50 protein-coding genes (1 of these 50 cut by a window edge) are annotated in these 57,254 nt (G+C 67.0%); 27 read left to right on the top strand and 23 right to left on the bottom strand.

Annotated elements, in window-relative coordinates; translation table 11 throughout:
* Positions 1-2,234: the 3' portion of a TonB-dependent receptor gene (locus C1924_RS05835; protein ID WP_108764444.1), read on the top strand. 547 nt of this gene lie to the left of the window's left edge; 2,234 of the gene's 2,781 nt are visible here — the last part of the coding sequence; its start codon lies beyond the left edge, outside the window; its stop codon occupies positions 2,232-2,234.
* A gap of 199 nt (positions 2,235-2,433) precedes the next feature.
* Positions 2,434-4,053 (top strand): alpha,alpha-trehalase TreA, encoded by a 1,620-nt coding sequence (gene treA / locus C1924_RS05830; RefSeq protein WP_108764443.1) that lies wholly within the window; start codon positions 2,434-2,436, stop codon positions 4,051-4,053.
* A gap of 338 nt (positions 4,054-4,391) precedes the next feature.
* On the opposite strand, the gene C1924_RS05825 is transcribed toward treA, so the two are convergent.
* The 6 genes from C1924_RS05825 to murJ all read right to left on the bottom strand — a co-directional run bounded on the left by C1924_RS05825 (position 4,392) and on the right by murJ (position 13,445).
* Positions 4,392-6,275 carry a M61 family metallopeptidase gene (locus tag C1924_RS05825; protein ID WP_108764442.1) on the bottom strand — a complete coding sequence of 628 codons (1,884 nt, stop codon included), beginning with the start codon at positions 6,273-6,275 and terminating at the stop codon, positions 4,392-4,394.
* Between the two features lie 212 nt (positions 6,276-6,487).
* Entirely contained in the window at positions 6,488-7,438 is a 951-nt protein-coding gene (gene ispH / locus C1924_RS05820; protein ID WP_108764441.1) for a 4-hydroxy-3-methylbut-2-enyl diphosphate reductase, read from the bottom strand.
* Positions 7,439-7,465: 27 nt separating this feature from the next.
* Positions 7,466-7,990: a signal peptidase II gene (gene lspA, locus C1924_RS05815; protein ID WP_108764440.1), complete on the bottom strand. Its 525-nt coding sequence runs from the start codon at positions 7,988-7,990 to the stop codon at positions 7,466-7,468.
* On the bottom strand, positions 7,990-10,821 hold the full coding sequence (gene ileS, locus C1924_RS05810) for an isoleucine--tRNA ligase (protein ID WP_108764439.1): 2,832 nt from the start codon (positions 10,819-10,821) through the stop codon (positions 7,990-7,992). The genes lspA and ileS overlap by 1 nt, the downstream gene beginning before the upstream one ends.
* On the bottom strand, positions 10,818-11,765 hold the full coding sequence (locus C1924_RS05805; protein ID WP_108764438.1) for a bifunctional riboflavin kinase/FAD synthetase: 948 nt from the start codon (positions 11,763-11,765) through the stop codon (positions 10,818-10,820). The genes ileS and C1924_RS05805 overlap by 4 nt, the downstream gene beginning before the upstream one ends.
* Positions 11,766-11,840: 75 nt before the next feature.
* Positions 11,841-13,445, bottom strand: a complete 1,605-nt coding sequence (gene murJ / locus C1924_RS05800; RefSeq protein WP_108766981.1) for a murein biosynthesis integral membrane protein MurJ — start codon at positions 13,443-13,445, stop codon at positions 11,841-11,843.
* Between the two features lie 117 nt (positions 13,446-13,562).
* Between murJ and rpsT the strand changes: the two genes are divergently transcribed.
* Entirely contained in the window at positions 13,563-13,832 is a 270-nt protein-coding gene (rpsT, locus tag C1924_RS05795; RefSeq protein WP_005408560.1) for a 30S ribosomal protein S20, read from the top strand.
* Between the two features lie 208 nt (positions 13,833-14,040).
* On the opposite strand, the gene cgtA is transcribed toward rpsT, so the two are convergent.
* The 3 genes from cgtA to rplU all read right to left on the bottom strand — a co-directional run bounded on the left by cgtA (position 14,041) and on the right by rplU (position 15,900).
* Positions 14,041-15,093 carry an Obg family GTPase CgtA gene (cgtA, locus tag C1924_RS05790; protein ID WP_108764437.1) on the bottom strand — a complete coding sequence of 351 codons (1,053 nt, stop codon included), beginning with the start codon at positions 15,091-15,093 and terminating at the stop codon, positions 14,041-14,043.
* Between the two features lie 216 nt (positions 15,094-15,309).
* A complete protein-coding gene (gene rpmA, locus C1924_RS05785; RefSeq protein ID WP_004148333.1) occupies positions 15,310-15,573 on the bottom strand; it encodes a 50S ribosomal protein L27 in 264 nt (87 codons plus the stop codon).
* Between the two features lie 18 nt (positions 15,574-15,591).
* Positions 15,592-15,900: a 50S ribosomal protein L21 gene (gene rplU / locus C1924_RS05780; protein ID WP_006424709.1), complete on the bottom strand. Its 309-nt coding sequence runs from the start codon at positions 15,898-15,900 to the stop codon at positions 15,592-15,594.
* Between the two features lie 300 nt (positions 15,901-16,200).
* On the opposite strand from rplU, the gene uvrA reads away from it, so the two are divergent.
* The 3 genes from uvrA (at position 16,201) to C1924_RS05765 (ending at position 20,436) form a co-directional block, all read left to right on the top strand.
* Complete coding sequence (gene uvrA, locus C1924_RS05775; protein WP_108764436.1) at positions 16,201-19,194, top strand: excinuclease ABC subunit UvrA; 2,994 nt, start codon at positions 16,201-16,203, stop codon at positions 19,192-19,194.
* Positions 19,194-19,601 carry a thioesterase family protein gene (locus C1924_RS05770; RefSeq protein WP_108764435.1) on the top strand — a complete coding sequence of 136 codons (408 nt, stop codon included), beginning with the start codon at positions 19,194-19,196 and terminating at the stop codon, positions 19,599-19,601. The genes uvrA and C1924_RS05770 overlap by 1 nt, the downstream gene beginning before the upstream one ends.
* Positions 19,602-19,686: 85 nt before the next feature.
* Positions 19,687-20,436: an enolase gene (locus C1924_RS05765; protein ID WP_108764434.1), complete on the top strand. Its 750-nt coding sequence runs from the start codon at positions 19,687-19,689 to the stop codon at positions 20,434-20,436.
* 96 nt (positions 20,437-20,532) lie between these two features.
* Here C1924_RS05765 and C1924_RS05760 read toward each other — a convergent pair whose 3' ends face one another.
* Positions 20,533-20,979 (bottom strand): copper chaperone PCu(A)C, encoded by a 447-nt coding sequence (locus tag C1924_RS05760; RefSeq protein ID WP_108764433.1) that lies wholly within the window; start codon positions 20,977-20,979, stop codon positions 20,533-20,535.
* A 34-nt stretch (positions 20,980-21,013) separates the two neighbouring features.
* On the opposite strand from C1924_RS05760, the gene C1924_RS05755 reads away from it, so the two are divergent.
* The 4 genes from C1924_RS05755 (at position 21,014) to C1924_RS05740 (ending at position 24,672) form a co-directional block, all read left to right on the top strand.
* Positions 21,014-21,790: an enoyl-CoA hydratase/isomerase family protein gene (locus C1924_RS05755; RefSeq protein WP_108764432.1), complete on the top strand. Its 777-nt coding sequence runs from the start codon at positions 21,014-21,016 to the stop codon at positions 21,788-21,790.
* A gap of 100 nt (positions 21,791-21,890) precedes the next feature.
* Positions 21,891-22,799: an acyl-CoA thioesterase II gene (tesB, locus tag C1924_RS05750; protein WP_108764431.1), complete on the top strand. Its 909-nt coding sequence runs from the start codon at positions 21,891-21,893 to the stop codon at positions 22,797-22,799.
* A gap of 3 nt (positions 22,800-22,802) precedes the next feature.
* A complete protein-coding gene (locus tag C1924_RS05745; protein WP_108764430.1) occupies positions 22,803-23,312 on the top strand; it encodes a pathogenicity-like protein in 510 nt (169 codons plus the stop codon).
* Between the two features lie 133 nt (positions 23,313-23,445).
* Positions 23,446-24,672, top strand: a complete 1,227-nt coding sequence (locus C1924_RS05740) for a sigma-70 family RNA polymerase sigma factor (protein ID WP_108764429.1) — start codon at positions 23,446-23,448, stop codon at positions 24,670-24,672.
* Positions 24,673-24,731: 59 nt separating this feature from the next.
* Here the strand turns inward: C1924_RS05740 and C1924_RS05735 are convergent, their stop codons facing one another.
* Positions 24,732-25,301, bottom strand: a complete 570-nt coding sequence (locus C1924_RS05735; RefSeq protein WP_108764428.1) for an EF-hand domain-containing protein — start codon at positions 25,299-25,301, stop codon at positions 24,732-24,734.
* 154 nt (positions 25,302-25,455) lie between these two features.
* Between C1924_RS05735 and C1924_RS05730 the strand changes: the two genes are divergently transcribed.
* The 3 genes from C1924_RS05730 (at position 25,456) to C1924_RS20260 (ending at position 27,826) form a co-directional block, all read left to right on the top strand.
* A complete protein-coding gene (locus C1924_RS05730) occupies positions 25,456-26,211 on the top strand; it encodes an arginyltransferase (protein ID WP_108764427.1) in 756 nt (251 codons plus the stop codon).
* 37 nt (positions 26,212-26,248) lie between these two features.
* Entirely contained in the window at positions 26,249-27,463 is a 1,215-nt protein-coding gene (locus C1924_RS05725; RefSeq protein ID WP_108766980.1) for an endonuclease/exonuclease/phosphatase family protein, read from the top strand.
* 162 nt (positions 27,464-27,625) lie between these two features.
* The gene (locus C1924_RS20260; protein ID WP_159094757.1) at positions 27,626-27,826 is read left to right on the top strand and encodes a hypothetical protein; all 201 of its coding nucleotides are present in this window, start codon (positions 27,626-27,628) and stop codon (positions 27,824-27,826) included.
* A 38-nt stretch (positions 27,827-27,864) separates the two neighbouring features.
* On the opposite strand, the gene purT is transcribed toward C1924_RS20260, so the two are convergent.
* The gene (purT, locus tag C1924_RS05720; protein WP_108764426.1) at positions 27,865-29,052 is read right to left on the bottom strand and encodes a formate-dependent phosphoribosylglycinamide formyltransferase; all 1,188 of its coding nucleotides are present in this window, start codon (positions 29,050-29,052) and stop codon (positions 27,865-27,867) included.
* A gap of 131 nt (positions 29,053-29,183) precedes the next feature.
* On the opposite strand from purT, the gene C1924_RS05715 reads away from it, so the two are divergent.
* From C1924_RS05715 to C1924_RS05690, 6 genes are read left to right on the top strand one after another with little or no spacing between them, the layout of a single operon-like run.
* Positions 29,184-30,065, top strand: coding sequence for an SPFH domain-containing protein (locus C1924_RS05715; protein WP_108764425.1), 882 nt, complete (start codon positions 29,184-29,186; stop codon positions 30,063-30,065).
* A gap of 42 nt (positions 30,066-30,107) precedes the next feature.
* Entirely contained in the window at positions 30,108-30,287 is a 180-nt protein-coding gene (locus C1924_RS05710) for an Arc family DNA binding domain-containing protein (protein WP_079221055.1), read from the top strand.
* Positions 30,284-30,463 carry a DUF4177 domain-containing protein gene (locus tag C1924_RS05705; protein ID WP_108764424.1) on the top strand — a complete coding sequence of 60 codons (180 nt, stop codon included), beginning with the start codon at positions 30,284-30,286 and terminating at the stop codon, positions 30,461-30,463. The genes C1924_RS05710 and C1924_RS05705 overlap by 4 nt, the downstream gene beginning before the upstream one ends.
* 2 nt (positions 30,464-30,465) lie before the next feature.
* The gene (locus tag C1924_RS05700; protein ID WP_108764423.1) at positions 30,466-31,755 is read left to right on the top strand and encodes an alpha/beta fold hydrolase; all 1,290 of its coding nucleotides are present in this window, start codon (positions 30,466-30,468) and stop codon (positions 31,753-31,755) included.
* Entirely contained in the window at positions 31,752-32,345 is a 594-nt protein-coding gene (locus tag C1924_RS05695) for a PH domain-containing protein (protein ID WP_108764422.1), read from the top strand. The genes C1924_RS05700 and C1924_RS05695 overlap by 4 nt, the downstream gene beginning before the upstream one ends.
* Before the next feature lie 9 nt (positions 32,346-32,354).
* On the top strand, positions 32,355-33,164 hold the full coding sequence (locus C1924_RS05690; RefSeq protein WP_108764421.1) for a M15 family metallopeptidase: 810 nt from the start codon (positions 32,355-32,357) through the stop codon (positions 33,162-33,164).
* A gap of 96 nt (positions 33,165-33,260) precedes the next feature.
* Here the strand turns inward: C1924_RS05690 and C1924_RS05685 are convergent, their stop codons facing one another.
* From C1924_RS05685 to C1924_RS05670, 4 genes are all read right to left on the bottom strand, one after another.
* A complete protein-coding gene (locus C1924_RS05685; protein WP_108764420.1) occupies positions 33,261-33,632 on the bottom strand; it encodes a DUF423 domain-containing protein in 372 nt (123 codons plus the stop codon).
* Between the two features lie 103 nt (positions 33,633-33,735).
* Positions 33,736-34,809 (bottom strand): SRPBCC family protein, encoded by a 1,074-nt coding sequence (locus tag C1924_RS05680; protein WP_108764419.1) that lies wholly within the window; start codon positions 34,807-34,809, stop codon positions 33,736-33,738.
* A gap of 232 nt (positions 34,810-35,041) precedes the next feature.
* On the bottom strand, positions 35,042-35,683 hold the full coding sequence (locus tag C1924_RS05675; protein ID WP_108764418.1) for a response regulator transcription factor: 642 nt from the start codon (positions 35,681-35,683) through the stop codon (positions 35,042-35,044).
* Positions 35,683-36,876: a sensor histidine kinase gene (locus tag C1924_RS05670; protein WP_108764417.1), complete on the bottom strand. Its 1,194-nt coding sequence runs from the start codon at positions 36,874-36,876 to the stop codon at positions 35,683-35,685. The genes C1924_RS05675 and C1924_RS05670 overlap by 1 nt, the downstream gene beginning before the upstream one ends.
* A 151-nt stretch (positions 36,877-37,027) precedes the next feature.
* On the opposite strand from C1924_RS05670, the gene C1924_RS05665 reads away from it, so the two are divergent.
* Genes C1924_RS05665 through C1924_RS05645 form a run of 5 tightly spaced genes read left to right on the top strand, consistent with a single transcriptional unit; the run spans position 37,028 to position 40,056 of the window.
* Positions 37,028-37,624, top strand: coding sequence for a GNAT family N-acetyltransferase (locus C1924_RS05665; protein WP_108764416.1), 597 nt, complete (start codon positions 37,028-37,030; stop codon positions 37,622-37,624).
* An 8-nt stretch (positions 37,625-37,632) separates the two neighbouring features.
* Complete coding sequence (gene minC, locus C1924_RS05660) at positions 37,633-38,421, top strand: septum site-determining protein MinC (protein ID WP_174208943.1); 789 nt, start codon at positions 37,633-37,635, stop codon at positions 38,419-38,421.
* A gap of 35 nt (positions 38,422-38,456) precedes the next feature.
* Entirely contained in the window at positions 38,457-39,266 is an 810-nt protein-coding gene (gene minD / locus C1924_RS05655; RefSeq protein WP_108755675.1) for a septum site-determining protein MinD, read from the top strand.
* A gap of 2 nt (positions 39,267-39,268) precedes the next feature.
* Positions 39,269-39,529 (top strand): cell division topological specificity factor MinE, encoded by a 261-nt coding sequence (gene minE / locus C1924_RS05650; RefSeq protein ID WP_079221044.1) that lies wholly within the window; start codon positions 39,269-39,271, stop codon positions 39,527-39,529.
* Positions 39,530-39,576: 47 nt separating this feature from the next.
* Positions 39,577-40,056 (top strand): hypothetical protein, encoded by a 480-nt coding sequence (locus C1924_RS05645; protein ID WP_108764414.1) that lies wholly within the window; start codon positions 39,577-39,579, stop codon positions 40,054-40,056.
* A 209-nt stretch (positions 40,057-40,265) separates the two neighbouring features.
* Here C1924_RS05645 and C1924_RS05640 read toward each other — a convergent pair whose 3' ends face one another.
* The 3 genes from C1924_RS05640 to C1924_RS05630 all read right to left on the bottom strand — a co-directional run bounded on the left by C1924_RS05640 (position 40,266) and on the right by C1924_RS05630 (position 45,911).
* The gene (locus tag C1924_RS05640; protein ID WP_108764413.1) at positions 40,266-41,495 is read right to left on the bottom strand and encodes a DUF819 family protein; all 1,230 of its coding nucleotides are present in this window, start codon (positions 41,493-41,495) and stop codon (positions 40,266-40,268) included.
* A gap of 126 nt (positions 41,496-41,621) precedes the next feature.
* The gene (locus C1924_RS05635; protein ID WP_108764412.1) at positions 41,622-43,700 is read right to left on the bottom strand and encodes a S9 family peptidase; all 2,079 of its coding nucleotides are present in this window, start codon (positions 43,698-43,700) and stop codon (positions 41,622-41,624) included.
* Between the two features lie 246 nt (positions 43,701-43,946).
* Complete coding sequence (locus tag C1924_RS05630; protein ID WP_108764411.1) at positions 43,947-45,911, bottom strand: oligopeptide transporter, OPT family; 1,965 nt, start codon at positions 45,909-45,911, stop codon at positions 43,947-43,949.
* 199 nt (positions 45,912-46,110) lie between these two features.
* On the opposite strand from C1924_RS05630, the gene C1924_RS05625 reads away from it, so the two are divergent.
* Positions 46,111-47,259, top strand: coding sequence for a heparan-alpha-glucosaminide N-acetyltransferase domain-containing protein (locus C1924_RS05625; RefSeq protein WP_108766979.1), 1,149 nt, complete (start codon positions 46,111-46,113; stop codon positions 47,257-47,259).
* A gap of 118 nt (positions 47,260-47,377) precedes the next feature.
* Positions 47,378-49,132, top strand: coding sequence for an oligopeptide:H+ symporter (locus C1924_RS05620; RefSeq protein ID WP_108764410.1), 1,755 nt, complete (start codon positions 47,378-47,380; stop codon positions 49,130-49,132).
* 21 nt (positions 49,133-49,153) lie between these two features.
* Here the strand turns inward: C1924_RS05620 and C1924_RS05615 are convergent, their stop codons facing one another.
* The 4 genes from C1924_RS05615 to C1924_RS05600 form a co-directional block, all read right to left on the bottom strand.
* Positions 49,154-51,136, bottom strand: a complete 1,983-nt coding sequence (locus C1924_RS05615) for a prolyl oligopeptidase family serine peptidase (RefSeq protein WP_108764409.1) — start codon at positions 51,134-51,136, stop codon at positions 49,154-49,156.
* Positions 51,137-51,209: 73 nt separating this feature from the next.
* Positions 51,210-53,195, bottom strand: coding sequence for a S9 family peptidase (locus C1924_RS05610; RefSeq protein WP_108764408.1), 1,986 nt, complete (start codon positions 53,193-53,195; stop codon positions 51,210-51,212).
* A gap of 90 nt (positions 53,196-53,285) precedes the next feature.
* Complete coding sequence (locus tag C1924_RS05605; protein WP_108764407.1) at positions 53,286-55,268, bottom strand: prolyl oligopeptidase family serine peptidase; 1,983 nt, start codon at positions 55,266-55,268, stop codon at positions 53,286-53,288.
* Between the two features lie 152 nt (positions 55,269-55,420).
* Entirely contained in the window at positions 55,421-56,056 is a 636-nt protein-coding gene (locus C1924_RS05600) for a LysE family transporter (protein WP_108764406.1), read from the bottom strand.
* A gap of 137 nt (positions 56,057-56,193) precedes the next feature.
* Between C1924_RS05600 and C1924_RS05595 the strand changes: the two genes are divergently transcribed.
* Entirely contained in the window at positions 56,194-57,099 is a 906-nt protein-coding gene (locus C1924_RS05595; protein ID WP_108764405.1) for a LysR family transcriptional regulator ArgP, read from the top strand.
* Positions 57,100-57,254 lie beyond the last annotated feature (155 nt).

The following is a 57,254-nucleotide window of genomic DNA, read 5'->3' as shown; positions in this document are numbered from 1 at the left end:
TGAACGGCCACCCGCCACTGAGCACCTCGCGCGGCGGCGATTCGCTGTACCTGCCGGTGGGCGCGGCCGCCACCACCAGCCTGGACGGCATGGGCCCGCGTGCCACGCTGTTCCTGGTCAATGGCCGCCGCCTGCCGCGCTACCCGATGGTGTCGCTGGAAGAAGGCGGCCTGACCGACCTCGGCGGCATTCCGCTCAGCTTCGTCGAACGCATCGAGCTGGTGCGGGGTGGTGCCTCGGCCATCTACGGCGCCGACGCCATGTCCGGCGTGGTCAACATCATCCTGCGCGAGCAGGCTGACGGACCGGAAGCCACGCTGCAGACCGGCGTCAGCAGCCGCGGGGATGGCGACCAGCACCGCGTGCAGGCCGCCACGGGCGGTGTGCGCGACAACGGTGACCGCTGGTTTGCCGGCCTGGACGTGCACCGCATCCGCCACGTGGCCGGTGACCGCCGCAGCTGGCATGCCGACAGCCAGCTGTATCCCATCGGCCTGATCCTGGCCAACGGCGATTACTACCCGGCCACCGAATGCCACGCGCCGCTGCAGCGCGACGAGGATGGCTGCTGGTATGACAGCGTTCGCCCGCGCTCGCTGCAACCGGCCTCCGACACCGTGGCCGGCTACCTGCGCTATCGCCACGAGCAGGGCGAAGGCCGGTACGCCTATGTGGAGGCGCGCGCCAGCCACAGCCGCCAGCGCTTCGAGCTGGGGCCGACCGCCGTGGCACTGAACTTCAACCGCAATGCGCTGCTGAACGTGGTGCTGCAGGAAGGCGGCGAAGTGCAGCCACGTGTGCGCGCCAGCGAAGGCGACCTGACCGTGGGCATCGGCCGCGAGCAGTCCGGCCACAACTGGGAGGCGGGACTGAGCGCGCAGCGCAGCCAGGTAGACCTGCGCACGGAAGGTGCCGTACGCACCGAACGGCTGCTGGAAGCCGCGCTTGCACTGGATTTCCTGCCCGGTTTTTCGACCCTGCCAGCGGGCCTGGCCCCTGAACTTTTCCCGGCCATCCGCAACCGCGGGCGCACCACCCAGCTGCAGGGCTGGTGGGGCGTGCAGCGCGAACTGATGGAGCTGCCCGGCGGCAAGGCGCAGCTGGCCACCGGCATCGACCTGCGCCAGGAGCGCTGGATCTCGCTGCCCGATCCGTTGCTGGGCAAGGGTGAGCTGGCCCTGGGCCTGCCGCTGGAGCAGCGGCGGTTGTCGCGGCCAAGCAGCGCGGCCTACGCCGAGGTTGGCCTGCCGTTGGCGTCGACGCTGCGCCTGGACCTGGCGGCACGGCTGGACCACGACGATGGTGAGAGCGCGTTCTCGCCGCGCGCCGGGCTGCGCTGGAGCCTCACACCGCACTGGTCGTTCCTGCTGGCCAGTGGCCGTGGCTTCCGCGCACCCAGCCTGTTCGAGCGGCGGCGGCCGCCGGCCTACTTCGGGCTGCTGGCGCTGCCCGCATCGGACACCCTGCCGCCGTGCGCACGGCCGCTGCGCGGCGGCGGCTGTGCGGTGGAAGTGGATGTGGTGGAAAACGATGCGCTGCGTGCCGAAACCTCGCGCAGCCATTCGCTGGCCGCCAGCTGGACGCCCACCGATGCGTTCTCGCTGTCGCTGACCCACAACATCGTCGAGCTGCGCAACGAGATCCTCGCGCTGCAACCCAGCGATGCGCTGTGGAACCCGGACACGTGGGAGCTGGATGAGCAGGGCCGCCTGCGCGACCTGCGCCTGTCCTTCGACAACATCGGCCGCACCACCTCGCGCAACTGGGTGCTGCGGGGCGAGTACCGCATCGATGCCGGCCGCGATGGCCAATGGCTGTTCTCGCTGGATGGCCTGAAGCAGCAGGCGCTGCGCCGCGACCGCGCGCATGGCGAATCGGTGGACCTGCGTGGCCACGCGACGCCGAGCCTCGCCGCCATCATCAACGTGCAGTGGCAGAACCCCTCGTGGGACATCGCCCTGCGGGGCAACCGCGTGGGCCGCACGCGGGCGTGGCTGGCGGGCGAGGACTGCCCACAGGAGCAGCGGGAGGATCGCCGCTGCATGAATCCCGCGCAGCTGCGCTGGAACCTGCATGTGGCCCGCAAGCTGAGCCCGCGCGTGGTGGCCGCGCTGGACGTGCACAACGTGCTGGATACCGCGCCGGTGAATTATCTGGTGGGCAGCGGCGGGCAGATGGCCGGCCTGGATGACCCCCTCGGCCGCTACTTCCTGCTGACGCTGCAGTTCCGCTGACGCGCGTCCGCAGCGTCGAGCTTGCTCGACTGTGCCCTTGTAGCGTCGAGCTTGCTCGACTGCTCTTCCAACAGCAGTCGAGCAAGCTCGACTCTACCGAAGCGGCAGTCAAGGACGCTCGCCGCCACCCACGGCAACCCGCAGTCCGCTTTCACGCCCCCTCACCTACAGTGACCGCACACCCTTCTGGAGGCACGCCATGCGTCCTTCGTTGTTGCGGGCCGGTGCGTCGCTGGCGTTGGCCCTTTGCATCGCCCCTGCAATTGCAGAGGCACCCACCCGCGCTGTCGAGCCCCCCGACCAGCAGCTGGCGCCGCTCTTCCAGCAGGTGCAGCGCGCACATCTGTTCGCCGACCAGAAGACCTTCGCCGATGCCGTGCCGCGTCAGCCGGCTGCTGCCGTGCTGGACGATTGGCGTGCCGCGCAGCAGCGACCCGGCTACACGCTGCGCGATTTCATCGCCACGCGCTTCAACGTGCCGGAGCAAGCGCCCGCTTACGTGCCACCGGCAGGGGAAACACTGCGCGCGCACATCGAAGGCCTGTGGCCGGTGCTGCAACGGCACACCGCCAGCGTCGATCCGCACGGTTCGCTGCTGCCCCTGCCCCATCCCTACGTGGTGCCGGGTGGGCGCTTCCGCGAGGTCTATTACTGGGACAGCTATTTCACCCTGCTCGGCCTGGCGTCCAGCCAACGCTGGCAGCAGGTGCGCGACATGGTCGACAACTTCGCCTGGCAGCTGGACCAGTACGGTCACATCCCCAACGGCAACCGCAGCTATTACCTCAGCCGCTCGCAGCCGCCGTTCTTCAGCCTGATGGTGGAACTGCTGGCCCGCCACGAAGGCGATGACGCCTACCGGCGCTACCTGCCGCAACTGCGCATCGAACATGCGTTCTGGATGCACGGGGCCGAGGGGCTTGCCCCGGGCCAGGCCCACGAGCGGGTGGTGCGACTGGCCGATGGCCAGCTGCTCAACCGTTACTGGGATGCGCGCGCCGTGCCGCGCACCGAATCGTGGACGGATGATCTGGCGACCGCAGCGCAGGCACCGGGGCGGCCACCCGCGCAGGTCTATCGCGATCTGCGCGCCGGTGCCGAATCCGGCTGGGATTTCAGTTCGCGCTGGCTGGATGACCCGGCGCAGCTGTCCAGCATCCGCACCACCGCCATCGTGCCGGTGGATCTGAACAGCCTGCTGTTCCATCTGGAACAAATGTTGGCACAGGCAAGCGCAGTGTCCGGTGCGGGTGGCGATGCACGGCATTACCGTCAACTGGCGGCCGCACGCCGTGCGGCCATCAACACGCAGTTGTGGGATGCACGCCAGGGCTACTACGTGGACCGCGACCTGGACAGCGGGCAGCAACGCCCTGCCCTTACCGCCGCAGCGCTGTTCCCGCTGTGGCTGAAGATTGCCGGGACAGCACAGGCGCGGCGCACCGCCGATGCCGTGGAAGTGGGCCTGCTGCGCTCAGGCGGCCTGCTGACCACCCAGCGCGAAACCGGGCAGCAATGGGACGCGCCGAATGGCTGGGCGCCGCTGCAGTGGGTGGCGGTGGACGGGCTGCAGCAGTATGGCCAGCAGGCGCTGGCGCGGACACTGGGGGTACGTTTCCTGCGCACGGTGCAATCGGTTTACGACCGCGACGGCAAGCTGGTGGAAAAGTACGTGGTGGATGGATCGGCCAGCGGCGGCGGTGGCGGCGAGTACCCGCTGCAGGATGGTTTCGGCTGGAGCAATGGGGTGACGTTGGCCCTGCTGGATCGCCTGTGCGCGCCAGAGCGTATCTGCGAAAGCGCGGGCGACGTCGAATGACCGCTTTGAAGCGTCGAGCTTGCTCGACTGTGCCTTTGTAGAGTCGAGCGTTGCTCGACTGCGCTTTTGTAGAGTCGAGCTTGCTCGACTGTGCCTTTGTAGAGTCGAGCGTTGCTCGACTGTGGTTGGCAAAAGCAGTCGAGCAACGCTCGACTCTACCGAAGCATGCAGTCGAGCAACGCTCGACTCTACCGAAGCACCGCAGTCGAGCAACGCTCGACTCTACCGAAGCAATGTAGTCGAGCAACGCTCGACTCTACCGAAGCAATGCAGTCGAGCAACGCTCGACTCTACCGAAGCAACGCAGTCGAGCAACGCTCGGCGCTACTGCCAGGGCATCATCGCGCCTTCCACAGCTCGGCAAGGCGGTCCGGCTTGCCCGCAATGCGTTCCAGCACCGGGTACTGCAGGCCGCCGTGGTAGTCGATGGTCATCGTGTCGATGCGGTCGAACTGCTTCACCAGCAGCACGATGGGCGCCTTGTCCTTGGCTGCGGCAGAGACCGCCTCCTTCAGGCGCTCGCTGCTGTACTCGCGCCCGCCCACGCCGATCACCTTCATGCCCGGTGCCAAGCCGGCGTTGAAGGCCGGGCTGTCCCAGATCACATCGCCGACCACGCCCGTATCGAGCACGGTGGCACCCAGCGAGTACGCCAGCAGCGCGGCCTTGGCGCGCTTTTCCTGCGCCTTGTAGGCCTCGTTCGGCGTATCGCGGTAGGCCAGCTTCCAGCCGGCCAGTTCCAGGCCGCCGGTCAGCGGACCGTGGCCGTCCAGGCGCTGCCGCAGGAAGCTGGCCCAGTCGTACGGCGCGATGCCGTTGAGGGTCGCCACCACATCCTCGAAGGTGTACGGCTTGACGTTCCAATCGCCATTACCGACACCGAAGAAGGCGCGTGCGAAATCATCCAGGCTGCGGCGGTTGCCACTCAGATCGCGCAGCTTGCCTTCCACTTCCAGCCACACCATCTGCCCGCCGGAGTAGTAGTCCTCGCTCATCTGGTAGTTGCGATACGCCAGCCCGCGGCGCTGGGCGATGGTCGGGTCGTTGGTGGTGTCCTGCAGCGCGCGCCAGGCCAGGCCGGGGCGGCCACGATCATAGGTGGCGGCCACGTTGGCCAGCATGTCGCGCGCCTGGTCGGACGACCACAGCCCCGAACGGGCGGCCAGTACCTGGCCCCAGAACTGGGTCTGGCCTTCGTACACCCAGAGCAGGCTGTCGCCCATCGGTACGTTGAAGTTGGCCGTGGCCAGGTCCGCACCGCGCCGGTACTTGCCGTTCCAGGAGTGGGTGTATTCGTGCGGCAGCAGATCGCGCATCCACGCGTTCTTGTCCCATTCGGTGAAGTAGCCGGGGGCCGCGCTGTTTTCGCTGGAGCGATGGTGTTCCAGGCCGATGCCGCCAAGGCGGTCGGTCAGTGCCAGCAGGAATTCGTAGTGATCGTAGTGGCGCGCGCCGTACAGCTTGTCGGCCTGCTGCACCAGTGCGCGGTGCAGCTTGATCTGCGCGTCGGTCGGCTTCAATGATTTGGCATCGTCGGCGAACACATTCAGATGCACCGGCACCTTCGCGCCCGGGTCGAGATCGATGCGCTGGTGATGCTCGCCGGCAAACAGCGGCGAATCGACCAGGTGGTCGTAGGAAATGGGCTTGAACACCACGGTGTCGCCATCGCGGCGCGCGGTTTCCAGTGCGGTGGCGTAGGCCCAGCCCTTGGGCAGGGTGACGCTGGCCTGCGCCTGCAGGTCGCGCGCATCAACGCCGGCCGGGTACAGCGAATTGGCGTTCCACTGCAGGTTGAGCATTTCCGGGGTCATCACCACGCGCCCCTGGCTGCCGCCCTGCGAGGACAGGAAATCGAAGTGGGCCACGATCTCGCTCACGCCTTCCGGCACGTCCACCTTGAACGCGTAGACGTTGAACTGGTCACGCTGCCAGGCCAGCGGCTTGCCGTTGGCCGTGACGCGCAGGCCGGCCAGCTTGTCGATCGGGCCGGTGGGCGAATGGTTGCCGGGAATCCACTGCGGGTACAGCAGGGTGACCGGACCGGGCTTGACCGGCACGGTGGCGGTTACCTTGAAGATGCGGCGAGCCAGGTCGCGCGCGTCAACGTCGATGCGCAGCAGGCCGGGGGCCGCCGCATCGCCCGGCGGCGAGGTCTGCGCCAGCGCAGGCGTGGACGCCAGCGCGAACAGCACGGACATCACCAGGGCACGGGTCTTCATCAGGCAGGTTCCAGCAACGGGGGGAACCCTCGATGCTAGGCCTGTGCGGTGCGTGGCCCCATGGCCAAAGGTCATGGGCGCGCGTCCATCCACGCATGGCGTGGATCTACCGGGGACGCGATGTGCCGATCATGGCGGGTTTCCGTCCACGTCATGCGTGGATGGAGCCGATGCCGGTAGATCCACGCCATGCGTGGATGACACACCCGCGGTCAATCGACCAGACGCAACCTCAATTCCTTCGGCAGCGCGAACACCATCGATTCCGGCTCGCCATCCAGCTCGCCTACGCCGTTAGCACCCAGCTCGGCCAGGCGGGCCAGCACGCCATCCACCAGCACCTGCGGTGCAGAAGCGCCGGCGGTCACGCCGATGTGCTGCTTGCCTTCCACCCAGCGCGGGTCGATCTCGTGCGCGCCGTCGATCAGGTAGCTCTCCACGCCCTCACGGCGGGCCAGCTCACTCAGGCGGTTGGAATTGGAGCTGTTCGGCGAACCCACCACCAGCACCAGGTCGCAGCGCTTGGCCAGGTCGCGCACGGCATCCTGGCGGTTCTGCGTGGCGTAGCAGATGTCGTCGTTCTTCGGGCCCTGCATCTGCGGGAACCGCTCGCGCAGGGCGTCGATGATGCCGCGGGTGTCATCCACCGACAGCGTGGTCTGGGTGGTGTAGGCAAAGTTTTCCGGCTGGTTGATGTGCAGCGTGGCGACCTGCTCCACGTCTTCCACCAGGTAGATCTGGCCGGTGCCCGCTTCGCGGTTCCACTGGCCCATGGTGCCTTCCACTTCCGGGTGACCGGCGTGGCCGATCAGCACCACGTCACGGCCGGCACGGCAGTGGCGGGCGACCTCGAAGTGCACCTTGGTCACCAGCGGGCAGGTGGCGTCGAACACTTTCAGGCCACGGCGATCGGCTTCCTGGCGCACCGCCTGGGACACGCCGTGCGCGCTGAAGATGACCGTGTTGTTGTCCGGCACTTCGTCCAGTTCCTCGACGAAGATCGCGCCGCGCTGCTTCAGGTCATCGACCACGAAGCGGTTGTGCACCACTTCATGGCGGACGTAGATGGGCGCGCCCAGCGTTTCGATCGCGCGCTTGACGATCTCGATCGCACGATCGACACCGGCACAGAAACCACGCGGGTTGGCGAGCAGCACATCCATCAGTTCAGTCTCCCGGCAGCGGCCGGCTTACGGTTTCGGGGTTGCATTATCCGCCTTTTTGGCGGACTTGCCGTCGAACAGGCCAAACAGGGCAATGCCCACGGCACCCACCACGATGGCCGAATCGGCCACGTTGAAGGCCGGCCACACATGGTCACCGATATACCACTGGATGAAATCGACCACGTGACCGTGCACCTGGCGGTCGATCACGTTGCCGATGGCACCACCGATGATCAGCGCATACGGCACTGCGGCTTTCCAGTTGCCACGGGCGGTGCCGCGCAGCCACCAGGCCATCAGGCCGCTGATGGCGATGGCCAGCACGGTGAAGAAGTACTTCTGCCAGCCACCGGCGTCGCTCAGGAAACTGAACGCTGCCCCGGTGTTGTAGGTGCGGTACCAGTTCCAGAAGCCGTCGATGACCACCACCGGCTGGAACTCCGGCAGGCTCGACAGCACCCAGGCCTTGGACCACTGGTCCAGACCGATGATGGCGGCCGACAGCAGCAGCCAGACCAGTGCGTTGGGGTTCGGGCGCGCGGTGCTCATCAGAACCAGCTCCGCACTTCACCGGCACCGGTGATGTTGCCCGCGCAACGGCCGCACAGCTCCGGGTGATCGGCATTGATGCCGACATCGGCGCGGTGGTGCCAGCAGCGCACGCACTTGGCTTTCTGGGTCGGCTGGGCGCTGACGAACACCTCGTCGGTGGTCGCCGGGCGTACCTGCACGTCGCCACTGATGAACAGGAAACGCAGTTCATCGGCCAGCGGCTGCCACTTCGCGGCCTGCTCTTCATTGGCGGCGATGGTGATTTCCGCTTCCAGTGCCGCACCGATGGCACCGTTGGCGCGCATCGGCTCGAGCACCTTGGCCACCTGCTCGCGCACAGCCAGCAGCTGGTCGAAATCGGCGGCGTTGAGCTGGGCATCGGCCGGCAGCGGCGCCAGGCCGTCGTACCAGGTGGTGAACAGCACATGCCCGGCGCGTTCGCCCGGCAGGTAGCCCCACAGCTCGTCGGCGGTGAAGGTCAGGATCGGTGCGATCCAGCGGGTGAACGCTTCGGCGATGTGGTACATCGCGCTCTGCGCCGAACGACGACCGTGCGAATCGGTCGGCATCGTGTACAGGCGGTCCTTGGTCACGTCGAGGTACAGCGAACCCAGGTCCACGCTGCAGAAGTTCAGCAGCAGCTGGACGATCTCGGCCATGTTGTAGTTGTCGAACGCGGCCTTGATCTTTTCCTGCAGTTCCCAGGCGCGGTGCACGATCCAGCGGTCCAGCGCGACCATTTCGTTCAACGGGCGCAGGTGCTGGGCCGGATCGAAACCATCCAGGTTGCCCAGCAGGAAGCGCGCGGTGTTGCGCAGGCGGCGGTAGGCATCGGCGTTGCGCTTGAGGATTTCCTGCGACAGCGACATTTCGTTGCTGTAGTCGGCCGAGGCGATCCACAGGCGCAGGATGTCCGCGCCCAGCTTGTTCATGATGTCCTGCGGCTCGATGCCGTTGCCCAGCGACTTGGACATCTTGCGGCCGTGCTCGTCCACGGTGAAGCCGTGGGTGAGGCACTGCTTGTACGGGGCACGCTGGTCGATGGCCACGCCGGTCAGCAGCGAGGACTGGAACCAGCCGCGGTGCTGGTCCGAACCTTCCAGGTACAGGTTGGCCGGCTTGCCGAAGCCACGCGCGGCCAGCACGCCTTCATGGGTGACGCCCGAATCGAACCAGACGTCGAGGATGTCGGTGACCTTCTCGTAATCGCCCGCTTCGTCGCCCAGCAGTTCGGCCGCGTCCAGCGAATACCACACGTCGATGCCTTCGGCCTCAACGCGGTCGGCGACCTGCTTCATCAGTTCCACCGTGCGCGGGTGGATCTCGCCGGTCTGGCGATGGGTGAACAGCGCGATCGGCACGCCCCAGGTGCGCTGGCGCGAGATGGTCCAGTCCGGGCGGCCATCGACCATGCTCTGGATGCGCGCCTTGCCCCAGCTCGGGAACCAGCCCACGGTGTCGATGGCGGCCAGCGCATCGCTGCGCAGGTTGGCCTTGTCCATCGAGATGAACCACTGCGGGGTGGCGCGGAACACCACCGGCGTCTTGTGGCGCCAGCAGTGCGGGTAGCTGTGGCGGATCGGGTGGAAGGCCAGCAGCGCGCCGTTGTCGCGCAGCACGCCGACGATGGCGTCCTGTGCCTTCCACAGGTGCTGGCCAGCCAGCACCACGCCACCGGCCGGCGGGGTCGATTCCAGGTACACGCCACGGCCATCGACCGGGGTGATCTGGCCGGCGTTGTACTTGTCCAGCAGGCCGTACTTCTGGCTGACCACGTAGTCTTCCTGGCCGTGGCCGGGGGCGGTGTGCACCGCACCGGTACCGTCCTCGTCGGACACGTGTTCGCCGTTCAGCACCAGGATTTCGCGCTGCGGGTAGAACGGGTGCACCAGCAGCTGGTTTTCCAGCGCAGCGCCGGTGGTTTCACCGTGCAGCACCACGCTTTCGACGCCATAGCGCTGCAGGGCGCGCTCGGCCAGCGCAGCGGCCAGCACCAGCCAGCGGCGCTTGCCGTTGTGCGCCGGGCCTTCGGCCAGCACGTAGCGGATGTCCGCGCCCAGCGACACGGCCAGCGAGGCCGGCAGCGTCCACGGAGTGGTGGTCCAGATCGGCACGGCCACTTCGACGTCGCCCGGCAGGCTCACGCCGAACGCCTGGGCCACGGCCTGCGCATCGCGCGCGGCGTAGGCCACGTCGATCGCCGGCGATTCCTTTTCCTGGTATTCGATTTCCGCCTCGGCCAGGGCCGAACCGCAGTCGAAGCACCAGTAGACCGGCTTGGCGCCGCGCACCAGGTGGCCATTGGCCACGACCTTGGCCAGCGCACGGATCTCGTTGGCTTCAAAATCGAAGCTGAGGGTCTTGTACGGGTTGTCCCAGTCGCCGGTCACGCCCAGGCGCTTGAAATCGGCGCGCTGGATGTTGATCTGCTCTTCGGCGAACTCGCGGCACTTCTGCCGGAATTCAACGGCGTCGAGCTTCACGCCGACCTTGCCCCACTTCTTTTCCACCGCGATTTCGATCGGCAGGCCGTGGCAGTCCCAGCCCGGCACGTAGGGCGCATCGAAGCCGGCCAGGTAGCGCGACTTGACGATGATGTCCTTGAGGATCTTGTTGACCGCATGGCCCAGGTGGATGCGGCCGTTGGCGTACGGCGGGCCGTCGTGCAGCACGAACAGCGGGCGGCCGGCGGCGTTGTCACGCAGCTGCTGGTAGAGCCCCTGCTCTTCCCACCGCGCCAGAATGCCCGGCTCGCGCTTGGGCAGGTCGCCGCGCATCGGGAATTCGGTGGCTGGCAGGTTCAGGGTGGTCTTGTAGTCCTGGCTCACGCAGTGGCTCGCAATCTATGTTCGGAAAGGAGGGCGCGCGCCTGCTCGGCGTCGCGGTGCATCTGGTCGGTCAGTGCCGCCAGATCATTGAATTTTTCTTCGTCACGCAGCTTGGCGACGAATTCCACGTCGATGTGGCGGCCGTACAGGTCGCCCTGGAAATCGAACAGGTGGGCTTCCAGCAGGGGCTCCACGCCCTCTACGGTCGGCCGGGTGCCGAAGCTGGACACCGACGGCCACGGCTGGTCGAACACGCCGTGCACCCAGGTGGCGTAGATGCCCGACAGCGCCGGGGTCTTCGGGAAACGCAGGTTGGCGGTGGGGAAGCCCAGCGTACGGCCGAGCTGGCGGCCGCGTACCACCCGCCCGCTGATCGCATAGGGGCGGCCAAGCAGATCGTTGGCGTGGGTGAAATCGCCGGCCTGCAGCAGCTGGCGGATACGGGTGCTGGAAATGCGCTCGCCATGCAGGTCGACCGCAGCGATTTCGCCCGCGGTGAAGCCGAGTTCGCCGCCCATGGCCTGCAGCAGGGCCAGATCGCCACGGCGGCGGTTGCCGAAGCAGAACTCCGGGCCGATCCACACTTCGCGCGCGCCCAGGCGGTGGGCCAGCAGCTGGCGCACGAAGGTTTCGGCCGGCATGGCGGCCATGGCGGCGTCGAAGCGCAGCAGGCCGATGGCATCCACGCCCAGTTCGCGCAGGATTTCGACCTTGCTGCGGGCCAGGGTGAGCCGCGGCGGTGGCGTGCCCTGGGCAAAGAATTCACGCGGCAGCGGCTCGAAGGCCACGGCCACCGCGGCCACGCCCAAGGCGCGCGCGCGGGCGACCGCGTGGCGGACCAGCGCACGATGCCCCAGGTGGAGGCCGTCGAATGCGCCGATACAGACCACGCTTCCGTTGGGGAACAGCTCCCCGCCCTCGACGCTTCTGAACAGCCTGCTCATCAACTCTCGTTCCGGCCCACCCGGGGCCGCCGCTTCAATGGTGTAACCCTGAAGTATAGCCGCCGTGGGCCCCGATCAATGCCCGCGCAGGTCGCGGGGGCGGAAGCCCATCGCCAGCATGGCCAGCAGATAGGTCAGGCCGCCGCCGCCCACCAGCAGGATCAGGCCGCCGATGCGGTGCCATTTGTCCATGCCGGTGAAGTCCGGCACCCAGTGCAGCAGGGCCAGCAGCACGCCGACCATGGCCACGCAGGCCACCAGCAGGCGCACGAGGTAGCTGCCCCAGCCGGGCAGGCGCTGGTAGACATCGGTCTTGCCCAGCCAGTACCAGAGCAGGCCCAGGTTCAGGTAACTGGACAGCGCACTGGCAATGCCCAGCGCCAGGTGCAGGCCCGGCTGCTTGCCGATGGCCTCCATCACGCCCTGCGCCTTCAGTTCCTCGGGCACCATCACCTGGTACAGCACGGCCAGCAGGGCGAAATTGAAGACCATGTTGGCCACCAGCGCGGCCACGCCGGCACGCACCGGGGTCTTGGTGTCCTGACGGGCGTAGAAGGCCGGCAGCACGACCTTCAGCAGGGCAAACGCCGGCAGGCCGAAGCTCAGGCCGTACACCGACAGCGCGGTCATGCGGGTGTCGAAGGCGGTGAACTGGCGGTACTGGAACAGCGTGGCGATCAGCGGCTCGGCCAGCAGCACCAGGCCCAGCATGGCCGGCACCGAGATCAGCAGGGTCATCCGCAGGCCCCAGTCCAGCGAGCGCGAGAAGCCTTCGCGGTCGGTGCTGACGTGGTGGCGGGCCAGCGCCGGCAGGATCACCGTGCCCAGGGCCACGCCGAACACACCCAGCGGCAGCTCCAGGAAACGGTCGGCCAGGGACAGCCAGGACTGCGAGCCGTCGGTCATCTTGGCGGCGATCAGGGTGTCCAGCAGCAGGTTGATCTGCGCCACCGACGAGCCGAACAGGGTCGGCACCATCAGGGTCAGCACCTTGCGCACGCCCGGGTGGGTCCAGCCCCAGCGCGGCAGGGTCAGCAGATTGATGCCCTTCAGCGAAGGCAGCTGGAACAGCAGCTGCAGCGCGCCGGCGGCCAGTACCGCCCAGCCCAGTGCCAGGATCTGCTTTTCCGGGGTGCCACCCAGCCGCGGCGCCAGCCATAGCGCACCGGCAATCATGCACAGGTTGAGGATGACCGGGGTCAGCGCCGGCATCGCGAATTTCTGGAAGCTGTTGAGCGCGCCGCCGGCCAGGGCGGTGAGCGAGACGAACAGCAGGAACGGGAAGGTCAAGCGGAACAGGTCGACCAGCAGGGTCTGCTTGACCGGGTCGGTATCAGCACCACTTGAGAACGCGACCGCCAGCTGCGGCGCGAAGATCAGCGCCAGCGCGGTCACCACCAGCAGCGCCCCGCCCAGCGTGCCCGCCACCCGCGACATCAGTTCGCGCAGTTCGGCGTGGCTGCGGGTCTCCTTCACCTCAGTGAACACCGGCACGAAGGCGGTGGAGAACGACCCCTCCGCAAACAACCGGCGCAGGAAATTGGGTATCCTGAAGGCAACCCAGAACGCATCGGTGACCGCATTGGTGCCGAACGTGGTAGTGATCACCTGATCCCGGACCAGTCCGAGAACCCGCGAGACCATGGTCATGCTGCTGAACGACAGCAGGCCCCGCAACATCTTCGGTGAACTCACTCAGCGTCCCTCTTGACAATCGACTTGACGTGCATTTCTCGGGCCATCATACTAGCTAGCTTGCTGTTCCCATAACACCGATTTTTTCAGGAAACCACCACCGTGGCCAATATCAAGTCCGCCAAGAAGCGCGCCAAGCAGACCGTCGTGCGCAACGCGCGCAACGTGGCTCAGCGCTCGATGCTGCGCACCGCTGTCAAGAAAGTGATCAAGGCGCTGGACGCCAACGATGCCGCCGGCGCCGAAGCCGCCTTCGCCGTTGCCCAGCCGATCCTGGATCGCTTCAGCGCGCGTGGCCTGATCCACAAGAACAAGGCTGCTCGTCATAAGAGCCGCCTGAACGACCGCATCAAGGCCCTCAAGGCTGCCTGATCCGGCATTGCCGCCCCGCCCCTACGGGGTTGGGCAGCAGACAAAAGCCCGGCCCCGGCCGGGTTTTTTGTTGCCTGCGATTTGGGAACGGCGCATGGGGTCAGATCCCTTTTCCTGCGGAAAAGGGATCTGACCCCTGTCCACACGTCCGGGAGAAAACAAAAACCCGGCCGAAGCCGGGTTTTCCGCATGCAGCCCCAACAGCGCCTTACGCGTTGCGGGCAGCCTCCAGCTCGTCTTCCTTCTGGCGATCGAAGAAGGCCATGATCCGGCTCATGATCGGGAAGGTGCCTTCGCGGCCCAGCGCCGAGACCAGGAACCACGGCTCCTTCCAGCCCAGCTCGGCCACGATCTGTTCGGCGGCCGCCTTGGCTTCGTCCTCGAACATCAGGTCGGCCTTGTTCAGCACCAGCCAGCGCGGCTTCTGCAGCAACTCCGGGTCGTGCTTTTCCAGTTCGCGCTCGATGGCACGCACCTGCTCGACCGGGGAAATGCCTTCCACGCCGCCCTCCATGGGGGAAATATCCACCAGGTGCAGCAGCAGGCGGGTGCGCTGCAGGTGGCGCAGGAACTGCGCGCCCAGGCCAGCGCCGTCGGCCGCGCCCTCGATCAGGCCCGGAATGTCGGCGATGACGAAGCTACGGTAGTTCTCCACCTTCACCACACCCAGGTTCGGGTACAGCGTGGTGAACGGGTAGTCGGCCACCTTCGGCGTCGCCGCCGAGACGGCGCGGATCAGGGTGCTCTTGCCAGCATTCGGGAAGCCCAGCAGGCCGACGTCGGCCAGCAGCTTCAGTTCCAGCTTCAGCGTGCGCTCTTCACCCGGCTCGCCCGGCAGCGCCTGGCGCGGCGAGCGGTTGGTCGAGCTCTTGAAGTGCATGTTGCCGAGGCCACCGCGGCCGCCCTGCGCCACCAGCAGGCGATCGCCGTGCTGGGTCAGGTCACCGATGATTTCGTCGGTGGCCACATTGATGATCACGGTGCCGACCGGCACGGTGATGGTCAGGTCTTCGCCGCCCTTGCCATAGGCCTGACGGCCCATGCCGTTCTCGCCGCGCTGCGCCTTGAAGATGCGGTCATGGCGGAAGTCGACCAGGGTGTTCAGGTTTTCGTCGGCGCGGATGTACACGCTGCCGCCCGCACCGCCGTCGCCGCCGTCCGGGCCGCCGAGCGGAATGAACTTCTCGCGACGGAAGCCAATGCAGCCGTTGCCGCCGTTGCCGGCGAACACTTCGATTTCTGCTTCGTCTACCAGTTTCATTGTTTCGATGCCTGCGATGGGCGCGGCCTGCGTGCCGCCACCTTGCTTGAATGTCGTGCCGGGTGCGCCCCGGCTGCCGGGGCCGCGCCCCGCGATCGGGCCGTGCCCGTTGTACCACTGATTCCAACGAAAAGCCCCGCCGAAGCGGGGCTCTTCATGCAGCGTGCGATTCGACCAGCGAGGCCATGCCGGGGCATGGCAGCCAGCCAAGCCTTATCAGGCTTCGACCGACACGACGCTGACGGTGCGACGCTTCTTGGCGCCCTTCACCGAGAACTCCACCTTGCCGTCCACGAGGGCGAACAGGGTGTGGTCGCGGCCGAGGCCGACGCCCGAACCCGGGTGGAACTGGGTGCCGCGCTGACGCACGATGATGTTGCCCGCCTCGATGGCCTGGCCGCCGAAGATCTTGACGCCCAGGTACTTCGGGTTGGAGTCGCGACCGTTGCGCGAGGAGCCTACGCCCTTTTTATGTGCCATGACTGCTTCTCCTGATGCTTAGCCGGCGATGCCGGTGATCTCGATTTCGGTGTAGTACTGACGGTGACCCTGACGCTTCATGTGGTGCTTGCGGCGACGGAACTTGATGATCCGGACCTTGTCAGCACGACCCTGGGACAGGACCTTGGCGGTGACGGCGGCGCCCTTCAGCGCATCGCCCAGCTTCACGCCGTCGCTGTCGCCCAGCATCAGGATGTTGTCAAACTTGATCTCGCTGCCGACTTCGACTTCGAGCTTTTCGACGCGGAGCTTTTCGCCCTGCGCCACGCGGTATTGCTTACCGCCGGTGACCAGTACTGCGTACATGACCAGACTTCCTTTGTAGTTATTGTGGCCTATGGACTGTCGCCATCGAGGGCGAACAGAAGCGGGATTGTACGCAGATCAATGGCCGCCGGTCAAGTCAACCCCCGGGGAACGGGGTCAGATCCCTTTTCACGGCGTGAAAAGGGATCTGACCCCTTCATAAAGCGTGGTCTCACAGGGTGAGACACCGGGCTGGCATTGTCGCCCATTGCCCCCATCTGGTCAGCTCGGTAGGCTGACCGATTGCCGTCCCCCTGCTGGCCCGGCACCCAGCCAACGCCCCCCATAACCGGATCCCCCATGGCGATGGATTTCATCCGCATCCGCGGCGCGCGGACGCACAACCTCAAGAACATCGACCTCGACCTGCCCCGCGACAAGCTGATCGTGATCACCGGCCTGTCCGGCTCGGGCAAGTCCTCGCTGGCGTTCGACACCATCTATGCAGAAGGCCAGCGCCGCTACGTCGAGTCGCTGTCGGCCTATGCACGGCAGTTCCTGAGCGTGATGGAAAAGCCGGACCTGGACCACATCGAGGGGCTGTCGCCGGCCATCTCGATCGAGCAGAAGTCGACCTCGCACAACCCGCGTTCGACCGTCGGCACGATCACCGAGATCTACGACTACCTGCGCCTGCTGTATGCACGCGTGGGCACCCCGCGCTGCCCCGACCACGGCTATCCGCTGGAAGCGCAGACGGTCAGCCAGATGGTCGACCAGGTGCTGACCCTGGACCCGGAACAGCGTTACATGCTGCTGGCCCCGGTCATCCGCGACCGCAAGGGTGAACATGCGCAGGTGTTCGACCAGCTGCGCGCGCAGGGCTTCGTGCGTGTGCGCGTGGATGGCGAGCTGTATGAGATCGACTCCGTGCCGCCGCTGGCCCTTCGCCAGAAGCACACCATCGAAGCGGTGATCGACCGTTTCCGCCCGCGCGAGGACATCAAGCAACGCCTGGCCGAGAGCTTCGAGACCGCGCTGAAGCTGGGTGATGGCATGGCCTCGGTGCAGAGCCTGGACAACGCCGACACCGCGCCGACCCTGTTCTCCTCCAAGTATTCCTGCCCGGTCTGCGATTACTCGCTGCCCGAGCTGGAACCCCGCCTGTTCTCCTTCAACGCGCCGATGGGCGCCTGCCCGGGCTGCGATGGCCTGGGCATGGCCGAGTTCTTCGACCCGGCGCGCGTGGTGGTGCACCCGGAACTGTCCCTGGCCGCCGGCGCGGTGCGCGGCTGGGACCGCCGCAACGCGTACTACTTCCAGCTGATCGCCTCGCTGGCCAAGCACTACAAGTTCGACGTCGATGCGTCGTGGAATTCGCTGCCGGCCACCGTGCAGCAGGCCGTGCTGTATGGCAGCGGCGAGGATGCGATCACCTTCACCTACTTCACCGAAGCCGGTGGCCGCACCCAGCGCAAGCACCGCTTCGAGGGCATCATTCCGAACCTGGAACGGCGCTACAAGGAAACCGAATCGGCGGCGGTGCAGGAAGAGCTGGGCAAGTACATCAGCGAACACGCCTGCCCCGAATGCAAGGGTGCGCGCCTGAACCGGGCCGCGCGCAACGTGTTTGTGGCCGACCGCCCGTTGCCCGACCTGGTGGTGCTGCCGATCGACGAGGCGCTGAAGTTCTTCAGCGAACTGAGCCTGCCGGGCTGGCGCGGCGAGATCGCCTCGAAGATCGTCAAGGAGATCGGCGAACGCCTGGGCTTCCTGGTCGACGTGGGCCTGGATTACCTGACCCTGGAACGCAAGGCTGACACCTTGTCCGGTGGCGAGGCGCAGCGCATCCGCCTGGCCAGCCAGATCGGTGCCGGCCTGGTCGGCGTGATGTATGTGCTCGATGAGCCGTCCATCGGCCTGCACCAGCGCGACAACGAACGCCTGCTGGGCACCCTCACCCGCCTGCGCGACCTCGGCAACACGGTCATCGTGGTCGAGCATGACGAGGATGCGATCCGCCTGGCCGATTACGTGCTGGACATCGGCCCGGGCGCGGGCGTGCATGGCGGCGAGATCGTCGGCCAGGGCACCCTGCAGGACATCCTGGATGCACCGCGCTCGCTCACCGGCCAGTACCTGTCGGGCAAGCGCAGCATCGAGATCCCGGCGCGCCGGCACAAGCCGAACCCGAAGATGACGCTGCACCTGCGTGGTGCCAGCGGCAACAACCTGAAGGGCGTGGACCTGTCGATTCCGTCGGGCCTGCTGACCTGCGTGACCGGCGTGTCCGGCTCGGGCAAGTCGACCCTGATCAACGACACCCTGTATTCGCTGGCCGCCAACGAGATCAACGGCTCCTCGCACCCGATCGCCCCGTACAAGGAGATCGACGGCCTGGACCTGTTCGACAAGGTGGTGGATATCGACCAGTCGCCGATCGGCCGCACCCCGCGCTCGAACCCGGCCACCTACACCGGCCTGTTCACGCCGCTGCGCGAACTGTTCGCCCAGGTGCCCGAAGCGCGTGCGCGCGGCTATTCGCCGGGCCGTTTCAGCTTCAACGTCCGCGGTGGCCGTTGCGAAGCCTGCCAGGGCGATGGCCTGATCAAGGTCGAGATGCACTTCCTGCCGGACGTGTACGTGCCCTGCGATGTCTGCCACGGCAAGCGCTACAACCGCGAGACGCTGGAGATCCTGTACAAGGGCTACAACATCAACGACGTGCTGGAAATGACCGTCGAGGATGCGCTGAAGCTGTTCGAGCCGGTACCGTCCATCGCCCGCAAGCTGGAAACCCTGGTGGACGTGGGCCTGAGCTACATCAAGCTGGGCCAGAGCGCGACCACGCTGTCCGGCGGTGAAGCGCAGCGCGTGAAGCTGTCCAAGGAACTGTCGCGCCGCGATACCGGCCGCACCCTGTACATCCTCGACGAGCCGACCACCGGCCTGCACTTCCACGACATCGAAGCGCTGCTGGGCGTGCTGCACAAGCTGCGCGACGAAGGCAACACGGTGGTGGTGATCGAGCACAACCTGGACGTCATCAAGACCGCCGACTGGATCGTCGACCTCGGCCCGGAAGGCGGCCACCGCGGTGGCACCATCCTGGTGACCGGCACGCCGGAAGACGTGGCGGCCTGCCCGCAGTCGTACACCGGCCAGTTCCTGGCCCGCATGCTGCCCTCGACCAGCGCGCGCCCGGAGCAGCCGGCCGCCGTGGCCAACAAGCCCGACGCCCGCCCGCCGCGCAAGGTGAAGCCCGAGAAGCCGGCCAAGGTGGCGAAGAAGGCCGTGGCCGCCAAGAGCACCGGCAAGGCCAGCAAGAGCACGACGAAGAAGAAGGACGCCTGATGAGCAGCGAACACAAGATCCTGGCCCGCATCCCGATCAGCGTGCGCTGGCGTGACATGGACAGCATGGGCCACGTCAACAACGCCAAGTACATTTCCTACCTGGAAGAAGCGCGCGTGCGCTGGATGCTGGGCGTGGACGGCGTGTCGATGACCGACCGAATCGCACCGGTGGTGGCCGCAACCAACGTCAACTACCGCCTGCCGATCGTGTGGCCCAACGACATCCTGGTCGAACTGTTCGTCGAGCGGCTGGGCAACAGCAGCGTGACCATCGGCCACCGCATCGTGGACCAGCAGGACGATACCAAGCTGTATTCGGATGGCAACGTGGTGGTGGTCTGGATGGATACGCAGACCGGCAAGAGCGCACCGCTGCCGGACGCGATCCGCAGCGCGTCCACCTGATCCGCCCTTGGTAGATGCCGACCTTGGTCGGCGTTTCGCACGCCGGGCATGGCCCGGCGCTACCGTTGCAATTCAAAGGACTGAGATGATCCACCACACCGAACTGCGCGACCTGCTGCCCGGCATGGTCCCCTTCCCCGCCGATGTCTTTCCTGCCGACCAGGCCTGGCTTGGCCAGCACCTGCTGCCACTGCTGAAGATCGACCTGGGCGTGTTGCGGCCTGAACTGGCCGGCCAGGTGGCGACCCTGCTGTGCCCGATCGAGCCGTATGAAGGCTGCATCGGTGACGACACCACGGAACACCACAACGCGTTCACCGCCAGCAACTGGATCGCCTTCGCGCTGACCGCCGACAACCAGATGCGCTTCCTCGGCAACGAAGCGTACTTCCTGGGCGATGCGGTGGATGATGACGACGCACGTGCGCACGTGGCCGAGATGCGTGACAGCCATGACCAAGCCAAGGCGTACTTTCAGCAGCACGGCGGTCTGGCGAGTTTCTCGCGCTACGGCGATGGCGAACCGGAAGAACAGGCATGGCTGAACCAGATGGGCGGCCCGATCTGGTTCGGCAACTGGACCGGGTACACACGCATTCCGCCTGCCTTCGTGATTGAAGACCTCGCCGGTACCACCCAGCGCGGCAATCTGCACTTCCGTAACAGCAGCGACCACCTGCCCGATGATGGCATCCGCATCACCCGCGATGACCAGCCGTTCTTCCATGTCGCCAGCGTAGCCGCCTACAACTGGTGCGCCGCCGGTGCTGATGCGATTGTGATGTTCTACGAACCAGTGAGCCGCACCGTGCTGTTCACCTACGACTGGTCGTAGACCACCGTGGTAGTGCGGCCGCTGGCCGGCAATTACTACGCTGCCGGCCAGCGGCCGGCACTACCGGATGCTGCGGCGGCCATCGCCGGCTAAGCGTTACGGGGCGGCCTTGCGTACCGTCAACGTTGCACTCACTTCGCCACCGCCCTCCAGCTGCAACCGCAGCGGCACCGCCTGCCCCTCCTTCAGGGCGCCCTTCCCCTCCATCAGCATCAGGTGCAGGCCACCCGGCCTGAGTTCGGCGCGTGCGCCCGGCGCCAACGGCAGACGCTCAACCTCACGCATCCGGCTGACACCATCGACAATCGTGGTTTCGTGCAGCGACACGTCACCGAAGCTGGCACTGCGGGCGCCGCTGATGGCCACCGCTTTCGCGCAGCCGTTATGGATAACCCCGTAGCCAGCGGTCATCGGCATGGCCGGGTTTGGCGGCAGGCGCGCCCAGCCCTGCTGCACGGTGACGCAGGCCGGCGCGGCGGTCGCCGCCGATGCTGCGCCCGCACACAGCAGCAACAATACGCCAACGAATGGTTTGGTTATCATCGCCTCAGATTCCTGTCCGCAACGAGACCGCAGCATGACGACGCTCATCGAGGTGATCAACCATGGCCCCATCCGCGAGCTGCGCCTGGCGCGGCCACCGGTCAATGCACTGGACACCGAACTGTGCCGCCAGCTGATCCACGCCATTGAGCTGGCGATGGCAGAAGACGTGCACGGTATCGTGCTGTCGGGCAGCGAGCGGGTCTTCACTGGCGGCATGGATGTGCCGCATCTGCTGTCGCACGGCGATGACAAGCACAAGTTGCTGGACAGCTGGAACGCCTTCTTCGGCGCCGTGCGCACCGTGGCCGAGAGCCGCATCCCGGTGGTGGCTGCGCTGACCGGCCATGCGCCGGCCGGCGGCTGCGTGCTGGCACTGTGCTGCGATTACCGGGTGATGGCGCGCAGTGCCGATCCGGCGCGCCCGTATGCGATCGGCCTGAACGAGGTGCAGGTGGGGCTGGTGGCGCCGGAAGGCATCCAGCGCCTGCTGCGCCGCGCGGTGGGCGTGCACCGCGCCGGCATCCTGCTCAGCACGGGCGCGCTGGTGCCGGCCGAGCAGGCGCTGCAGATCGGCCTGGTGGATGAACTGGCCGAGGGCGACCTGGTGGTGGCACGCGCCATTGCCTGGCTGCAGCACCTGCTCAAGCAGCCGCGCCAGCCGATGCTGCTGACCCGCGCCATCGCCCGCGCCGATCTGCACGAGGCCCTGCACCCGGACCTGATCCAGCTGGATCGGTTCGTCGAGGCCTGGTTCGCGCCGGATGCGCAGAATGCCCTGCAGGCGCTGGTGGCGAGGCTGGGCAAGTAGCCGCTGCGCCTCGCCCGGGGTCAGAGCCCTTTCGCAAAGCGAAAGGGATCCGACCCCTGACCGGTATAATCGAGCCTTCTTCACTGCTGTGGCCGCCCCCTTGAACGACACGCCCGAACCCGTCGTCTCCGAGCTGATCGACCTGCTCACCCTGGAGCGGCTGGAGGACAACCTGTTCCGCGGACAGAGCCGCGACATCGGCACCAAGTACGTGTTCGGTGGCCAGGTGCTGGGCCAGGCACTGGCGGCCGCGCAGGCCACGGTCGACAACGGCCGCCACGTGCATTCGCTGCACGCTTATTTCCTGCGCGCAGGCAACATCGACCACCCCATCGTCTATGACGTGGACCGGACCCGTGATGGCGGCAGCTTTTCCGTTCGCCGGGTCACGGCGATCCAGCACGGCAAGGTGATCTTCTTCTGTGCGGCCTCGTTCCAGCAGGCCGAGACCGGCGCCCAGCACCAGCACAAGATGCCCGAAGTGCCGCAGCCGGAAGACATCGAGCCGAACCGCCCGCTGCCGGCCGAAGTGCTGGCGCGGCTGCCGATCAAAGTGCAGCGCTGGCTCTCGCGCGGCGGTCCGTTCGAGTTCCGCCATGTGTACCCGCGCGATGAGCTCAACCCGCCCAAGCGCCCGCCCTACCACCAGGTGTGGCTGCGCCTGAGCGAACCGGTGGGCGATGCGCCGGAACTGCACCAGGCCCTGCTGGCCTATGCCTCCGATTTCCATCTGCTGGGCACCGCCACGTTCCCGCACGGCATCAGCTACTACCACCCGCACGTGCAGATGGCCTCGCTGGACCACGCGATCTGGTTCCACCGCCCGTTCCGCGCCGACGATTGGCTGCTGTATTCGCTGGACAGCCCCAGTGCGCAGGATTCGCGCGGCCTGGCCCGTGGCCAGTTCTTCACCCGTGATGGTGTGCTGGTGGCCAGCACCGCCCAGGAGGGCCTGATCCGCGTGGTACCGGACCAGGCTGCCGCGGCCGCCGTGCCGGCCAAGGAGTAAGCGATGCGCCAGATTTTCAGCAGCCAGCGCGTGGAAACCGTCGAAGGCGTGGCCGAGCTGCTGCGCGGCCACGGCATCGAAGTGAAGGTGACCAACGGGCGCTCGTACAAGACCCGCCGCCGTGGCCAGTTCAGCTACACCGACCTGGGCAACAGCCAGGGCTACCCGGCGGTCTGGATCGTGCGCGCCGACGACCAGCCACGTGCGCGCGAGATCCTGCGCGACGCACGCCTGCTCGACACTACCCGCCGCGACCACCCCACGGCCGAATTCGCCTTCCGCGATACCGCCGAAACCGCTGGCAGCGGCCGCAGCTGGGCCTGGCGCATCCGCATTGCCCTGCTGGTGGTCATTGCCGGCGTGGCCCTGGTGATCGGCCTGCGCCACCGCGGCCCCCCGGCACCTGCAGCACCGGCCCCGGCCCCGCAGGCCCAGCCGCAGCAGGCACAACCGGCCCCGCAGGCCGCACCGGAAGAAGAAGAAGTCCGCGTGCGCATCCAGCCGTCGACATAACAACGGGGAGTGCCGGCCGCTGGCTGGCAACGCACGGCCGACGAAGCTGCCGGCCAGCGGCCGGCACTACCGTATTGGTCACATCTGCCGCGCGGCTCCGTCTTGGGACACAATCCCAGCAGGAGCTGCCGCCATGACGACCTTCGCTGCAACCATCGACGAAACGCTGGAACGCGAGCTGACGGCCGCCAGCAATGGCTGCCAGCATGCCTATGGGCGCATCGTGCTGGCCTGCCAGAACACGATCACCGCCATCGCGCTGGCCATCACCCGCGACCGCCAGGCCAGCGAAGACATCGCCCAGGAAGCCTTCGTCAAAGGCTGGCAGCAGCTGCACCAGCTGCGCAGCTCCACCAGCTTCCTGCCCTGGCTGCGGCAGATCACCCGCAACCTGGCGCGCGACTGGCTGCGCACACAGCGCGGCCGCCCCCTGAGCGGCGATGCCGCCGACGTGGCTCTCAGCATGGCGGCCGACCCGGCGCCGGGCGCTGCCGACCGCCTGCAACGGCTGGAAGAAGAACTGGCCGCCGAGGACATCATCTCCGCCCTGCCCAGCGACAGCCGCGAAGTGCTGCTGCTCTACTACCGCGAGGGCCAGCGTTCGCAGCAGGTGGCCGATCTGCTGGGCCTGAGCGATGCGGCCGTGCGCAAACGGCTGTCACGCGCGCGGGCGCAGGTGCGCGATGGCCTGCTGCAGCGTTTCGGCGAATTTGCCCGCAGCACTGCACCCAGCGCGGCCTTCGCAACCACGGTCGTGTCGATGGTGCTGATTGCTGCACCGGGTACGGCCAGCGCGGCGATCCTGCTGGGCACCGGGGTGGGCGTGGGCGTGGGCGGCAGCAAGCTGGGCCTGGGCGGCGTCAGTGCCGCTGGCGGCACCGCGCTGGGCTCACTGACGGCGGCCATCGGTGAAAGCCCACTGGTCGGCAACGGCTTCAACGCAGGCATCGTGGTCGGCGGGGTGATCGGCGGCTTCGTCGGCTGCTACCTTGGCGGGCGGTACCTGCTGCGCTTCGCCGAAACGCCCACCGAGCAGGCGCAGATCATGCGCTTCGTGCGCTACAGCACCCTCACCGCGATGGGCATCTGCATGGCGGTGCTGATCGGTGAAATGCTGAAGGCACCGACGTGGATGGTGACCTCCTCGCTGATGCTGGGCATGGGCGTGGTCAGCTACCAGTGCCTGGGGCCGCTGCAACGGATCATGGCGCCGTTGATCGCCCGCGACAATGCACGGCGCGGACGTACCGGGCGCAACTGGGTGTTTGAATCCATGTACGGCCGAACGGCGATCATCAGCTGCTGCGTTGTCCTGCTGCTGGCGATCATGGGCCTGCACTGGCTGGAACTGCAGGGCTGATCAATGAAACGACAACGCCGGCACGAGGCCGGCGTTGTCGTTGTTCACAGCAGCGGGGTTCAGCGCGGCGGCTTCGGTGCATTGCCATCACGCGGGCCGCCATGGCGCGGGCCACCGTGCATCGGACCCTTGGCGGCATCGAACTCGGCCTTGCTCAGCTGGCCGTCCTTGTTGGTGTCGGCTGCGGCGAACCACGCATCACGGTGCTGCTTCATGCGCAGCTCGCGGTCGGCCTTGTCCAGGTAGCCGTCCTTGTTGACGTCCAGCTGGTCGAAGCGCGCCGCCAGACGCGGGTCGGCCTTGGCCTCCTCGCGGCTGATGCGGCCGTCCTTGTTCACGTCCAGCTTGGCCATCCAGGCACCGGCGCCACCGCGACGGCCATGCTTCCAGCGCGGCAGCTCGTCACGCGACAGCTTGCCGTCCTTGTTCTTGTCCAGTTCGTCGAACTTCGCGGCCAGGCGCGGGTTGGCAGCGGCTTCGCTGCGGTCGATGACGCCATCGCCATTGGCATCCAGCTTGGCATGACGCTGCGCCGGGGAGTTCGGCGTGGCCGGGGTATCGGCGGCCAGCGCGATGCCGGTGGCGGAGGTGCCCAGCAGCAGGGCCAGCAGCAGGGGGGTACGGATCATGGAGTCACTCCTGGTATGGGATTGCGTCGGGGTGAACACTTCACCCTCGGGAGACAACAACGCCCGGCCGCGACATCGGTTGACGCATGCCCCGGTTACGTTCATCCGGCGGACAGTCGCGGCCATTGCGACGCGCTGGGGCTATGCTGTGCCCATGGCGATCCACGGCGACAGAGACGACGAACTGAGGCTGTTCCAGACCGGCGAGCACCCCTGCGGGTACTGGTCGGACCGGGTTGCGCGCGATCTGGTGCTCGATCCGCAGGACCGTCGCCTGGGCGGGCTGTACCCGCTGGCCCTGAGCTGGGGCTTCCGCCGCAGCGGTGATCTGGTCTACCGCCCCCACTGCGCGCAGTGCCATGCCTGCGTGGCCGTACGCATCCCGGTGGCGCGTTTCGCCGCCGACCGCAGCCAGCGCCGCTGCGCCACGCGCAATGCCGATCTGGAAGTGCGCATCACCGCGGCCATGCCGCGCCAGGATCTGTTCGATCTCTACCACCGCTACCTGACCCATCGCCACGCCAACGGGGGCATGGATGACCACGGCATGCACGAGTTCGAGCAGTTCCTCATCGGCAGCTGGTCGCATACCCGCTTTCTGGAAATGCGCCTGCCCGGCCACGACGGCCAGCCCAGCCAGCTGCTGGGGGTAGCGGTGACCGACGTGACCGAACACGGCCTGTCGGCGGTCTATACCTTCTTCGACCCGGACCATGCCGCGCGTGGGCTGGGCACCTTCGCCATCCTGCAGCAGATCGAGTGGGCCCGCCGCGAGGGGCTGCCGCACGTGTACCTGGGCTACTGGATCCGCGACCACCAGAAGATGGACTACAAGCGTCGCTACCGCCCGCTGGAGGCCTACGACGGCCGCCGCTGGCATGATTTCGACAGCGAACTGGACGGACGCTGACAAACCGCTGACACCGGGCCGGGTGCACAATACGGCCATGAACATCCTCCGCCGCCACCCCCTGATCCTCGCCCTGGCCCTGCTCTGCGGCGCCAGCGCCCCTGCCTTCGCCAAGTCCCCTGCGATGACCGAAAAGCCGTCCTCGACGCTGCGTCTGGCCACCTACAACACCTCCCTGTACTCGGATGATGCCGGCGGCCTGATCAAGGAGCTGGAAGGCGACAGCGAGCACGCGCGCAAGATCGCCGCGGTGCTGCAGCAGGTGCGCCCGGACCTGGTGCTGCTGAATGAGTTCGATTTCGACGACGCCCACCGCGCGGCCGACCTGTTCCAGAAGCGCTATCTGGAAGTGGCCCAGCCCGGTGGCGGCAAGCCGCTGCACTTCGCCTACCGCTATCTGGCCCCGGTCAATACCGGCGTGCCCAGCGGCCTGGACCTGGACGGCAACGGCACGGTCGGCGGTGAAGGCCGCAGCCGTGGCAACGATGCCTGGGGCTACGGCCTGCACCCGGGCCAGTACGGCATGCTGGTGCTGTCGCGCTACCCGATCGACGAAGCCAAGGTGCGCAGCTTCCAGCTGCTGAAGTGGAGCACGATGCCCGGCGCGATCCGTCCGGTGGACCCGCGCACCGGCAAGAGCTTCTACAACGACCAGGTGTGGTCGCAGCTGCGCCTGTCCTCGAAGTCGCATTGGGACGTGCCGGTGAAGACCCCGGCCGGCGTAGTGCACGCGCTGGTCTCGCACCCGACGCCGCCGGTGTTCGACGGCCCGGAAAAGCGCAACGCCGCACGCAACCACGACGAACTGCGCCTGTGGCAGGAGTACCTTTCGGCCGGTGACAAGCCGTGGCTGTGTGATGACCAGGGCCACTGCGGCGGCCTGGCCCAGGATGCGCGCTTTGTGATCTTCGGCGATCTGAACAACGACCCGGTGGACGGCGACGGCCGCCACGATGCGATCGTCAACCTGATCGAGAACCCGCGCGTGCTGCGCTACCCCACCCCGCGCAGCGTCGGTGGCGAGCAGACCAGCCTGGCCTATGCGGCCAAGGGCATCGTGCGCAAGGGTGCCCCGTTCCACGCCACCGGCGATTTCGGCCCGAAGTCCGGCACGATGCGCCTGGATTACGTGCTGCCTTCGACCGGTTTCGAGTACATCGGCAGTGGCATCTTCTGGCCGGCCAATGAAAGCCCGGAAGCGAAGATCGCCGACGGCAGCGACCACCACCTGGTGTGGGTAGACGTGAAGTAGAGCCGACTGGGTAGAGTCGACTGGGTAGAGTCGACTGTTAGTCGACTGCATGGAAAACGTACCGACCAACGGTCGGTACCTACCGCGGATGCAGCACCAGCCCCCCCCCCTTGGCCCGAGACGTTTTGATGTCCGTGATCGCCATCGTTCTCGAAAAAGATGATGTCAGCCCTGCCGCCTTGCTCAAGCTCCATATTGAAAATTGCTGGTGAAGAGCGCCTTTACGTGAAGTGCTATGAAATCCCCCACGGTGAGCGCTATGCCGACAATGCAGATCTGAATATCTTCAGTATTGATGAATCCTTGGTGGAGAGCATTCTGGATTCCGCCGACAAGGAAGTGCAGCGACAGCGTGAGAGTTAGTGAAGAGTACCGACCAACGGTCGGTACCCACCGGGAAGTTACGGGCGCAGTTCGACGCCGATGGCGTCGGCGGCATCACGCGCGATCGCACGCGCGTCTTCGATGGTTTCCGCGCGCGCCAGGGTCACGCCCACGCGGCGATGGCCGTGCACGCTCGGCTTGCCGAACAGGCGCACCGCGGTGTCCGGCACCTGCAGCGCGGCGGCTACGTCGTTGAAGTACGGCACGCCTTCGCCATGCGCCAGCAGCGCGCACGAGGCCGACGGGCCGCTCTGGCGGATGACCGGAACCGGCAGGCCGAGGATGGCGCGTGCATGCAGGGCGAATTCGCTCAGTTCCTGCGACACCAGGGTCACCAGGCCGGTGTCGTGCGGGCGCGGAGAGACTTCGCTGAACCACACCTCGTCGCCCTTCACGAACAACTCGACGCCGAACAGACCCCAGCCACCCAGGTCATCGGTGATCGCACGCGAGATTTCTTCCGCGCGCGCCAGCGCAGCGCTGGACATCGGCTGCGGCTGCCAGCTTTCGCGATAATCGCCATCCTTCTGCAGGTGGCCGATCGGCGCGCAGAACGAGGTGCCACCGGCATGGCGCACGGTCAGCAGGGTGATCTCGTAATCGAAGTCGATGAAGCCTTCCACGATGCAGCGGCCGGCACCGGCACGGCCGCCGGTCTGCGCGTATTCCCACGCCGGGGCGATGTCCGCCTCGCTGCGCAGGGTGCTCTGGCCCTTGCCCGAGGACGACATCACCGGCTTGACCACGCACGGCAGGCCGATGGCCGCCACGGCGGCGCGATACTCGGCCTCGGTGTCGACGAAGCGGTAGGGCGAAGTCGGCAGGCCCAGGGTTTCGGCGGCCAGGCGGCGGATGCCTTCACGGTCCATGGTCAGGCGCGCGGCGCGCGCGGTCGGCACCACCCGCAGGCCCTGCTCCTGTTCCAGCTGGACCAGGGTCTCGGTGTGGATGGCTTCGATTTCCGGCACCACCAGGTGCGGCTGCTCCTGCGCGATCAGCGCGCGCAACGCCATGGCGTCAAGCATGTCGATCACGTGCGCGCGGTGCGCGACCTGCATGGCCGGGGCATCGGCATAGCGGTCGGCGGCGATCACCTCCACGCCGAGGCGCTGCAGTTCGATGGCCACTTCCTTGCCAAGTTCGCCCGAGCCCAACAGCAGGACGCGGGTGGCGGAGGGGGACAACGGGGTTCCAAGCTTGGCCATGGCGGGGGTCCGGCAGCGATGTGAAGGCGGGGGGGCATTCTAGCCGGTCTGCCCGCGCCAGCCGACGAACGGCACTTGCCGACTGATATCAATTTGATATCTTCCTATCGAACCCTCAAGGACGTACTCCCATGAAAGAGAAGTCGCTTTCCTCCCTCAACGGCTTGAGCACGCTTGCTGGCGCCCTGCTGGTCGCGCTGGCTGGCGGAGCGCTGTTCGTGCTCGGCGTCGCGGCCAAGGCGACCGCCGGCTCGCCGAACCTGCTGATGCTGTTCGGCGGGGTCGTGATCGCAGCGCTGGCCATTTTCGCGCTGGCCGGCCTGTACACCGTGCAGCCCAACCAGGCGGCGGTGCTGAGCCTGTTCGGCAAGTACGTGGGCACCGTCAAGGACAACGGCCTGCGCTGGAACAACCCCTTCTACAGCAAGCGCCGGGTCAGCCAGCGGGTGCGCAATTTCGAGAGCGGCAAGCTGAAGGTGAACGAGCTGGACGGCAGCCCGATCGAGATCGCCGCGGTGATCGTCTGGCAGGTGATCGACGCCTCCGAGGCGGTCTACAACGTGGACGACTACGAAAGCTTCGTGCACATCCAGTCCGAATCGGCCCTGCGCGCGATGGCCACCAGCTACCCGTACGACCAGCATGAGGACGGCCAGTTGGCGCTGCGCAGCCACGCCAACGAAATTTCCCTGCACCTGAAGAACGAACTGGCCGAGCGCCTGGCCGATGCCGGCGTGCAGGTGCTCGACGCGCGCATCAGCCACCTGGCCTACGCCGCCGAGATTGCCCAGGCCATGCTGCAGCGCCAGCAGGCCAACGCGGTGATCGCCGCGCGCACCCGCATCGTGGCCGGTGCGGTGGGCATGGTGGAAATGGCGCTGGCCGAACTGCAGAAGAACGGCGTGGTGCAGCTGGATGAGGAACGCAAGGCGCACATGGTCAGCAACCTGCTGACCGTGCTGTGCTCGGACCGTGGCACCCAGCCGATCGTCAACGCTGGTTCGCTGTACTGAACCCTCGCAACGGGGCGCCCCGGCGCCCCGCCAGGAGCTTGCATGAGTGAGAAGAAAGCCTACCCGCTGCGCATCAATGCCGACGTCCTGGCCGCCGCGCAGCGCTGGGCTGACGACGAGTTGCGCAGCCTCAACGCGCAGATCGAGTACGTGCTGCGCGACGCCCTGCGCAAGGCAGGACGCCTGCCGAAACCCAAGCCATCGTCGGAGGACAAGGAATGAGCAAGCGTTGGAGCTACCTGACTGTCGAAGTCAAACCATCATGGATGGGTGTGCACCAGCCGGAGGAGGTCCAGGCTGAGCTGAGCCGCCAGGGCCAGCTCGGCTGGGAACTGGTCAACATCATCATTCCGGCGCCGATGCGCCCGGCCATGCTGATCTTCAAGAAGGAGCTGTGACCATGCGCCTGCGCCCTACCCTGTTTGCCGTCGCACTGGCCGCCCTGAGCGGCGGCGCCCTGGCTGCCGAACCGCAGCAGGTCGCCACGCAGCTGCTGGACCACCTGCAGGCCGGGCGCATTGCCGAGGCCGAAGCGATGTTCACCCCGCAGATGGCTGCGGCCGTACCGGCCGAGCGGCTGCAGGGGCTGTGGCAATCGCTGGGAACGCTGGAGCAGCGCGGTACCGCGCGCAGCAGCGAACAGCAGGGCGTGCACCTGGTGGAAGTGCCGCTGCAGTTCGCCAGCGGCGCGGTGGTGGCGCAGGTCGCGGTGGATGCGCAGGACAAGGTCGCCGGCCTGATGCTGCGCCCCGCCCCAGCGGCCAAGGCCGCGCCGCCGCCGGCCGACGCGAACTACACCGAGACGGATTTCAGCGTGCCGCAGGCGCGCGGCGCCCTGCCGGGCACGCTGACCCTGCCCAAGGGCAAGGGTCCGTTCCCGGCCGTGGCACTGGTGCATGGCTCGGGCCCACAGGACCGCGACGAAACCATCGGTGGCAGCCGCCCGTTCCTCGATCTCGCCCGCGGCCTGGCCGCGCAGGGCATCGCCGTGCTGCGCTACGACAAGCGCACCTTCGCCCGCCCGCAGGATTTCCGCAGCGGCACCTTCACTGTCGATGACGAAACCACCGACGACGCGGTGGCCGCGCTGACTGCGCTGGCGGCCAGCCCGCACATCGATGGCCGCCGCGTGTTCGTGCTCGGCCACAGCCAGGGCGGCATGCTGGCCCCGCGCATCGCCAGCCGCTGGCCACAGGCTCGCGGCGCGATCCTGTGGGCGGCCCCGGCACGCACCCTGCTGGAACTGCTGCCCGAACAGAACCGCTACCTGCTCAGCCTGGACGGTGACATCAGCGCACAGGAACAGGTCTTCCTGGACACGCTCGACGCGCAGATCGCCGCTGCGCGCGGCAGTGCGCCGGTCGCCGCCAGCGAACTGCCGCTGGGCGTGCCGCAGACCTTCTGGAAGAGCATCGAAGCGGTCAACGCACGTGCCGACGCAGCGGCGCTGCACAAGCCCCTGCTGATGCTGCACGGTGGTCGCGACTTCCAGGTGCCCGATGCGGACTGGCAGCTGTGGAAGCAGGCACTGAACGATCGCAGGGACGTGCAGTGGCAGGCCTACCCTGCCCTCAACCATATCGGCGTGGCCGGCAGCGGCCCCAGTTCGCTGAAGGAGTACAACCAGCCCGGTCATGTGGACGCCACCCTGATTGCCGATGTGGCGCGCTGGGTGGAGGCGCAGCGATGAGCGGCAGCGATCCGCGCGTGTTCGACGTTGCCGAGAGTTCGCCGCTGCGCGTGCTGTGGATTATCGGCCCGTTGCTGCTTGTGTTCGCTCTGTCCCTCTGGGCCGAGCTGAAGCACGCGCCGGCAGGGGCACCGTGGATGGAGATCACCCTCAGCCCACCGTTCTTCCGCTTGTGGGGCAGCGCGGGCTGGAGCCTGGCCGTGCTGGTGCTGATCGGCGCCGGACTGGGCACGGCGTTCTTCCGCCGCAGGGTCAGCCTCGATGGCGATGTACTGGACGTGCGCTCGACCCTGTACCGCCGCCGCACGCCGGTGGCGCAGATGCAGCTGGACCAGGCCGAGGTGGTCGACCTCGGCCGTGACCGCCGCTATGGCCTGCGCCTGAAGACCAATGGCTACTCGATGCCGGGCTTCCATTCCGGGCATTTCCGCCTGCAGGGTGGCGGCAAGGGCTTTGCACTGGTGACCGACCGCGAGCGCACGCTGGCCATTCCGGTACGCGGCGGCAGCACCCTGCTGCTCAGCCTGGATCGGCCGCAGGCCCTGCTGGAGGCGCTGCGCAAGGTGGCTGCCGCCGCGCCACGGCAGTAAGCTGCGGGCATGCACCCTCGCACGCCCCTGCTGATCAACACCGAGAGTCTGGAACTGTGGCCGGCCGCGCTGCTGCGTGCGCGCAGCAACCTGGATGCGCGCCTGCTGGCGCGTGCGCGCTGGGTACTGCGGCGCAAGCGCGATGGCCGTTACCTGGCCGCAGTGCTGGCGCAGGGCGTGCACTCGCTGGTGCCGCACCTGCCGCGCGAGCCGGGCGTCGAGCACGCGCTGGCGTTGCTGGACGACGCCACCGGGGCACGCCCCTTTGCGGCAACGCTGGACGCACAGTCGCTGCCCCTGGCGGGCCTGCAGCAGCACCTTCAGCAGTTGGGCCTGGATGCGCAGCAGTACGCGCAGCAGAGCGGGCTGGCACTGGAGTGCGAGCCCTGCGTGCTGCATTTCGCTGGCCGTGACCGCTTCGGCCGCCCGCTGTGGCTGCGCCGTGGCGCCGCGCAGGGCTGGCGCCGCATGCGCCTGCACGCCGCGCGCGATGGCATCGCACTGGATGCGATTTCCGGCTTCCGCAGCCACGCCTACCAGCTGGGCATCTTCGAGCGGAAGCTGGCGCGCGGCCTGTCTGTCGATGAGATCCTGAAGGTCAACGCGGCACCGGGCTTCAGCGAACACCACAGCGGCCATGCGCTGGACATCGGCACACCGGGCGATGCGCCGGCCGAGGAAACCTTTGAAGCCACCGCCGCCTTCGCCTGGCTGCAGGCACATGCCGGCACGCATGGCTTCCACCTGAGCTACCCGCGCGACAACCCGCACGGCATCGTCTACGAGCCGTGGCACTGGTGCTGGAACAGCGCACGCTGAGGCAGTCGAGCATGGCTCGACTCTACACAGATCATTTGAACGATCCGGGATTCCATCCACGCGTGGCGTGGATCTACCCCCCGCCTGCGGCGGGCGTCACCGCCGCAGTGCGTTGATCGCCAGCAGCACCCAGCCCGCCATCAACGTGGTGCCGCCCACCGGAGCAAAGCGCGTCGGCCACTGCCACAGTGCAGCGCCGGCCAGGCTGCCGGAAAACAGCAGCACGCCCAGCAGCAGCGCGTACAGGCCCAGATGCGCGATGAGCCCCTGTGCGCGCGGGCCGACCGCCAGAAGCACTGCGCCATGCGCGAAGGCGTACAGCGCGGCCATGTTCAGATGCTGCTGGGCCAGCGGCTCGGCCACGCCGTGCGCGGCATAGGCGGACAGGCCGATGGAGGCTGCGGCCAGCAGTGCGCCCACGCAGGCCAGCAGGGAAGGCTTACGCGCACGTCGATCCGGATTGAACATGACTGTTCCTTGCGCAATGCGCCACAGGGGCGCAGATCAAAAAAAAACGCGCCGCAGGAAGCGGCGCGTTTTCGTATCCAACACTACATGGGTCAGCCGAGGCTTACTTGACGGCCCAGTAGATGTCGTAGGTACCTTCCGGGGTGAACGACTTGTCCAGACCGTCCTTCCAGGATTCGTACGGGCGATCGACCACTTCCGAACCGTTGGTCACAGCCCAGGCACGCAGCGCGTTGCGGGCGATGTCCAGGCCAGCCATGTGGCCGGTGTAGGCAGCATGGGCCGAACGGTGCGGAGCCACGCGGACGTACTTGACCGGTGCACCGCCGTCGATCTTGACGCTCAGTTCTTCAGCGCCAGCGCCTTCAGCACCCTTCTTCTTCACCGGCTGGGCGATGTCGAAGGCGTACTTCTCAGCACCGAAATCGGTGGTGATGATGCGGAACGGGCCAGCGGCTTCGAGACCATTGGCCTCCATCACGCGCTTGATCCACTCCTGGTTGTCCTTGATGGACTTGGTGATGGTGTCCTGGCCGCGGTCGACGTTACCGGCGTTGACGACCAGCAGGTCTTCAGCCGGCACTTCCACGATACCCAGATCGGTCAGCGGGGCTTCGGCGGTGCGGTAGTCGACGTTCGGCACGGTGGCCAGCATGTTCGCCATGCGCGACAGACCCATCTTGATGTCGTCGCCGATCTGGCGGCTGACATACAGGCCTGCGTAACGACCGAACAGGTCGAAGCCGTACTTCACCGAGTAATCCTGGGTGATCTTGACGTTACGGCCACCCTTGCCGGTCGGCTCCAGGGTGAAGGTGGTGACCTTGTCGTGGCCCTTGGTCGGGTCTTCGACGGCGATCACAACACGCTTGTTCTCTTCCGAATCGGTGATCTTCCAGGAACCGTTGCCCAGCTCCTTGGAGGAGAAGTCGAGCGTGGCACCCTTGCCGGAGGCCGGGCCGGACAGCTTCAGGTCAACGGCGGGATCGCGCAGTACCAGCGGGTTCCAGTCCTTGAAGCGGCGCAGGCTGTTGACCGTGTCGTACACGATCGTCATCTTGCGGTTGGTCTCGATGCTTTCGGTGATGTGACGCTCGCCCGGCAGACAGACGCCAATAATGACGAACAGGCCAGCCACGATCCCCAAGGCGATCAGGAACTCGATAATACGGGTCATTCAGAGAGTCTCCGGGGCCGATCCCACGGCCGGGTTGATTGAAGCGAAGCGCCAATCCTAGCAGGCTTCGCAGGCATTGTTTATCGGATTGGCGCACCGGTTTCCGTGCCGGCTGCGTATTTGTATGGACAAAGATTTTGAAGGGTAACGCATCCTGCCCCCCGGGATGTAGAGGGGCACGACGCCCCGGCACCGGGGCTTTCACCCAAATCATTGTCGCAAAAGGACTTTTTCAGACCAGCTGGAGTTCAAACGCCTTCAGCACGGCGCGGGTGCGGTCGCGCACCCCCAGCTTGGACAGGATGTTGGACACGTGGTTCTTGATGGTCCCTTCGGCGACCCCCAGCGAATTGGCGATCTCCTTGTTGGAGAAACCGCTGGCCATCAGCCGCAGGATCTCGGTTTCGCGGTCGGTCAGCGGGTCGGGGCGGTCCAGGCTGACGAAGTCGTTGCGCATGTGCTCCAGGCCGGACAGCAGGCGCTGCGTCACCGCCGGCTGGACCAGCGAACCGCCGTCGGCCACGGTACGGATGGCACCGACCAGCTGCGCCAGGGTCACATCCTTGAGCAGGTAGCCCTTGGCCCCGGCCTTGAGCCCGGCCAGCACCAGCTGGTCGTCATCGAAGGTGGTCAGGATGATGGTCGGCGGCAGCTGTTCCTGCCGCGACAGCACCTGCAGGGCTTCCAGGCCGGACATCACCGGCATGCGCATGTCCATCAGGACCACGTCCGGACGCACCTGCGGGACCAGCTCGACGGCCTGGCGGCCATCACCGGCCTCGGCCACCACTTCGATACCGTCGTCGAGCGCCAGCAGGGAGCGGATTCCCTGCCGCACCAGGGTTTGGTCATCGACCAGGCAGACGCGAATCATCAACGCACTCCTTCAGGAACTTCGGTGAGGGCCGCCAGCACCGTTGCCGGTACCGTGGCCCGCAGGCGGAAGCCTTCGCCGGGGTGGGTGTCCACCTGCAGCTGGCCGCCACATTGTTGCAGGCGTTCGCGCATCCCGCGCAAGCCATTGCCCGCATTGACCCTCTGCGCGCCGACCCCGTCATCATTGGCCTCCACGACCACCTGCCCCGGCGCCTCACGGTACACCCGGATCCACAGGTGGCGGGCCTGGGCATGGCGCACCGCGTTGGTGATGATCTCCTGGGTGCAGCGCAGCAGCACGTGGGCACGCTGCGGGTCTTCCACGTTCAGCGGCTCCTCCACATCCAGCACGATGTCCAGCGAGGGCACATTCTCGGTCAGCGGGCGCAGCGCGGCGGCCAGGTCGATGGCGCCGGTCTCGCGCAGCTGGCTGACCACTTCGCGCACGTTGCCCAGCAGCAGCTTGGCCAGGGTATGTGAACGCTTGACGTGTTCCAGCGCCTGGCCCTCGGCCAGATGCCCGGCCACTTCCAGGTTCAGGGTCAGCGCCGTCAGCTGGTGGCCCAGCACGTCGTGCAGTTCGCGCGAGATGCGGGTGCGCTCGTTCACCCGCGCGCTTTCGGCCAGCAGGGCGCGGGTCGCGCGCAGTTCGGCATTCAGGCGGCGCTGCTCATCACGGGCCTCGGTCTGCTGCCGCGCGACCAGGCTGGTCACGAAGATGAACATGGAAAAGCCGCCATACAGCAGTGACTGCATCACTGCCTCGAACAGCGGGAAACGCAGCAGCACGTAATAGACCGGGGCCACCGCCAGCTGGCTGACCAGCAGCCACAGCACGCCCAGCCGCACCGAGAGCATCCACGGGATGACCCCGGCGGCGACCATCATCAGGATGCTGCCCAGGCCCGAGCCGCTGAGGAAGCTGACCCCCAGCGCGGAAATGGTGAGCAGCAGGAGCAGCCCGCGGTCCAGCCAGGTGGTGTGGCTGTCGCTGCGCAGCGAGCGGGTCAGCCGGAAGTAAGCGGCGCCGAAGGACAGGTAGGCCAGGAACAGCAGCACAGCCCAGCCGCCCATGTCGGCACGGGCATGCAGGTTCTCGAACTGCGAATAGGCCAGGGGCAGGCCGACCATGACCCAGGTAAACAGGCCGGCCAGGCGGAGGACACGGGTATGGCTGAGGACTCCCAACATGCCAGCACTCTACGGTTGAACCCCGCCTGCTGCACTCCCACGGAAGTCATGCCTGCCCTTCCCCCTGTTCATGCCGCAGCCCGCCCCGGGCATGCAATAATCGTGCGCAGGGTCCGTTGATGGACCAACCGCGTTACCCCACGGAGTCACAATGTCGATTGTCATCCGCGACGTGCGCGAGCACGAGCTCGATTCCGTCCTGGCGTTGAACAACAATGCAGGCCTGGCCATCCTCCCGCTGGATGCCGCGCGCCTGCACCTGTTCTACGAAACCGCTGAGTATTTCCGCGTCGCCGAGCGCGACGGCAACCTGGCCGGCTTCCTGATCGGCTTCGGCAGCGACAGCCAGCACGACAGCAGCAACTTCGCCTGGTTCAAGCAGCAGCTGGCCACCCCCTTCTTCTATATCGACCGCATCGTGGTCGCCAGCCGCCGTCGCGGCGGTGGCGTCGGCCGTGCGTTCTATGCCGATGCGCAGAGCTTTGCCGAGCTGCGCTACCCGCAGATGACCTGCGAGGTGTTCCTGGACCACGGCGCCGACGCCGCCCTGCTCTTCCACGGCAGCTTCGGCTTCCGCGAGCTGGGCCAGAACACCATGCCGCACGTCGATGTGCGCGCCAGCATGCTGGCCAAGGAACTGTGCAGCTACCCGTGGGTACACGAAACCTACGGCGGCAAGCTGCCGGATGTGGCATGGGCGCGTGACCGGCAGCTGCCGGTGCAGGCACAGCGGCCGACGGGGACCTGAGCGTGGCGGTGAATTTCGATTACGAACAGGCCGGTGAACTGAAGATCGGCCAGGTGGGCATCGCCAACCTGCGCATCCGTACCCTTGATGTCGAACGCCTCGTGCAGGAAATGCAGGAACGCGTGAACCGTGCGCCGAAGCTGTTCGGCCGCGCGGCCGTCATCCTGGATTTCGGCGGCCTGAGCCAGGTGCCCGACGTGGCCACCGCGCAGGCGCTGGTGGATGGGCTGCGCAGCGCCGGCGTGCTGCCGGTGGCACTGGCCTACGGCACCACGGCGGTCGACCTGCTCTCGCAGCAGCTGGGCCTGCCGCTGCTGGCCAAGTTCCGTGCGCAGTACGAGCGTGCCGAGGCCGAACCGGCCCCGCCGCCGCCCGCACCCGCACCCGAACCGCGTCGTGCCGCCAAGGCCGAACCGGCCGCGGCGCCCGTCGCCCCGGTGGGCAAGGTGGCCGATGCCGCCGCACCGCAGCCGGGCCGCATGCAGCTGGGCAACGTGCGTTCGGGCCAGCAGCTTTACGCGGAAAACTGCGACCTGACCGTGATGGCCACCGTCGGCGCAGGCGCCGAGGTCATCGCCGACGGCAGCATCCATATCTACGGGACCCTGCGCGGCCGCGCGCTGGCAGGGGCCCAGGGCAACACCGCGGCACGTATTTTCTGCCGTGATTTCCATGCGGAACTGGTCGCCATTGCAGGCCATTACAAGGTACTGGACGATGTGCCGGACAACCTGCGCGGCAAGGCCGTGCAGGTGTGGCTGGAACAGGACCAGATCAAGATCGCTGCGCTGGACTGACGCAGCCCCCAAACAGAATCATCAGGAGAAGTCCTTTGGCTGAAATCATCGTAGTCACCTCCGGCAAGGGCGGCGTCGGCAAGACCACTTCCAGCGCGAGCCTGGCCTGCGGCCTGGCACGGCGCGGCAAGAAGGTGGCCGTGATCGACTTCGACGTCGGCCTGCGCAACCTCGACCTGATCATGGGTTGCGAGCGCCGCGTGGTGTACGACTTCGTCAACGTCGTGCACGGCGAAGCCACCCTCAAGCAGGCCCTCATCAAGGACAAGCGCTTCGACAACCTGTACGTGCTGGCTGCCTCGCAGACCCGCGACAAGGACGCGCTGACCCAGGAAGGCGTGGGCAAGGTCCTCAAGGACCTGGCCGCCGACGGCTTCGACTACATCATCTGCGACTCCCCGGCCGGCATCGAGAAGGGCGCCTTCCTGGCGATGTACTTCGCCGACCGCGCCGTGGTGGTGGTGAACCCGGAAGTGTCGTCGGTGCGCGACTCGGACCGCATCATCGGCCTGCTGGACTCGAAGACCCACAAGGCCGAATCGGGCCAGAACGTGCCGGCCTTCCTGCTGCTGACCCGCTACACCCCGGTGCGCGTGGAAAGCGGTGAGATGCTGAGCATCGCCGACGTGGAAGAAGTGCTGGGCCTGAAGGCGATCGGCGTGATCCCCGAATCGGGCGACGTGCTCAATGCCTCCAACAAGGGCGAGCCGGTCATCCTGGACGTGGAATCGGCCGCCGGCCAGGCCTACGACGATGCCGTTGCACGCATCCTCGGCGAAGAGCGCCCGATGCGCTTCACCAACGTCGAGAAGAAGGGCTTCTTCAGCAAGCTGTTCGGAGGGTAAGCATGGGCCTGTTCGATTTCCTCAAAGCGAAGAAGACCACCGCCGAAACCGCGAAGAACCGCCTGCAGATCATCATCGCGCAGGAACGCAGCAACCGCGGTGGCCCCGATTACCTGCCGCTGCTGCAGCGCGAGCTGCTGGAAGTGATCAAGAAGTACGTCAACATCGACGTCGACGCAGTGAAGGTCGACCTGGTGAAGGATGGCCAGCACGATGTGCTGGACATCTCCGTGGCGCTGCCCGAAGGCCCGGAAAAACCCTGACCCCCTGCCCCGCCCGTGCCTGCATGGGCGGGGCCGCGTGACCCCGCATGACCGACACCCCGCCCGAACCGAACGTGACCCGCGTCGGCGATATCGCCTTCGCCGATGCGCAGCGCCTGCTCGCCGCGCATGACCTGCGCCTGCACCATGTGGCCGCGGGCGAGCCGATTCCCGGCAGCTACTGGGGCGAACCGGAGGCCGGCATCATCGCCAGCGATGTGTACGTGCGCGACGACACGCCCGTGCATTCGATGCTGCATGAAGCCTGCCACCTGATCGTGCTGCCGCCGGAGCGGCGCGCGCAGGTGCATACCGACGCCACCGATTCGGTACCCGAGGAAGATGCCACCTGCTACCTGCAGATCGTGCTGGCCGGCCGGCTGCCCGGGGTAGGCAGCGAGCGGCTGATGGCCGACATGGATGCGTGGGGGTACACGTACCGGTTGGGGTCGACCAAGGCGTGGTTCGAGCAGGATGCCGAAGACGCGAGAGCGTGGTTGATCGAACGCGGGTTGCTGGAAGCGTAAAGCCGCGGGCGCGGTTGGACATGGGCGCGTGGCGACGCGCTGGACCCCACGGCGCCCATCGTTTCACTCGGCGCGGTTCGAGCAGGACGCCGAAGACGCGAAAGCGTGGTTGATCGAACGCGGGTTGCTGCAGGCGTGACGCGCCGTGAACCGGGGTCAGATCCCTTTTGCTGCGCAAAAGGGATCTGACCCCATCCCCCCGTGCACGATCACCCCTGCCCGGCCAGCGCACGCAGGGTGATGCCGACGATGTAGGCCAGGTACGTGCCGGTGGCATAGCCCATCGTACCCAGCAGCACGCCGACCGGTGCCAGCGCGGGATGGAACGCAGCAGCAACGACCGGCGCCGAGGCCGGGCCGCCGATGTTGGACTGCGAGCCGATGGCGAAGTAGAAGAACGGCACTTTCAGCAGCTTGCCCAGGCACCACAGCAGCACGATGTGCACGGCGATCCAGATCAGCCCCAGCAGGAACAGCCACGGGCGGTCCAGCAGCGCCAGCAGGTCCATCTGCATGCCGATGCAGGCGATGAGGAAATACAGCAGCAGCGAACCCAGCCGTGAGGCGCCCGCGCCTTCCAGCGTACGCGCGCGGGTGAAGCTCAGGCTGAGGCCCAGCGTGGTCGACAGCACCACCACCCACACGAACGGGGCATCCAGGCTGAACTGCGAGGCCCAGCTGACATTCGCCTTGAACCACGCCGCCAGCGGCGCGCCGATGGCGTGCGACAGGCCGACGCCTCCGAAGGCCACCGCCACGATCAGCATCAGGTCGGTCAGGCTGGGAATGCGCTCATGCTCGGCCTGGAAGCGTGCGATGCGCTCCTTCAGTTCGTCGATGGCCGAGGTATCGGCGCCACTGCGCGCGTCGATCCTCGCCGCGCGACCGGCCAGGAAAATCAGCGCCGCCATCCACACATAGCCCACGCCGACGTCGACCACGGCGAACTGGCCGAAGGTGGTCGCGTTGACGTCGAAGACTTCGCGCATGGCCAGCATGTTGGCGCCGCCTCCGATCCAGCTGCCGGCCAGCGCCGCCATGCCGGCCCAGGTATCGCCGGCCACGGTGTCGGGATGGATCGCGCGCATCACCAGGAAGGCCACCACGGCACCCAGCATGATGCTGGCCGAGGCGCCCAGGTACATCAGCACCAGTTTCGGGCCCAGCCGCAGGATGCCCTTGATGTCCACCGCCAGCGTCAGCAGGATCAGCGCCGCCGGCAGCAGGATGTCGCGTGCGATGGGGTTGTAGAGCTTGGTGTTCTGCCCGTCGATGAGGCCGACGGTGTTGTAGATGCCGGGGATGAGATAGCACAGGAGCAGCGCCGGCACGAAGGTGTAGAAGCGCTTCCACGGGCCGTGCTCCCGCGACGCGGTCCAGAACACCGCGCCGAGGGTGGCGGCGATCAGACCGAAGACCACGATGTCGTTCTGGATCATGCAGGCGCTCTGGTACGGGGTCGGATCCCTTTCGCCACGCGAAAGGGCTCTGACCCCAGGGACGATGACGGGGTCAGAGCCCTTCCGCGGTGCGGAAGGGATCCGACCCCTCGGCGCTGCAGCGGCTTATTCGCCGATGTGCTGCTTCAGCCAGGCGTTGACGGTGTCATGCCACAGGATGCTGTTGTTCGGCTTCAGCACCCAGTGGTTCTCGTCCGGGAAGTACAGGAACTTCGATTCGATGCCCTGGCGCTGGGCGGCAGTGAAGGCAGCCAGGCCCTGTTCGACCGGAATGCGGAAGTCCTGCTGGCCATGGATGACCAGGATCGGCTTCTTCCAGTCGGCCACGTGGTTGACCGGGTTGAACTTCTCGAAGTTGGCAGCCTTTTCGTACGGCGTGCCGCCCTGCTCCCATTCGGTGAACCACAGTTCTTCGGTGGCGTAGCCCATCATGCGCTGGTCGAACACGCCGTCATGGTTGACCAGGCACTTGAACGGGCTGTTCCAGTTGCCGGCGATCCAGTTGACCATGAAGCCGCCGTAGCTGGCGCCCAGTGCGCAGGCCTTGTCGCCGTTGAGGAAGGAATACTTCTTCAGCGCGGCATCCCAGCCCTTCTGCAGGTCTTCCAGCGGACGGTCGCCCCAGTGCTGGCTGATCGCATCGGTGAAGGCCTGGCCGTAGCCGGTGGAACCGTGGAAGTCGATCATGACCACGGCATAGCCCTGGCCGGTGTAGGTCTGCGGGTTCCAGCGGTAGCTCCAGCCGTTGCCGAAGCTGCCCTGCGGGCCGCCGTGGATGAGGAACGCGACCGGGTAGGACTTGCCTTCCTGGTAGTTGTGCGGCTTGACCACGTAGCCGTGCACGGTGTCGTTGTTCCAACCCTTGAAGCTGAACTGCTCGAAGTCGCCGAAGGTGACGTCCTTCAGCACGTCGCCAGCGGCCGGGGTCAGCGCGCGCAGTTCGCCGATCGGCTGGCCGGCGGCCGGCAGCAGGCCGACGAGCACCTGGTCGTTGCTCTTCAGGCTGTTGCGGGTGATGGCCACGCTGTTGCCGGCCACGCTGACCGAGGACACGGTGCCATCACCGATGACCTTGGTGGCCTTGCCGCTGGCCACGTCGATCTGGAACAGCGGGTGCTCGCCGAGGTCGTCGGTGGTGGTGTAGATGCTGGCGCCATCGCTGGACAGGTTGATTTCACCGGCCGAGCGATCCCACTGCGGGGCAATCTCACGGGTCTTGCCGCTGGCCACGTCCATCGCCATCAGGCCGAAGCGGTCGGCCTCGAAGCCCGGGCGCTTCATGGCGCGGTAGAACAGGGTCCTGCCGTCGGCGCTGAACACCGGGCCGGCATCCCAGGCCGGGTTGGACGCGGTCAGGTTGACCGGGGCCTGCTTGCCGGCGGCATCGAAACGGTACAGGTCGAAGTTGGTCGACCACGGTTCCTGCTTGCCGGCCACGCGGATGCTGGCGACCACGCTGGCGCCATCCGGCGACCAGGTGAAATCGTCATTGCCACCGAACGGCTTGGACGGCGCGTCGCCATCGATGGTTGCGCTCAGCGCCGAGGCGCCCTTCACCGGGCCGGCTTTGGCGGCCGGCAGCGGCGCCACGAACAGGGTGTTGCGACGGCCGTCGTTCCAGGTGTCCCAATGGCGCACGAACAGCGAATCGAAGACCTTGCCGCTGGCCTTGGCATCGGCCACGTCCTTGAGCTTCTTCTCGGTGCAGGCCAGGTCGGAGGCACAGGCCTGGAACACGCCGGCGCTGAACAGCACGCGGTCGTCCTGCGGCGAGACGTGGTAGCTGTCCACGTCCACCGGGAAATCGGTCAGCTGGCGCGGGGTGCCGCCACTGATGGCCTGCGCGTACAGCTGCTGGCTGCCGTTCTTCGCGCTGAGGAAGTACACGGTCTGGCCGTCCGCGGACAGCGACGCCGAATTGACGTTCCAGCCGGCCGGGGTGATCTGCTTCGGCGGCGCCGCATCGCGGGTACGCAGGTTGCGCGCGAACAGCGCGGTGCTGGCCTTGAGGTTGGCATCGGTGGTGCGCTTGGCGAACACCACGGTGCCACCGTCGGCGGTCAGGACCGGGGCGGAGACACGATCCATGGCCACCATGTCGCGGATTTCCAGGCCACGGGCAGCGGCAACGCTGGGCAGGGCGGCCAGCAGGGCCAGTGGCAGCAGGGCATGACGCAGTTTCATCGGGATCTCCGCAGGACGGCAAAAAACCGATGGTAGGCCTGTGCAGGCGGGGCTGCCAAGGCCATCGGTCATGGCCGCCGGCCAGCGCCGATCCCACCGCCAGAAACAGCAAACCGCGCCGTAGCGCGGTTTGCGGGGGACGACGGTAGTGCCGGCCGCTGGCCGGCAACCAGGCAGATTGCCGGCCAGCGGCCGGCACTACCGGGTCAGAGCCATTCCCGTCGGGAAGGGATCCGACCCCATGGGTTACGCCATCGCGCGCTTGCCGGTGCGGTAGATCAGCCAGCCGACAAGGAACAGCACGCCCAGGCCGATCCACTGCGCGGCCGGCAGGTGGAACGGCAGCGCCAGCACGTCGGCCTGGCTGCTGATCACGATCGGCACGGCGATGGCGATACCCATCAGCGCCTCGCCGGTGATCAAGCCAGCTGCGAACAGCACGCCCGGCTTGTGCACGCGGTCGCGGCCTTCTTCATCATCGCCACGCACCTTGTGGAAGCGCTCGACCAGGTAGGCGATCAGGCCGCCCAGGAAGATCGGCACCATCAGTTCCAGCGGCAGGTAGATACCGATGGCGGCGGCCAGCACCGGCACACGGAAGCGCGAACCGCGCGACTTCAGCCAGCTGTCGAAGGCGATGATGACTGCACCGACCACGGCACCGATGCCGATGAAGGTCCACGGCAGTTCGCCACCGAACAGGCCCTTGGCTACCGAGGCCATCAGGTTGGCCTGCGGGGCGGCCAGCGCGTTCGGGTGCAGTTCGGACTTCACGCCGATGCCGTAAGCGGTGGCCAGCAGGTTCAGCACCGGGGCCATGATCAGCGCGCACGAGAACGCGCCGATGCCCAGCATCAGCTGCTGCTTCCACGGGGTGGCACCGACGATGTAACCCGCCTTGAGATCCTGCAGGTTGTCACCGCCCACGGCGGCCGCGCAGCACACCACCGCACCGATCATGATGGCGGCCACGGCGCCCAGCGGCGCACCACCGGTACCGACCGGCTTGAGGCCGTCGGCGCCCAGCAGCACCACCAGCACCGCCGAAGCGAACAGGATGGTGGAGATGGTGATGCCCGAGACCGGGTTGTTGGACGAACCGATCAGGCCGGCCAGGTAGGCCGAGACGGAAACGAACAGGAAGCCGGCGACGATCATGATGATGGTCATCGGGATCGACACGTGCCACTGGCCGACGATGGCCTGGTACAGGGCCAGCAGCGGCAGCACGAAGACCACCAGGGCGACCAGCATCCACTTCATCGGCAGGTCGCGTTCGGTATGGGCCAGCACCGGCCCGCCACTCTTGCGCGCGGCAGCGAAGCCACTCTTGACGCCGTTCAGCAGCGACTTGCGCAGCGAGATCAGGGTCCAGATGCCGCCGATCAGCATTGCGCCGACACCCAGATAGCGCATCTTCGCGCCCCAGATGGCGAACGCCGCTTCGGTGGACGAGGCGGTGGCGACCGACGCGGCCAGGGCCGGATCGGTGTTCATGAAGAACGCCTGGTAGATCGGGATGGCGATGTGCCAGGTCAGGATCGAGCCGGACACAACCACGATGCCGACGTTCAGGCCGACGATGTAGCCCACGCCCAGCAGGGCCGGCGACAGGTTGGTGCCGATGAAGGCGGTGATCTTCGAGCTCCCGACGTAGGCCGAGGTCGACCAGGCATCAGGAATCAGGCGCAGGCCGCTTTCGGCGGCCAGCTTGACGAAGGCGCCGATGACGGCCGACAGGCCGAGGATCTTCAGGCCCGGGCCGGGGTTCTCACCGGCCTTCAGCACTTCGGCCGCCGCCTTGCCTTCCGGGAACGGAAGCGGGTCTTCGACGATCATGGAACGGCGCAGCGGCACCGAGAACAGCACGCCCAGCAGGCCACCCAGGCCTGCGATGCCCAGCACCCACCAGTACTTGAAGTCCGGCCAGTAGCCCATGATGACCAGCGCCGGGATGGTGAAGATGACACCGGCGGCGATGGACGAACCGGCCGAGGCGCCGGTCTGGACAATGTTGTTTTCGAGAATGGAACCACCGCCCAGCAGGCGCAGCACGCCCATGGAAATGACCGCCGCGGGAATGGCGGTGGCGATGGTCAGGCCTGCGAACAGACCGAGATAGGCGTTGGCCGCCGACAGCACCACCGCCAGCACGATGGCCAGGGCCACTGCGCGGAAGGTGAGCTGCTTGGGCGCAGCGTCATGGTTCATGGAAGCCCCTGCTGGCAAAAAATCCCTTGCACGCTAGCGTTCAGGGAGCGGCAAGTCCAGCGTGCCAAAGGATGGGGCTGCCGGCAGGGTGCAACCGCCCTGCACGCGCACCGGCAACCGACCCATGCAGCAAAGCCGGGCTGGCGGCACTGCAAATGATATGTTATATCTTTCTGTTGATACGTTGCCGTTCCCACGCATGCCCCCTTCCCCCTCCCCCCGGCTGGCCTCCATCGACCAGCTGCGCGGCACCGTGATGCTGCTGATGCTGCTGGACCACGTGCGCGAGACGTTCTTCCTGCAGCACCAGGTGGGCGACCCGATGGATGCCGCCAGCGTGTCCCCTGCCCTGTTCGCCTGCCGCCTGCTGGCGCATCTGTGCGCCCCGGTCTTCGTGCTGCTCACCGGCCTGTCGGCGTGGCTGTATGGCCAGCGCCAGGCCGACCCGCGCCGCGCCACCGCCGCTTTCCTGCTCAAGCGCGGCCTGTTCATGGTGGTGCTGGAACTGACCCTGGTAAACCTTGCCTGGACCTTCCAGTTCCCGCCCGAGACGCTGTACCTGCAGGTGATCTGGGCCATCGGGCTGAGCATGATCGCGCTGGCCGGCCTGCTGTGGCTGCCGCGCCCGGCGCTGCTGGTACTGGGCGTGCTGCTGGTGGCCGGCCACAACCTGTTCGATGACCTGCGCGTGGAAGGCAACGGCGTGCTGGCCGTGCTGTGGAAAGTGCTGCACCAGCGCGACTGGATCGAGGCCGGCGCGCTGCGCCTGCGCACCTCCTACCCGGTGCTGCCGTGGATCGGCGTGATCGCCCTGGGCTACCTGATGGGGCCGTGGTTCGCCCGTGACCGCGACCCGGCGCAACGCACGCGCTGGCTGCTGTGGGCCGGGCTGGGCGCCCTGGCGGCCTTCGCCGCGCTGCGCCTGGCCAACGGCTATGGCGAGACACCCTGGCAACACCAGGACAGCACCCTGCGCACGTGGATGAGCGTGTTCAACGTGACCAAGTACCCGCCCTCGCTGCAGTTCCTGCTGCTCACCCTGGGCGTGGGGCTGTTGCTGCTGCGCCTGTACGAATGGCCGCCGCTGGCGCGCGCCCTGCGCCCGCTGGGCGACATCGGTGCCGCGCCGATGTTCTTCTACCTGCTGCACCTGTACGTGCTGAAGCTGCTGTACGTGGCCGCGCTGGCGATCTGGGGGCCGACCCACGGCAGCCTGTACGCGCTGGATTCGGTGGCCGGCCTGCTGCTGGTGGCCTGCGCTTTGGCGGTGGTGCTCTACCCGCCCACCCTGGCATTTGCCCGGTTCAAGGCGCGCCGCCGCGATCTGGCGTGGCTGCGGTACCTGTAGAAGAAAGGGGACGGAGGGGATTAAGTCGTTTGCGGCACAAACGACTTAATCCCCTCCGTCCCCTTTTTTCCACGCATGGCGTGGATGTACCGGAAGCTGGCGCGCCTATACTTCCGCGATGAATTCCACTGCGATTGCTTCCGACGACTTCCTGGGGCACCCCAAAGGCGTCTACGTCTGCTTCTTCACCGAAATGTGGGAGCGCTTCTCCTTCTATGGCATGAAGGCGCTGCTGCTGCTCTACCTCACCAAGTACCACCTGTTCGGCGACAAGGCCGGCCTGGACCTGCTCGGCGCGTATGGCGGTCTGGTGTACTGCATCCCGGTGTTCGGCGGCATGCTCGCCGACCGCTGGCTGGGCATGCGGCGGGCGGTGCTGTTCGGCGGCATCCTGCTGGTGCTGGGCCACCTGGGCATGGCCTTCGAGGGCCATGCGGCCTACCGGGTGAACGGCGTGGTGGTGCGTGATACCTCGGCCCTGGCGGTGACCTATCTCTCGCTGGCGCTGATCATCATGGGCGTCGGCTTCCTCAAGCCGAACATTTCCACCATCGTCGGCAAGCTCTACCCGCAGGACGACCCGCGTCGCGATTCGGGTTTCTCGCTGTTCTACGCCGGCATCAACCTGGGCGCGCTGTTCTCCTCGCTGGTCTGCGGTTTTCTCGGCGAAGCCTATGGCTGGAAGTACGGCTTCGGTGCCGCGGGCATCGGCATGCTGGCCGGCCTGGCGATGTTCCTGTGGGGCCAGAAGTACCTGCAGGGCCATGCCGAGCCGCCGCAACCGGCCGCACTGAAGCAGAAGGTGCTGGGCCTGCCGCGCGAATGGCTGATCTACCTGTGCGCGGTCATCGGCGTGCTGCCGGTGGCATGGCTGATGTGGGCCGCCGGCAACGGCGCCTTCGCCCTCGGCGGCGAGATCAGCCTGGCGTTGATGCTGATGCTGGTGGTGCTGGGCGGCGTGCTGGTCTGGTTCGCCTGGTTCACCGGCAGCAAGTGCACGCCCGTGCAGCGCCAGCAGATGATCGCGCTGATGGTGCTGATCTTCATGGCGCTGGTGTTCTTCACGATGTATGAGCAGTCCTACGGCTCGTGGGTGACCTTCACCGACCGCCTGCTGACCAAGGACATCGTGCCGGCGCTGGTCATCACCGGCGGTACCCCGCTGCCGTGGTCCATCGTGTCACTGCTGCTGGCGCCGCTGGGCTTCGTGGTCAGCGCGCGCCTGTCCGAACGCCGGCCCGGCTCCAACGCACCGCGCGCGTTCTTCATCACCATCGTCGCGCTGATGCTGGTGCTGCTGGTGCGCGACTGCCTGGTGATTCCGCAGACTGCGGGTTCGCTGACCTACCTGGGCGGCCTGTTCCTGGTGCTGCTGGCACCGGCCTTCGCCGCGCTGTGGACCTGGATGGACCGCCGCGGCTGGGAACCGGGCAAGCCGGTGAAATCGGCCTGGGGCCTGGTGATCGGCGCGCTGTCTTTCGTGCCGCTGGCGCTGGCCGCGCAGCAGGTGGGCGCGACGGGTGAAATGGCCAGCGTCTGGTGGCTGGTGCTGGCCTACTTCCTGCTGGCCAGCGGCGAAATGTGCCTGTCGCCGGTCGGCCTCTCGGCGGTGACCCAGCTGGCGGTGCCGCGGGTGATGAGCCTGATGATGGGCACCTGGTTCCTGGCCACCGCGTTTTCCGAAACGCTTGCCGCACTGTTCGGCAAGCTGGCCGCGATCGAAGTGCCCGAGGGCGAATCACTGGACATGGTGGCGGCCGCAGGCGCCTATGCGCACCTGTTCTGGCTGCTGATGTGGATCGGCCTGGGCTGTGCGGTGGCCGCCTTCATCGCCGCGCCGCTGCTGAAGCGGATGATGCACGGGGTCAAATGACCCCGTTGCAGCACTGACCGCTCAGGGCGCGCTGGCCTTGCCCGCTGTGACGGCTGCGGCGGTCGCCCCACCCAGGCTGCGTGCGAGGAACGCCAGCAACCGGGTGTAGTAATCGCGCTGGTTGGCATCGCCATACAGGCCATGCCCTTCGCGCGCGTAGTACACCGCTTCCACCGGCACGCCAGCCTGCTTCAGCGCCGCCTCCATGCGCTCGGTGTGCTGCACCGGCGCACGCTGGTCTTCGCGGCCCGCAGCCAGCAACACGGGCACTTTGATGGACGCAGCCAGGTTTACCGGCGATACCGCCGCAAGCCCGGCAGGATCACCCAGCCAGTCGCGCAGGTAGTTCAGGCCCGAGGTGCGGTCCTGGATGTCGCCGCGCTTGAACATCATCGGCAGGTCGTAGACGCCCACATAGCCTGCGGCGCACCGGTACAAGGCCGGCTCACGCACGGCCCCCATCATGGCCGAGTACGCGCCGTAGCTGGCGCCGTAGATGCAGATGCGCTGCGGATCGGCGATGCCCTCGGCGATGGCCCAGCGGGTGGCGTCGGTCACGTCATCCTGCATGGCCCGGCCCCATTGCTTCGCGCCGGCCTGGATGTGGGCGCGACCGTAGTTGCCCGAGCCACGGAAATTGATCTGCAGCACGGCATAGCCGGCCGCCGCCAGCAGGTGGTTGTCACGCTCGAAGCCGCCCTCATCGAACTCGCCGATCGGGCCACCGTGCGGGACCACCACCATGGGCAACCCACGGCCGTCGCTTCCCGCAGGCACGGTCAGATAGCCGTGCAACGGCAGGCCATCGCGCGCAACCAGGCTGACCGGGCGCACGCTGGCACCACCGTCACGATCAAACCAGCGATGGCGCGCGGTCAGGAACGCCGCTTCGCGGGTCGCGGTGTTGAACAGGAACCAGTCACCGGGATTGCGCCCCGAATCGACCTTGACCAGGATCCGTGCATTGTCCGCAGTGGCCGACAACAGGCTGACCACCTGGCCGGGGAACGCCTTTTCCAGCATGCGCTGGATCCGCGCAGTGGGCGATTGTTCGTCGAAGAACGCGCTGCGCGGGACTGCCCCCACGAACTGCACGCCCACCGGCACGCGCGTACCGGGCTGGTGAATGATGTACGTCGGGTCGACCACCGTGTCCTGCAGCATGGTGCGGCGCTCGCCGCTGCGCGGGTTCCAGCTGACCACGGCATCGGGCCCATGGACCTGTTCCACCACCAGGTAAGCCAGTTGGTTGTCGGCTGAGAAGCCGACGGGCCGTTCGATGCGCTGGCTGCTGCCTTCGTCGTTGAGCAGGGTCCAGCGACCGTCGTCCTGACGGTAGTAGAGCTTGTTGATGTTGTCCTCTGCGGCGCCATGGGCGAAGCGCAGGACACCGTCGTTGTCGGTGGTGAACGTGGCCCGTTGTACCGGTGATCGCGATACCAGCACGCGCCGGCCGGTGATGACATCCATCCGTTCCAGGCGCGCGCTGGTGTCGTTGGCGAACGGCCACAAGGAAATGAGCACGTTGCGCTCATCCCCCAGCCGTGGATCGGCAACGAACGCGGCGACCGGCTCGACCACGCGCCCGCTGACCTGCCCGGGCTCATCCGGGCGCGCGCGGTAACCGACCAGCAGGTCGCCGCGCTTGCCGTTGGCATCCATCGCGTACAGTTCGCCGGTGGGCCGCGGTGCATCGAGCGCGCCCCATTTCTCGGCCAGGCCGATCAGCAGCCGGTTGTCGCTGACCCAGTCGACGCTGTTGGCGTGGTTGTTGCGCGGCGGGCGGAAATTGCCGACCAGTTCCAGGGTGCTGGTGCGCAGGACGGCGACCGCCGTGGCCCCGTCCAGCGGCACGGTCATGGCCAGGTACTCACCTGTGGGCGAGAGCTGGATGTCGTTGAATTCGGCACGGCGCAGGTAGTCGTCCAGCGCGATGTCGGCCGCACGGACAGGGCTGGCGCCGCACAGCGCGAGCAGCCCGGCGATCAGGAACACAGGCTTCATGGGATTCCCCCATGCCGGGCAGCCTGGGCTGCCCGGCATGCTGAGGCGCACGAACGGCGTGCGCCGGTTGGCGTTACGGTGCCTTGCTGCTGCCTGCCGGCGGCGTGGCGCTGGCCTGCGCCCCACCCAGGCTGTTGGACAGGAACGCCAGCAGGCGGGTGTAGTACTCGCGCTTGTTCTCCGGACGGTAGAAACCGTGGCCTTCGGTGCTGTAGTACAGGCTCTGCACCGGCGTGCCGGCCTTCTTCAGCGCCGCTTCCATCCGCTTGGTGTGCTCGATCGGGGCGCGCTTGTCTTCGCCACCGGCCGCCAGGAACACCGGCACCTTGATCTGCCCGGCAAGGTTGACCGGAGAAACCGCGCCCAGCTTCGCCGGGTCGCCCAGCCAGTCACGCAGGTAGGTCATGCCCGACCCTCGCTCCTGCACGTCACCACGGCTGAACATCATCGGCAGGTCATACACGCCCACGTACCCGGCCGCACACTGGTACAGGCCCGGTTCGCGCACGACCCCCATCATCGCCGAGTACGCGCCATAGCTGGCCCCGTAGATGCAGATGCGATCCTTGTTGGCGATGCCCTGCGCGACCGCCCATCGGGTTGCATCGGTGACGTCATCCTGCATGGCGCCGCCCCACTCCCTCGCACCTGCTTGGGCATGCGCGCGGCCGTAGTTGTCCGAGCCACGGAAGTTGATCTGCAGCACCGCATAGCCGGCGTCGGCCAGCAGCTGCGATTCCATGTCATAGCGCCCGGAATCGAAGACCTGGTACGGTCCACCGTGCGGCAGCACCACCATCGGCAGGTTGCGGCCATCACTGCCGTGCGGCAGCGTGAGGAAACCATGCAGCGGCAGGCCGTCGCGGGCCTTCAGGGACACCGCGCGCACCGGCGCGGTCTTGTCCACGTCCAGCCATTCACTGCGGCTGATCAGGTGTTGCGCCGCCTTGGCCACCGTATCGAACACATAGAAGGCGCCCGGATCATTGCCGGTCCAGGTTTCCACCAGCACCTTGCTGCCGTCGCGCGTGCTGGAGGTGATGTAGACCGGCTGTTTGAAGGCCGCTTCCAGGCTGTGGTACAGGCGTGCATCGGCCGAGGTCTCATCGAAGAACCGGCTGCGGGTGGTATCACCCACGTACAGCGCGCCCACCGGCACGCGGGTGCCGTTGCGGTAGATGATGCGGTACGGATCAACCACGTCATCGGCCAGCACCGTGCGCCGCTCGCCGGAGACCGGGTCCCAGCTGACAATGACGTTCGGCCCCTTCGGCTGCTGCACGTTGAAGTACGCCAGGCGGTTGTCTTCGGAGAAGCCGATGGCGGTCTCGACCCGATGGGTGACGGCTTCGTCGTTCACCAGCACCCACGGAGTGTTGCCCGCCGGGCGGTAGTACAGCTTGTTGACGTTGTCGCTGCCCGCACCTCGGGCGAAACGCACTTCACCCTTGTTGTCGGTGGTGAAGCTGGCATTGCGGACCGGCGAACCGGCGACCTGCACGCGTCGGCCCGAGGTGACGTCCAGCCGCTCGATGCGGGTGTACGGATCCTTGCTGAACGGCCACACGGCGACCAGCACGTTGCGGTCATCGCCGGCCAGTTCATCCGTGAGGAAGGCGGCCACCGCCTCCACTTTCTTCGGCTGGATGCGGGTGCCGGGACCGTTGCCCTCTACCCGGTAGCCGACCAGCAGCTCGCCGCGCCCGCCATTGGCGTTGATCGCGTACAGCTCACCGGTCGGTTGCGGCGTATCCAGCGAACCGAACTTTTCCGACAGCTCGATCAGCACACGCTCGTTGCTGACCCAGTCAAAGCCTGTGGCATGGTTGTTGCGGGGCGGACGGAACGTGCCTACCGGCTTGTTGTCCGCGGTCTGCATGATGACCACCGCGGTGCTGTCCTCGAACGGCAGCGTGGCGGCGTAGTAGTCGCCCCCGGGCGAAATCTTGATGTCCTTGAACGATTCCTGGCGTACGAACTTGTCCAGGTCCACGGCACCGGCCGCGGTCGGCACCGAACAGGCCAGCGCCAGCAGCGCGGCCATCATTGTCTTGCGCATCCTTCCCCCTATACAGCGGACACCCTGTCCGCCCCTTGATTGTAGGCAGGCCAATACGCGACCTGCCAGTACTCGTTCAACCCGCCGCGCTCACGGCGCCCGGCTCCCCCGCCGGGCGGGTGCCGCAACCGGGCCTGCGGTGGCGCCGCCCAGGCTGTCGGCCAGGAACGCCAGCAGATGGGTGAAGTAGTCGCGCCGGTTGGCGTCGCGGTACAGGCCATGGCCCTCATGGCGGTAATAGAGCGTCTGCACCGGTACGCCGGCCTTCTTCAGCGCTGCAGTCATGCGCTCGGTGTGCACCGGCGGCGCCCGCTGGTCGTCCCGGCCCGCCGCCAGCAGCACAGGCACCTTGACCTGTGCGGACAGATTGACCGGCGACCAGCGGGCCAGGTCATTTGCGTCACCCAACCACTCGCGCAGGTAGGTCTTGCCCGAGGTGTTGGCGCGGATATCACCGCGGACGTGCATCAGCGGCAGGTCATACACCCCGGCAAAACCTGCCGCGCAGCGGTAGAGCCCCGGCTCGCGCGCCGCCCCCATCATGGCCGCATAGGCGCCATAGCTGGCGCCGTAGATGCAGATGCGCCCGGCGTCAGCCCAGCCCTGCGCGATGGCCCAGCGCGTGGCATCGGTGACATCGTCCTGCATCGCCCGGCCCCATTGCTTCTGGCCCGCCAGCAGGTGTTCGCGGCCATAGCCGGAGGAGCCGCGGAAGTTGACCTGCAGCACGGCGTAGCCGGCTGCGGCGAGCATCTGCGTCTCGGCATCGTAGCCGCCCTTGTCGAATTCGCCGAACGGCCCACCGTGCGGCATCACCACCATCGGCAGCCCACACAGTTCGCGCCCATGGGGTACGGTCACGAAGCCACGCAGCGCACGCCCATCGCGGGCATCCAGCTGGATCGGCCGCACGCTGGCACCCTCGGCCGGGTCGATCCATTCGCTGCGGCTGATCAGGTGGCGCGCTGCCTTGCTGGTGGTGTTGTAGAGATAGACGTCGCCGGGGTTGCTGCCCGACCACGATTCGACCAGCAGGGTCTGCCCATCGTGGGTGCTGGACGTCACCACCACCGCCGCGCCCAACCCCGCCTGCAGGCTGCGGTAGAGCCGCGCTTCGGGCGATGCTTCGTCGAAGAAGCGGGTGCGCGGGGCTTCGCCCAGGAACAGTGCACCTACCGGCTGCCGGGTACCCGGTCGCAGCAGGATCTGCGCGGGGTCGAGCACGGTGTCGCGCAGTACCTCACGCCTCTCACCACTGGCGGGGTTCCAGGCAACGATGGCATCGGGGCCTTCGGCCTGTTCCACCTGCAGATACGCGACCGCACCGCTGTCATCAAATCCCAGCGCCACTTCCAGGTGGCCGCTGGCGGCCTCGTCGTTCACCAGCACCCAGGGGCTTCCCTCACCCTGCCGGTAATAGAGGCGGACCTTGTTGTCGGCGTCGCGTGCCCGTGCAAAACGCACGTTGCCCTGGTTGTCGGTGGTGAACGAGGCACCGGCCATCGGCGCCTGCGCCACTGCCGTGCGGCGGCCGGTCAGTACGTCCATGCGCTCGACCTGGGTGGAGGCGCTGCTGAAAATGGGGGTGACCGCAACCAGCACGCTGCTGTCGTCATCGCGCAGGTCGTCGGCGAGGAAAGCCATGACCGAATCGGCCGGCATCACCGATCTGTCGCGGCCGCGCCCGGGCGAACGGAAGCCCACCAGCAGCTTGCCTTCCTTGCCATCGGCGCTGACGGCGAACAGCTCGCCGGTCAGGCCCGGACGGTCCAGCGGGCCGTCGGACACGCCCAGGCCCACCAGCAAGCGGTCACGGCTGACCCAGTCGAACGTGCCGACGTGGTTGTTACGCAGCGGCCGGAAGGACCCCACCATCTGCATGTCGGCCACCCGGAACACCGCCAGCGCCGTGCCGGCTTCGACCGGCGCGGTGGCAGCCACGTATTCGCCCGTGGGTGAGATCTTGATCTCGGTGAAGACCTCTTCTTTCAGGAAGCGATCAAGATCGACCGTCGCTGCGGCAGCCGGCATCGACGCCAGGACCAGCCAGGCGGTGAGAAACAACGTGCGCATCCATCCCCTTTGCCGCGGACACCCTGTCCGCCTGCGGGGGATTCTAGGCAGGCGCGGCCTCCGACCGCCAGCACCCCATAAAAGAGCGGCGGCACCGTTACCGATGCCGCCGCAGCCACGACCTTGGAGAGAGTGTGGTGTGGGTGAAGCGCTCAGTGCACCCCGCGGATGGCCAGGGTGAGCGCCAGGATGCTGAGGATGACGGCGATGGTGCCGTCGAGCACGCGCCAGGTGCTGGGCTTGGTGAACAGCGGCGCCAGCAGGCGGGCTCCCAGGCCCTGCGCGGTCAGCCACAGGCAGCTGGCGGTGACCACACCGGCGGCGAACGCCATGCGTGCATTGCCGAAGTTCTCGGCAATCGAACCGATCACCATCATGTCCAGCCAGAAATGCGGGTTGATGAGCGAGAAGCCCACGGCGGCCAGCAGCACCGCACGGCGGCTGCCGTCATCGCTGTCGGCCTCGCCCATGCCACCGCCACCGGCGAAGGCACGGCGCGCGGACTTCATCGCATACCAGGCCAGGAAGGCCACGCCGGTCCACAGTACGGCGCTGGTGAGCCACGGCAGCGCCGAGGTAAGCGTGCGCAGGCCGGCCACGCTGGCGAAGATGAAGATCGCATCGATGGCCGCGCAGGTGGCGACCACCGGCACGATGTGCTTGCGCAGGATGCCCTGGCGCAGGATGAAGGCGCTCTGGGCACCGACCACGGCGAACAGGCCGACGCCGGTAGCGGCACCAGAGAACCAGGCACCGAGGCCGGTGCTGGCGGAGATGACCGAGAACATGGGATTCACTGCCTTGTCTTGCTGGGGGGACGGTGCCTCGCGAAGGCGGACAGCACCGGAACGGGCGCCATTGTCGCGCCGCAACATTCAAAAGACGAGCTAAACTTCCTAAACCAACATTAGCGGAGCTTAATTCGATGCGCATCGATCATGCCCAGCTGCGGGCCCTGGCGGCGGTCATCCGCGAGGGCAGCTTCGACCGTGCGGCGCAGTCGCTCAATGTCACCCCGTCGGCCATCTCGCAGCGGGTGAAGGCGTTGGAGGACCGGATTGGCCGCCTGCTTGTCAAGCGCGGCACACCGGCCACCGCCACCGCCGAGGGCCAGCTGCTGGTGCAGCTGGCTGAACAGACCGCACTGCTGGAACACGACGCGCTGCATCGCATGGGGCTGGCCGATGAGGACCTGCCCCAGGCCAGCATCCCCGTGGCAGTGAACCATGACAGCCTGGAAACCTGGTTTCCGCAGGCCGCGCAGCAGTTCGCGCAGAACACCGGCACCACCCTGGACCTGCGCGTGGAGGACCAAGACCACACCGTGGAGCTGCTGCGCCAGGGCACTGTGCTGGGCGCCGTGACCACGCTGGATGAGCCGGTGCAGGGTTGCCAGATCCATGCGCTGGGCAGCATCCGCTACGCGGCCACCTGCACCCCGGAGTTCCGCGAGCGCCACTTCGCCAAAGGGGTGACGGCGCAGGCGCTGGCGCAGGCGCCGGTACTGGTGTTCAACCGCAAGGACGACATGCAGTCGCGCTTCGCCCGGCGGATGGCGGGGGATGAACTGCCCAGCACGGCGCCGACCTGGTGGATTCCCTCCACCCGGGCCTTCGTGCAGGCCAACCTGGGCGGCCTGGGCTGGACGATGAACCCGCTGCCGCTGGTGAAGCGGCACCTGGATGCGGGGCGACTGGTGTACGTACGGCAGCGGGCATGGGAGGACGTGCCGCTGTACTGGCAGCACTGGAAGGGGGATGTGCAGACGATGGCGCTGCTGACCGAAGCGGTGCTGGAGGCTTCCAGCACGCTGGTCCGGCGCAAGCGGTAGTGCCGGCCGCTGGTCGGCATGCTGCGGCTGGTAGGTGCCGGCCGCTGGTCGGCATGCTGCAATTGGTGGATGCCGACCGTTGGTCGGCATGGGGTCCCATCCCATTCCGCCGCAATGGGATGACACCCCATTTCCATGCCAGCATCACGGCAACC

This window comes from Stenotrophomonas sp. ESTM1D_MKCIP4_1 (assembly GCF_003086895.1).
GTDB lineage: Bacteria > Pseudomonadota > Gammaproteobacteria > Xanthomonadales > Xanthomonadaceae > Stenotrophomonas.
This window is presented reverse-complemented; position numbering and strand designations above follow the sequence as displayed.

Excerpts from the sequence above, each read along its gene's own strand:
- C1924_RS05645 (WP_108764414.1), top strand. The coding sequence starts at position 39,577 with ATGACCGACACCCCGCCCGAACCGAACGTGACCCGCGTCGGCGATATC.
- C1924_RS05805 (WP_108764438.1), bottom strand. The coding sequence starts at position 11,765 with ATGAGCAGGCTGTTCAGAAGCGTCGAGGGCGGGGAGCTGTTCCCCAAC.
- rpmA (WP_004148333.1), bottom strand. The coding sequence starts at position 15,573 with ATGGCACATAAAAAGGGCGTAGGCTCCTCGCGCAACGGTCGCGACTCC.
- cgtA (WP_108764437.1), bottom strand. The coding sequence starts at position 15,093 with ATGAAACTGGTAGACGAAGCAGAAATCGAAGTGTTCGCCGGCAACGGC.
- C1924_RS05630 (WP_108764411.1), bottom strand. The coding sequence starts at position 45,911 with ATGAACCATGACGCTGCGCCCAAGCAGCTCACCTTCCGCGCAGTGGCC.
- C1924_RS05710 (WP_079221055.1), top strand. The coding sequence starts at position 30,108 with ATGAGTGAGAAGAAAGCCTACCCGCTGCGCATCAATGCCGACGTCCTG.
- minE (WP_079221044.1), top strand. The coding sequence starts at position 39,269 with ATGGGCCTGTTCGATTTCCTCAAAGCGAAGAAGACCACCGCCGAAACC.
- C1924_RS05705 (WP_108764424.1), top strand. The coding sequence starts at position 30,284 with ATGAGCAAGCGTTGGAGCTACCTGACTGTCGAAGTCAAACCATCATGG.
- uvrA (WP_108764436.1), top strand. The coding sequence starts at position 16,201 with ATGGCGATGGATTTCATCCGCATCCGCGGCGCGCGGACGCACAACCTC.
- C1924_RS05735 (WP_108764428.1), bottom strand. The coding sequence starts at position 25,301 with ATGATCCGTACCCCCCTGCTGCTGGCCCTGCTGCTGGGCACCTCCGCC.
- treA (WP_108764443.1), top strand. The coding sequence starts at position 2,434 with ATGCGTCCTTCGTTGTTGCGGGCCGGTGCGTCGCTGGCGTTGGCCCTT.
- C1924_RS05680 (WP_108764419.1), bottom strand. The coding sequence starts at position 34,809 with ATGACCCGTATTATCGAGTTCCTGATCGCCTTGGGGATCGTGGCTGGC.
- C1924_RS05700 (WP_108764423.1), top strand. The coding sequence starts at position 30,466 with ATGCGCCTGCGCCCTACCCTGTTTGCCGTCGCACTGGCCGCCCTGAGC.
- C1924_RS05725 (WP_108766980.1), top strand. The coding sequence starts at position 26,249 with ATGAACATCCTCCGCCGCCACCCCCTGATCCTCGCCCTGGCCCTGCTC.
- C1924_RS05670 (WP_108764417.1), bottom strand. The coding sequence starts at position 36,876 with ATGTTGGGAGTCCTCAGCCATACCCGTGTCCTCCGCCTGGCCGGCCTG.
- C1924_RS05620 (WP_108764410.1), top strand. The coding sequence starts at position 47,378 with ATGAATTCCACTGCGATTGCTTCCGACGACTTCCTGGGGCACCCCAAA.
- C1924_RS05605 (WP_108764407.1), bottom strand. The coding sequence starts at position 55,268 with ATGCGCACGTTGTTTCTCACCGCCTGGCTGGTCCTGGCGTCGATGCCG.
- C1924_RS05690 (WP_108764421.1), top strand. The coding sequence starts at position 32,355 with ATGCACCCTCGCACGCCCCTGCTGATCAACACCGAGAGTCTGGAACTG.
- C1924_RS05595 (WP_108764405.1), top strand. The coding sequence starts at position 56,194 with ATGCGCATCGATCATGCCCAGCTGCGGGCCCTGGCGGCGGTCATCCGC.
- C1924_RS05825 (WP_108764442.1), bottom strand. The coding sequence starts at position 6,275 with ATGAAGACCCGTGCCCTGGTGATGTCCGTGCTGTTCGCGCTGGCGTCC.
- C1924_RS05745 (WP_108764430.1), top strand. The coding sequence starts at position 22,803 with ATGCGCCAGATTTTCAGCAGCCAGCGCGTGGAAACCGTCGAAGGCGTG.
- lspA (WP_108764440.1), bottom strand. The coding sequence starts at position 7,990 with ATGAGCACCGCGCGCCCGAACCCCAACGCACTGGTCTGGCTGCTGCTG.
- ispH (WP_108764441.1), bottom strand. The coding sequence starts at position 7,438 with ATGGATGTGCTGCTCGCCAACCCGCGTGGTTTCTGTGCCGGTGTCGAT.
- C1924_RS05770 (WP_108764435.1), top strand. The coding sequence starts at position 19,194 with ATGAGCAGCGAACACAAGATCCTGGCCCGCATCCCGATCAGCGTGCGC.
- C1924_RS05765 (WP_108764434.1), top strand. The coding sequence starts at position 19,687 with ATGATCCACCACACCGAACTGCGCGACCTGCTGCCCGGCATGGTCCCC.
- murJ (WP_108766981.1), bottom strand. The coding sequence starts at position 13,445 with ATGTTGCGGGGCCTGCTGTCGTTCAGCAGCATGACCATGGTCTCGCGG.
- C1924_RS05760 (WP_108764433.1), bottom strand. The coding sequence starts at position 20,979 with ATGATAACCAAACCATTCGTTGGCGTATTGTTGCTGCTGTGTGCGGGC.
- C1924_RS05755 (WP_108764432.1), top strand. The coding sequence starts at position 21,014 with ATGACGACGCTCATCGAGGTGATCAACCATGGCCCCATCCGCGAGCTG.
- C1924_RS05615 (WP_108764409.1), bottom strand. The coding sequence starts at position 51,136 with ATGAAGCCTGTGTTCCTGATCGCCGGGCTGCTCGCGCTGTGCGGCGCC.
- C1924_RS20260 (WP_159094757.1), top strand. The coding sequence starts at position 27,626 with ATGTCAGCCCTGCCGCCTTGCTCAAGCTCCATATTGAAAATTGCTGGT.
- C1924_RS05675 (WP_108764418.1), bottom strand. The coding sequence starts at position 35,683 with ATGATTCGCGTCTGCCTGGTCGATGACCAAACCCTGGTGCGGCAGGGA.
- C1924_RS05610 (WP_108764408.1), bottom strand. The coding sequence starts at position 53,195 with ATGCGCAAGACAATGATGGCCGCGCTGCTGGCGCTGGCCTGTTCGGTG.
- rplU (WP_006424709.1), bottom strand. The coding sequence starts at position 15,900 with ATGTACGCAGTACTGGTCACCGGCGGTAAGCAATACCGCGTGGCGCAG.
- C1924_RS05635 (WP_108764412.1), bottom strand. The coding sequence starts at position 43,700 with ATGAAACTGCGTCATGCCCTGCTGCCACTGGCCCTGCTGGCCGCCCTG.
- C1924_RS05685 (WP_108764420.1), bottom strand. The coding sequence starts at position 33,632 with ATGTTCAATCCGGATCGACGTGCGCGTAAGCCTTCCCTGCTGGCCTGC.
- C1924_RS05695 (WP_108764422.1), top strand. The coding sequence starts at position 31,752 with ATGAGCGGCAGCGATCCGCGCGTGTTCGACGTTGCCGAGAGTTCGCCG.
- C1924_RS05740 (WP_108764429.1), top strand. The coding sequence starts at position 23,446 with ATGACGACCTTCGCTGCAACCATCGACGAAACGCTGGAACGCGAGCTG.
- purT (WP_108764426.1), bottom strand. The coding sequence starts at position 29,052 with ATGGCCAAGCTTGGAACCCCGTTGTCCCCCTCCGCCACCCGCGTCCTG.
- C1924_RS05665 (WP_108764416.1), top strand. The coding sequence starts at position 37,028 with ATGTCGATTGTCATCCGCGACGTGCGCGAGCACGAGCTCGATTCCGTC.
- C1924_RS05730 (WP_108764427.1), top strand. The coding sequence starts at position 25,456 with ATGGCGATCCACGGCGACAGAGACGACGAACTGAGGCTGTTCCAGACC.
- C1924_RS05600 (WP_108764406.1), bottom strand. The coding sequence starts at position 56,056 with ATGTTCTCGGTCATCTCCGCCAGCACCGGCCTCGGTGCCTGGTTCTCT.
- C1924_RS05625 (WP_108766979.1), top strand. The coding sequence starts at position 46,111 with ATGCCCCCTTCCCCCTCCCCCCGGCTGGCCTCCATCGACCAGCTGCGC.
- C1924_RS05715 (WP_108764425.1), top strand. The coding sequence starts at position 29,184 with ATGAAAGAGAAGTCGCTTTCCTCCCTCAACGGCTTGAGCACGCTTGCT.
- C1924_RS05640 (WP_108764413.1), bottom strand. The coding sequence starts at position 41,495 with ATGATCCAGAACGACATCGTGGTCTTCGGTCTGATCGCCGCCACCCTC.